52 protein-coding genes (1 of these 52 running past the window's edge) are annotated in these 55,712 nt (G+C 68.9%); 35 read left to right on the forward strand and 17 right to left on the reverse strand.

The features are described from left to right. From dcp to lepB, 4 genes are all read left to right on the forward strand, one after another. The coding region (gene dcp / locus CEK65_RS16135) for a peptidyl-dipeptidase Dcp (RefSeq protein WP_152182333.1) at nt 1-1,990 on the forward strand (1,990 nt) is incomplete at its 5' end. Between the two features lie 103 nt (nt 1,991-2,093). Further along, complete coding sequence (locus tag CEK65_RS16140; RefSeq protein WP_226980609.1) at nt 2,094-2,603, forward strand: hypothetical protein; 510 nt, start codon at nt 2,094-2,096, stop codon at nt 2,601-2,603. Between the two features lie 155 nt (nt 2,604-2,758). After that, nucleotides 2,759-3,151, forward strand: coding sequence for a hypothetical protein (locus CEK65_RS16145; RefSeq protein WP_152182335.1), 393 nt, complete (start codon nt 2,759-2,761; stop codon nt 3,149-3,151). A 134-nt stretch (nt 3,152-3,285) separates the two neighbouring features. After that, a complete protein-coding gene (lepB, locus tag CEK65_RS16150; protein ID WP_152182336.1) occupies nt 3,286-3,915 on the forward strand; it encodes a signal peptidase I in 630 nt (209 codons plus the stop codon). Between the two features lie 125 nt (nt 3,916-4,040). Here the strand turns inward: lepB and CEK65_RS16155 are convergent, their stop codons facing one another. From CEK65_RS16155 to CEK65_RS16165, 3 genes are all read right to left on the reverse strand, one after another. After that, nucleotides 4,041-4,394, reverse strand: coding sequence for a VOC family protein (locus CEK65_RS16155; RefSeq protein WP_152182337.1), 354 nt, complete (start codon nt 4,392-4,394; stop codon nt 4,041-4,043). A 70-nt stretch (nt 4,395-4,464) separates the two neighbouring features. Then, on the reverse strand, nt 4,465-5,187 hold the full coding sequence (locus tag CEK65_RS16160; RefSeq protein ID WP_152182338.1) for a helix-turn-helix domain-containing protein: 723 nt from the start codon (nt 5,185-5,187) through the stop codon (nt 4,465-4,467). Nucleotides 5,188-5,262: 75 nt separating this feature from the next. Continuing rightward, nucleotides 5,263-6,231 carry a LysR family transcriptional regulator gene (locus CEK65_RS16165; protein ID WP_152182339.1) on the reverse strand — a complete coding sequence of 323 codons (969 nt, stop codon included), beginning with the start codon at nt 6,229-6,231 and terminating at the stop codon, nt 5,263-5,265. Between the two features lie 108 nt (nt 6,232-6,339). Between CEK65_RS16165 and aceB the strand changes: the two genes are divergently transcribed. The 4 genes from aceB to CEK65_RS16185 all read left to right on the forward strand — a co-directional run bounded on the left by aceB (nt 6,340) and on the right by CEK65_RS16185 (nt 13,379). Beyond that, nucleotides 6,340-7,983, forward strand: a complete 1,644-nt coding sequence (gene aceB, locus CEK65_RS16170) for a malate synthase A (RefSeq protein ID WP_152182340.1) — start codon at nt 6,340-6,342, stop codon at nt 7,981-7,983. Between the two features lie 143 nt (nt 7,984-8,126). Continuing rightward, the gene (gene aceA / locus CEK65_RS16175) at nt 8,127-9,422 is read left to right on the forward strand and encodes an isocitrate lyase (RefSeq protein WP_017908067.1); all 1,296 of its coding nucleotides are present in this window, start codon (nt 8,127-8,129) and stop codon (nt 9,420-9,422) included. A gap of 248 nt (nt 9,423-9,670) precedes the next feature. Further along, the gene (locus CEK65_RS16180; protein ID WP_152182341.1) at nt 9,671-10,714 is read left to right on the forward strand and encodes a GGDEF domain-containing protein; all 1,044 of its coding nucleotides are present in this window, start codon (nt 9,671-9,673) and stop codon (nt 10,712-10,714) included. Between the two features lie 28 nt (nt 10,715-10,742). Continuing rightward, entirely contained in the window at nt 10,743-13,379 is a 2,637-nt protein-coding gene (locus CEK65_RS16185; RefSeq protein ID WP_152182342.1) for a putative peptide modification system cyclase, read from the forward strand. Here CEK65_RS16185 and CEK65_RS16190 read toward each other — a convergent pair. Beyond that, the gene (locus tag CEK65_RS16190; RefSeq protein WP_081613457.1) at nt 13,331-13,651 is read right to left on the reverse strand and encodes an NHLP-related RiPP peptide; all 321 of its coding nucleotides are present in this window, start codon (nt 13,649-13,651) and stop codon (nt 13,331-13,333) included. The two genes, CEK65_RS16185 and CEK65_RS16190, sit on opposite strands and share 49 nt — an antisense overlap. A 107-nt stretch (nt 13,652-13,758) precedes the next feature. Between CEK65_RS16190 and CEK65_RS16195 the strand changes: the two genes are divergently transcribed. Continuing rightward, the gene (locus tag CEK65_RS16195) at nt 13,759-14,928 is read left to right on the forward strand and encodes a putative peptide maturation dehydrogenase (RefSeq protein ID WP_152182343.1); all 1,170 of its coding nucleotides are present in this window, start codon (nt 13,759-13,761) and stop codon (nt 14,926-14,928) included. 959 nt (nt 14,929-15,887) lie between these two features. On the opposite strand, the gene CEK65_RS16200 is transcribed toward CEK65_RS16195, so the two are convergent. Next, entirely contained in the window at nt 15,888-17,510 is a 1,623-nt protein-coding gene (locus tag CEK65_RS16200) for a SulP family inorganic anion transporter (RefSeq protein ID WP_152182344.1), read from the reverse strand. A 305-nt stretch (nt 17,511-17,815) separates the two neighbouring features. Here CEK65_RS16200 and CEK65_RS16205 point away from each other — a divergent pair, with 305 nt between their 5' ends. From CEK65_RS16205 to CEK65_RS16220, 4 genes are all read left to right on the forward strand, one after another. Further along, nucleotides 17,816-18,247 (forward strand): hypothetical protein, encoded by a 432-nt coding sequence (locus CEK65_RS16205; RefSeq protein ID WP_152182345.1) that lies wholly within the window; start codon nt 17,816-17,818, stop codon nt 18,245-18,247. 234 nt (nt 18,248-18,481) lie between these two features. Further along, nucleotides 18,482-18,685: a hypothetical protein gene (locus CEK65_RS16210; protein WP_152182346.1), complete on the forward strand. Its 204-nt coding sequence runs from the start codon at nt 18,482-18,484 to the stop codon at nt 18,683-18,685. A gap of 37 nt (nt 18,686-18,722) precedes the next feature. Next, nucleotides 18,723-19,823, forward strand: coding sequence for a DUF3182 family protein (locus tag CEK65_RS16215; RefSeq protein ID WP_152182347.1), 1,101 nt, complete (start codon nt 18,723-18,725; stop codon nt 19,821-19,823). Nucleotides 19,824-19,825: 2 nt separating this feature from the next. Further along, nucleotides 19,826-20,716: an alpha/beta fold hydrolase gene (locus CEK65_RS16220; RefSeq protein WP_152182348.1), complete on the forward strand. Its 891-nt coding sequence runs from the start codon at nt 19,826-19,828 to the stop codon at nt 20,714-20,716. Between the two features lie 252 nt (nt 20,717-20,968). Here CEK65_RS16220 and CEK65_RS16225 read toward each other — a convergent pair whose 3' ends face one another. Beyond that, complete coding sequence (locus tag CEK65_RS16225) at nt 20,969-21,286, reverse strand: hypothetical protein (protein ID WP_152182349.1); 318 nt, start codon at nt 21,284-21,286, stop codon at nt 20,969-20,971. 326 nt (nt 21,287-21,612) lie between these two features. Between CEK65_RS16225 and CEK65_RS16230 the strand changes: the two genes are divergently transcribed. The 8 genes from CEK65_RS16230 to CEK65_RS16265 all read left to right on the forward strand — a co-directional run bounded on the left by CEK65_RS16230 (nt 21,613) and on the right by CEK65_RS16265 (nt 31,326). After that, nucleotides 21,613-22,443: a p-hydroxycinnamoyl CoA hydratase/lyase gene (locus tag CEK65_RS16230; protein ID WP_017908079.1), complete on the forward strand. Its 831-nt coding sequence runs from the start codon at nt 21,613-21,615 to the stop codon at nt 22,441-22,443. A gap of 82 nt (nt 22,444-22,525) precedes the next feature. Further along, on the forward strand, nt 22,526-24,391 hold the full coding sequence (locus CEK65_RS16235) for a feruloyl-CoA synthase (RefSeq protein WP_152182350.1): 1,866 nt from the start codon (nt 22,526-22,528) through the stop codon (nt 24,389-24,391). Between the two features lie 79 nt (nt 24,392-24,470). Further along, entirely contained in the window at nt 24,471-25,877 is a 1,407-nt protein-coding gene (locus CEK65_RS16240; RefSeq protein WP_226980610.1) for an alginate export family protein, read from the forward strand. Between the two features lie 14 nt (nt 25,878-25,891). Further along, nucleotides 25,892-27,214: an MFS transporter gene (locus CEK65_RS16245; protein WP_152182351.1), complete on the forward strand. Its 1,323-nt coding sequence runs from the start codon at nt 25,892-25,894 to the stop codon at nt 27,212-27,214. 138 nt (nt 27,215-27,352) lie between these two features. Beyond that, on the forward strand, nt 27,353-27,829 hold the full coding sequence (locus CEK65_RS16250; protein WP_148828161.1) for a MarR family transcriptional regulator: 477 nt from the start codon (nt 27,353-27,355) through the stop codon (nt 27,827-27,829). A gap of 232 nt (nt 27,830-28,061) precedes the next feature. Continuing rightward, the gene (locus CEK65_RS16255; RefSeq protein WP_152182384.1) at nt 28,062-29,024 is read left to right on the forward strand and encodes a transporter; all 963 of its coding nucleotides are present in this window, start codon (nt 28,062-28,064) and stop codon (nt 29,022-29,024) included. Nucleotides 29,025-29,051: 27 nt separating this feature from the next. Beyond that, nucleotides 29,052-29,819, forward strand: coding sequence for a coniferyl-alcohol dehydrogenase (locus CEK65_RS16260; protein WP_152182352.1), 768 nt, complete (start codon nt 29,052-29,054; stop codon nt 29,817-29,819). 37 nt (nt 29,820-29,856) lie between these two features. Next, the gene (locus CEK65_RS16265) at nt 29,857-31,326 is read left to right on the forward strand and encodes a benzaldehyde dehydrogenase (RefSeq protein WP_152182353.1); all 1,470 of its coding nucleotides are present in this window, start codon (nt 29,857-29,859) and stop codon (nt 31,324-31,326) included. 303 nt (nt 31,327-31,629) lie between these two features. Here the strand turns inward: CEK65_RS16265 and CEK65_RS16270 are convergent, their stop codons facing one another. Next, entirely contained in the window at nt 31,630-32,529 is a 900-nt protein-coding gene (locus CEK65_RS16270) for a helix-turn-helix domain-containing protein (RefSeq protein WP_152182354.1), read from the reverse strand. Nucleotides 32,530-32,621: 92 nt separating this feature from the next. Here CEK65_RS16270 and pobA point away from each other — a divergent pair, with 92 nt between their 5' ends. Then, nucleotides 32,622-33,800: a 4-hydroxybenzoate 3-monooxygenase gene (gene pobA / locus CEK65_RS16275; RefSeq protein ID WP_152182355.1), complete on the forward strand. Its 1,179-nt coding sequence runs from the start codon at nt 32,622-32,624 to the stop codon at nt 33,798-33,800. 448 nt (nt 33,801-34,248) lie between these two features. Further along, nucleotides 34,249-34,737, forward strand: a complete 489-nt coding sequence (locus CEK65_RS16280) for a nuclear transport factor 2 family protein (protein ID WP_017908140.1) — start codon at nt 34,249-34,251, stop codon at nt 34,735-34,737. Between the two features lie 87 nt (nt 34,738-34,824). Here CEK65_RS16280 and CEK65_RS16285 read toward each other — a convergent pair whose 3' ends face one another. The 3 genes from CEK65_RS16285 to CEK65_RS16295 are packed head-to-tail and all read right to left on the reverse strand — an operon-like array spanning nt 34,825 to nt 37,713. After that, nucleotides 34,825-35,808, reverse strand: a complete 984-nt coding sequence (locus tag CEK65_RS16285; protein WP_152182356.1) for a PDR/VanB family oxidoreductase — start codon at nt 35,806-35,808, stop codon at nt 34,825-34,827. A gap of 49 nt (nt 35,809-35,857) precedes the next feature. Continuing rightward, nucleotides 35,858-36,607, reverse strand: coding sequence for a GntR family transcriptional regulator (locus tag CEK65_RS16290; RefSeq protein WP_043090427.1), 750 nt, complete (start codon nt 36,605-36,607; stop codon nt 35,858-35,860). Nucleotides 36,608-36,636: 29 nt separating this feature from the next. Next, a complete protein-coding gene (locus CEK65_RS16295; RefSeq protein WP_152182357.1) occupies nt 36,637-37,713 on the reverse strand; it encodes an aromatic ring-hydroxylating dioxygenase subunit alpha in 1,077 nt (358 codons plus the stop codon). A gap of 327 nt (nt 37,714-38,040) precedes the next feature. On the opposite strand from CEK65_RS16295, the gene CEK65_RS16300 reads away from it, so the two are divergent. The 8 genes from CEK65_RS16300 to pcaC all read left to right on the forward strand — a co-directional run bounded on the left by CEK65_RS16300 (nt 38,041) and on the right by pcaC (nt 44,703). Then, nucleotides 38,041-38,730 carry a 3-oxoacid CoA-transferase subunit A gene (locus CEK65_RS16300; protein ID WP_017911717.1) on the forward strand — a complete coding sequence of 230 codons (690 nt, stop codon included), beginning with the start codon at nt 38,041-38,043 and terminating at the stop codon, nt 38,728-38,730. After that, on the forward strand, nt 38,718-39,389 hold the full coding sequence (locus CEK65_RS16305) for a 3-oxoacid CoA-transferase subunit B (protein WP_017908145.1): 672 nt from the start codon (nt 38,718-38,720) through the stop codon (nt 39,387-39,389). The genes CEK65_RS16300 and CEK65_RS16305 overlap by 13 nt, the downstream gene beginning before the upstream one ends. Next, a complete protein-coding gene (gene pcaF / locus CEK65_RS16310) occupies nt 39,386-40,594 on the forward strand; it encodes a 3-oxoadipyl-CoA thiolase (protein WP_152182358.1) in 1,209 nt (402 codons plus the stop codon). The genes CEK65_RS16305 and pcaF overlap by 4 nt, the downstream gene beginning before the upstream one ends. A gap of 86 nt (nt 40,595-40,680) precedes the next feature. Then, nucleotides 40,681-41,400, forward strand: a complete 720-nt coding sequence (pcaH, locus tag CEK65_RS16315; RefSeq protein WP_152182359.1) for a protocatechuate 3,4-dioxygenase subunit beta — start codon at nt 40,681-40,683, stop codon at nt 41,398-41,400. 4 nt (nt 41,401-41,404) lie between these two features. Beyond that, a complete protein-coding gene (pcaG, locus tag CEK65_RS16320) occupies nt 41,405-41,962 on the forward strand; it encodes a protocatechuate 3,4-dioxygenase subunit alpha (protein WP_152182360.1) in 558 nt (185 codons plus the stop codon). Nucleotides 41,963-42,028: 66 nt separating this feature from the next. After that, a complete protein-coding gene (locus CEK65_RS16325; RefSeq protein ID WP_152182361.1) occupies nt 42,029-43,381 on the forward strand; it encodes a 3-carboxy-cis,cis-muconate cycloisomerase in 1,353 nt (450 codons plus the stop codon). A gap of 111 nt (nt 43,382-43,492) precedes the next feature. After that, entirely contained in the window at nt 43,493-44,272 is a 780-nt protein-coding gene (pcaD, locus tag CEK65_RS16330; RefSeq protein WP_152182362.1) for a 3-oxoadipate enol-lactonase, read from the forward strand. Nucleotides 44,273-44,310: 38 nt separating this feature from the next. After that, nucleotides 44,311-44,703: a 4-carboxymuconolactone decarboxylase gene (gene pcaC / locus CEK65_RS16335; protein ID WP_152182363.1), complete on the forward strand. Its 393-nt coding sequence runs from the start codon at nt 44,311-44,313 to the stop codon at nt 44,701-44,703. A gap of 17 nt (nt 44,704-44,720) precedes the next feature. Here pcaC and CEK65_RS16340 read toward each other — a convergent pair whose 3' ends face one another. Beyond that, nucleotides 44,721-45,167: a helix-turn-helix domain-containing protein gene (locus tag CEK65_RS16340; RefSeq protein WP_152182364.1), complete on the reverse strand. Its 447-nt coding sequence runs from the start codon at nt 45,165-45,167 to the stop codon at nt 44,721-44,723. A gap of 105 nt (nt 45,168-45,272) precedes the next feature. Here CEK65_RS16340 and CEK65_RS16345 point away from each other — a divergent pair, with 105 nt between their 5' ends. Then, the gene (locus CEK65_RS16345; RefSeq protein WP_226980611.1) at nt 45,273-46,577 is read left to right on the forward strand and encodes an MFS transporter; all 1,305 of its coding nucleotides are present in this window, start codon (nt 45,273-45,275) and stop codon (nt 46,575-46,577) included. Here the strand turns inward: CEK65_RS16345 and CEK65_RS16350 are convergent. The 3 genes from CEK65_RS16350 to CEK65_RS16360 form a co-directional block, all read right to left on the reverse strand. Continuing rightward, entirely contained in the window at nt 46,471-47,340 is an 870-nt protein-coding gene (locus CEK65_RS16350; protein ID WP_152182365.1) for an IclR family transcriptional regulator C-terminal domain-containing protein, read from the reverse strand. The genes CEK65_RS16345 and CEK65_RS16350 overlap by 107 nt on opposite strands. A gap of 210 nt (nt 47,341-47,550) precedes the next feature. Then, nucleotides 47,551-48,588: an NADP-dependent oxidoreductase gene (locus CEK65_RS16355; RefSeq protein WP_152182366.1), complete on the reverse strand. Its 1,038-nt coding sequence runs from the start codon at nt 48,586-48,588 to the stop codon at nt 47,551-47,553. Continuing rightward, on the reverse strand, nt 48,585-49,544 hold the full coding sequence (locus CEK65_RS16360) for an aldo/keto reductase (protein WP_152182367.1): 960 nt from the start codon (nt 49,542-49,544) through the stop codon (nt 48,585-48,587). The genes CEK65_RS16355 and CEK65_RS16360 overlap by 4 nt, the downstream gene beginning before the upstream one ends. 175 nt (nt 49,545-49,719) lie before the next feature. On the opposite strand from CEK65_RS16360, the gene CEK65_RS16365 reads away from it, so the two are divergent. Then, nucleotides 49,720-50,577: a class I SAM-dependent methyltransferase gene (locus CEK65_RS16365; protein ID WP_152182368.1), complete on the forward strand. Its 858-nt coding sequence runs from the start codon at nt 49,720-49,722 to the stop codon at nt 50,575-50,577. Between the two features lie 85 nt (nt 50,578-50,662). After that, nucleotides 50,663-51,199 carry a pseudouridine synthase gene (locus tag CEK65_RS16370; RefSeq protein WP_043094173.1) on the forward strand — a complete coding sequence of 179 codons (537 nt, stop codon included), beginning with the start codon at nt 50,663-50,665 and terminating at the stop codon, nt 51,197-51,199. 129 nt (nt 51,200-51,328) lie between these two features. Here CEK65_RS16370 and CEK65_RS16375 read toward each other — a convergent pair whose 3' ends face one another. Together CEK65_RS16375 and hrpB are read right to left on the reverse strand one after the other, a co-directional pair. Further along, nucleotides 51,329-51,739, reverse strand: a complete 411-nt coding sequence (locus CEK65_RS16375) for a hypothetical protein (RefSeq protein WP_017908157.1) — start codon at nt 51,737-51,739, stop codon at nt 51,329-51,331. A 115-nt stretch (nt 51,740-51,854) separates the two neighbouring features. Next, the gene (hrpB, locus tag CEK65_RS16380) at nt 51,855-54,476 is read right to left on the reverse strand and encodes an ATP-dependent helicase HrpB (protein ID WP_226980612.1); all 2,622 of its coding nucleotides are present in this window, start codon (nt 54,474-54,476) and stop codon (nt 51,855-51,857) included. 97 nt (nt 54,477-54,573) lie between these two features. Here hrpB and CEK65_RS16390 point away from each other — a divergent pair, with 97 nt between their 5' ends. Next, nucleotides 54,574-55,371 carry a TatD family hydrolase gene (locus CEK65_RS16390; protein WP_152182369.1) on the forward strand — a complete coding sequence of 266 codons (798 nt, stop codon included), beginning with the start codon at nt 54,574-54,576 and terminating at the stop codon, nt 55,369-55,371. Between the two features lie 332 nt (nt 55,372-55,703). Here CEK65_RS16390 and CEK65_RS16395 read toward each other — a convergent pair whose 3' ends face one another. Beyond that, a protein-coding gene (locus CEK65_RS16395; protein ID WP_010340560.1) for a hypothetical protein crosses the window boundary here: on the reverse strand, nt 55,704-55,712 show its 3' portion. It continues 495 nt past the right edge of the window; the window shows 9 of its 504 coding nt (coding positions 496-504); its start codon lies beyond the right edge, outside the window; its stop codon occupies nt 55,704-55,706.

The raw sequence follows: 55,712 nt of genomic DNA on the forward strand, positions 1-55,712 counted from the left end.
GTTCGACAAGATCAAGGACAGCGACTACCTGCCGGCCTTCGAAGAGGGCATGAAGCAGCACCTGGCCGAGATCCGCAAGATCGCCGACAACCCGGAACCGGCCACCTTCGCCAACACCCTGGAAGCGATGGAGCGCAGCGGCGAGACCCTGACCCGCGTGTCGCGCATCTTCTTCGGCCTGGTCCAGGCCGACACCAACGATGCCCGCCAGAAGATCCAGGAAGAGATCGCGCCCAAGCTGGCCGCGCACCAGGACGAGATCAGCCTGGACCCGAAGCTGTTCGCGCGCATCAAGAGCCTGTACGACCAGCGCGACACGCTGACCCTGGACCCGGAGCAGAAGCGCCTGGTCGAGTACGAATACCAGGAGTTCGTGCGCGCCGGCGCGCAGCTGTCCGATGCCGACAAGGCCACCCTGCGCAAGCTCAACGTCGAAGAGACCACCCTGGCCACGCAGTTCCACACCAAGCTGGTCGCGGCCACCGCCGCCGGTGCGGTGGTGGTGGACGACAAGGCCAAGCTCGACGGCCTGTCCGACGGCGACATCGCCTCGGCCGCGCAGGACGCCACCGCGCGCAAGCTCGACGGCAAGTACCTGCTGGCCCTGCAGAACACCACCCAGCAGCCGGTGCTGGCCTCGCTGAAGGACCGCGACCTGCGCCAGCAGGTGATGGCCGCCTCGCAGTCGCGCGCCGAGAAGGGCGATGCCAACGACACCCGCCAGACCGTGCAGCGCCTGGCGCAGCTGCGCGCGCAGAAGGCCAAGCTGCTCGGCTTCGACAGCTACGCCGCCTACAGCCTCAGCGACCAGATGGCCAAGACGCCGGCCGCGGCGCTGAAGCTGCTCACCGACACCGTGCCCGCCGCCACCGCCAAGGCGCGCAGCGAAGCGGCCGAGATGCAGAAGGTGATCGACGCGCAGAAGGGCGGCTTCAAGCTCACCGCCGCCGATTGGGACTTCTACGCCGAGCAGGTGCGCAAGGCCAAGTACGACCTCGACGAAGCGCAGATCAAGCCGTACTTCGAACTGGACAACGTGCTGCAGAACGGCGTCTTCTACGCCGCCAACCAGCTGTACGGCCTCACCTTCAAGGAACGCACCGACATCCCCACCTACCACGACGGGATGAAGGTCTATGAAGTGTTCGACAAGGACGGCAAGTCGCTGGCGCTGTTCTACACCGACTACTTCAAGCGCGACAGCAAGTCCGGCGGCGCCTGGATGGACGAGTTCGTCGGCCAGAACGGTCTGACCGGCACCAAGCCGGTGGTCTACAACGTCTGCAACTTCACCAAGCCCGCCCCGGGCCAGCCGGCGCTGCTGAGCTTCGACGACGTCACCACCATGTTCCACGAGTTCGGCCATGCGTTGCACGGCATGTTCTCCAACGTGAAGTACCCGACCCTGGCCGGCACCGCCACCTCGCGCGACTTCGTCGAGTTCCCGTCGCAGTTCAACGAGCACTGGGCGTCGGATCCGAAGGTGTTCGCGCACTACGCCAAGCACTATCAGACCGGCGAAGCGATGCCGGCCGACCTGGTGGAGAAGATCAAGAAGTCGCGCACCTTCAACCAGGGCTACGCCACCACCGAGTACCTGTCGGCGGCGCTGCTCGACCTGTCCTGGCACACCCTGCCGGCCGACGCGCCGCTGCAGGACGTGGACAAGTACGAGGCCGACTCGCTGAAGAAGTACAAGGTGGACCTGCCGGAAGTGCCGCCGCGCTACCGCACCACCTATTTCGACCACATCTGGGGCGGCGGCTACTCGGCCGGCTACTACGCCTACTTCTGGTCGGAAGTGCTCGACGACGACGCGTTCCAGTGGTTCAAGGAGCACGGCGGCCTGACCCGCGCCAACGGCGACATCTTCCGCGCCAAGATCCTCTCGCGCGGCAACACCGTCGACCTGGCCACCCTGTACCGCGACTTCCGCGGCAAGGACCCCAGCGTCGAGCCGCTGCTGGAAAACCGCGGTCTGAAGAACTGATCGGCGCTGCGCCGACCGGGTGTGTCGAGAACGGGATGGCCTTGCGGCCATCCCGTTTTTCGTTGGAGTGTCCGGATACTCTATCCACCACAAGGAGATGCTCATGAAGGGACGCTGGAGTGTCGGTATGGCGCTGCTGGGCGCCTGTTTTGCGGCGTCTGCCGCAGGGCGATTGGACATCCGACTGGAACACGCGCAAGCAGCCAGTGAGAGCACGGGCACAGCGGTCATCACGATCACCCTGGCCAACGTGGGCGATCAGCCGATCGCGGTGCCGGATGCCGATATCCCCGAGGTGAACCGCGACGGGCGACTGCAAGCGAATGTGTTACGAGTGCTGCAGGAAGACGGAAGCCTGGTGGATTACCATGGCATTTACGTGAGTCGGTTGCCGGGTTCGACGCCCGACGTGATCCTGTTGCCGGGAGAGTCGAAATCCGCGACGGTTGATCTGTCCCGGAACTACGGGATTGTCCCTGGACGCCGCTACTTGGTGGCTGTGCAGCCTTTGTTGCGGTACCGCGAACTTCCGGCGAAAACTTCCGCGAATGTTTCCGGTCAGGTGGGTTCCCTCAAGGCCGCTACGTCCAACCGCATCGAGGTCATGCCGTAGGCATCGGCCGACGGCGTGACTGCCGTTCTTTTGCTCGCACGCTGACGCGCGCTGCGGCCGGGGAAGGGCGCGCCCGAATCGCCTGGTGGCGGTGTCTAAACAGTGCGGCATGATCGCTACTGATTTATCCATCCGATGCATGAGAGTATCGAAGCATGATGTTTGCCATGGCGCTCCTGGCGGGTGCGGCGCTGGGGTCGGCGCATTTCAGCGCATCGCGGCCGCAAAGCTTCTCCAACGTCTGTCGCATCGAGGAAGAGGGGGAGTTGCTGGGGATGACGCTATGGATCCTGCCTGCCGTCGATGGCACTCGGCTGTTGATCCAGCGCTACGAGGGCGGGCCTTTGACGCCGGCCTTGTTGTCGACGCGCGTCGAAGACGGAAAGCTCGTGGTGTACTCCGACCGGAACGAACCGCTTTACGCGGTGCGTCGCGACGGTAAAGGCGCGCGGATCACCTATCTCGATGGCGAGCAAGGGAGTGATGGCGGAAACGAGGAACGTCTGCCTCCGGTCGTCAAAGTGGGCGAGTTTCCGGACTGCAAGTAGTTGCCGTCTGCATGGTGTCGGCAGGCGTCTGTGCCGGGCGGCGCCATGCCTTTCGTCACTGGCCCCGCGAGCCGCAGAGCGCGCACTGTCGCGATGGCACGACCCGTGCCGCCCTCGCTCGCCACAGGTGCCCCATGACCCACGCCGATCCGCATGCCACCCGCCTGCAGCGCGCCGCGCGCTGGAGCCGCAAGGAACTGCTGCCGATGGTGGTGATGCTGTTGCTGCTCACCGCCGCGCGGTCGTCCTTCGCCAATCACTATGTGGTGCCCTCCGGCTCGATGCAGCCATCCCTGCAGCCCGGCGATCGCGTCGCCGTGGACATGAGCGCTTACGGGCTGCGCGTGCCGTTCACCGAGTACCGCGTGTTCGAACGCGGCCGGCCGCAGCGCGGCGATGTGGCGGTGTTCGATTCGCCGCACGACGGCACCCGCCTGATCAAGCGCGTGGTGGCGGTGGCGGGCGATCGTGTGGATGTGCGCGACGGCCATCTCGCCATCAACGGTCAGCCACTGCAGGTGGGCGCGGCCGGCGATGCCGAGCGCTTCGGCGCGCGCATCGCGCGGCTGGATCTGGACGCGGGCGGCGGCCCGGATCTGCACGACGTGCGGGTGCCGCCCGGCAAACTGCTGGTCATGGGCGATCATCGCGGCGACAGTTTCGATGGCCGCTATTTCGGCTTCGTCGATGCCGACAGCGTCTACGGCAAGGCGCTGGCGGTGTTCTACCGCCGCGGCGAGGGATTCGAGTGGGCGCGGCTGTAGGGCACCGCGCGCAATGACGCGATCTGATCCGTAGGAACGGCTTCAGCCGCGACAGGCGTTACCGGGAGTGCCTGTCACGACTGAAGCCGCTCCTGCGGAGGCAACCTGCTGGTGCCGCGGTGCCGTCAGAAGCCCTCGCACCACACCGCCAGCTCGTAGCCGTCGCGGTCGGCGAAGTGGAAGCGGCGCCCGCCTGGGAAGTCGAACAGCGGGCGCACGATGCGGCCGCCGGCGGCTTCGATGCGCGCCTGGGTGGCGGCGAGGTCGTTGGAGTACAGCACCACCAGGGCGCCGCCGGGTTGCGGCGTGCCGTGGAAGAAGCCGCCGCTCAGGCGGCCGTCGCGGAATTCGCAGTAGTCCGGGCCGTAGTCCTGGAAGGTCCAGTCGAAGGCCTGGCCGTAGAAGGCCTTGGCCGCGGCGATCGAGGCGACGGCGAATTCCAGATAGTCGATGCGGTGATGCTGTTCGGCGCGGGACATGGGCGGTTCCTTTGGACGGGGCGCCAGTATCGACCACGGTGCGGCTGCCGACTTGGCGAAAACGGCCAGCTCAGCGCGCGTGCCGCTGCACCAGGTCGCGCGGGCGCAGGCCGGTCAGTTGCCGGCTGTCGCGCACCAGGTGCGGTGCGTCGCCGTAGCCGGCCTCAAGGGCGGCCGCGGTCAGGCTGGGATGCTGGCGGACCAGGCCCAGGAAGCGTTGCAGGCGCAGGATGCGCTCCAGTGTCTTGGCGCCGTAGCCGAACGCGTCGTGGCTGCGTCGCCGCAAGGTGCGTTCGCTGACGCCCAGCGCATGGGTCAGCGAGTCCAGCCGCGGCGGTGCGTCGCCGGCGAGTTGTGCGAACAGCCAGGCCATCGCGGAGTCGCGGTGCAGCGGCCGGCTCGCGCACAGCGTGTGCAAAGCCGTCAGCGGATCGGCGGTGTCTTCCATCCGTGCCTGCCAGTCGCGGCCGCGGACGCCCCATAGCGCCTCTAGTGGCACACGCTGGTCAGCGATGGCGTGGAGCGGCACGCCGAGCAGGCTGGCGCCGGCACCGGCGGCCAGGCGCACGCCGGTGAGCACGCTGCCTGACGCCAATATGGCATCGGTGGCGCGGCGGTCCGGCCCGGCCACGAACAGGGCGCGGCCGTCCCAGATCAGGTCGACGCAGCCATCCGGCAGCACCTGCGTCGCGGCGGTCTCGGCTTCGCCCTGGCGGAACCGCCAACTGCAGCGCAGGCGGTCGCGCAGCGCCGGGGGTGCGTCGGCTTCGGCGTAGCGGGAGGGCAGGGACACGGGCGGTCGGTGTGCAGCGGGTGTGCCACCACGGTAGCAGAGCCCAAGGGCGGCGCTGACGCGCGGCGTGCGCGGCTACCGCTCCGAGGGCCCGCTCTCGTCGTAGCCGCGCGGGGTGAACAGGTCTGGCTGGATCAGCTCGATGAAGGCGCGTGCCTGCGGCGACAGGTACTTGCCCTTGCGCACCACCACGCCGTAACTGCGCGCCGGGAAGTAATCGCCCAGGGCGCGGGTGGCCAGGCGCGCGCGGTCGGCGTCGGTGAGGCAGATCGAACTGACGATGGACACGCCCATGCCCATCGCCACGTACTGCTTGATCACTTCCCAGCCGCCGACCTCCAGCGCCACGGTGTAGGGCACGCGCGCCTGCTGGAACACCAGGTCGACCAGGCGATAGGTGACCTGGCGCCGCGGCGGCAGGATCAGCGGGTACGGCGACAGGTCCTCCAGGGTCAGCCTCGGCTTGCGGGCCAGCGGGTGGTCGGGCGGGGCGATCAGCAACTGTTCGAAGCGGTACACCGGGGCGTAGCTGAGGTCGGCGGGGACGTCGAGCATGGAGCCGACCGCCAGGTCCACCGCGTCCTCGCGCAGCAGGTCGGTGCCGTCGGCGCTGATCGCGTTGTGCAGGGTCAGCCGCACCTGCGGGTGGCGGGCGCGGAAGGCCTCCACGATCTTCGGCAGCAGATAGAGGATGGTGGAACTGTTGGCGGCGACGTTGAGTTCGCCGGCGTCCAGCCCGCGCGCCTTCTCGCGGAAATCCGCCTCCAGCCGGTCCAGGCTCTCCACCAACGGCTGCGCCATCTCGTACAGCAACTGGCCCTCGCGGCTGGGCACCAGGCGCCGGCCGCTGCGCTCGAACAACACCACGCCCAGTTCGCGTTCCAGCGCCTGCAACTGCAGGGTCACCGCCGGCTGGCTGACGAACAAGGCCTCCGCGGCGCGCGACACCGCCCCCAGCCGCACCGTCTGGCAGAACGCGCGCAGCGGCTTGAGCCGGTCGGATTTGTAGGGAAATCGAGGGGTTGCAGCGCTTCCCGTGGCCATGAGGTGATGGATATAAGGTGTACTTATATAAATCATTGACAAAACTGCTTTGTCAAATACATGCGTCGGCAGCACGGTGGAGCCCCGGAAACATCGAGGAATCCCCACATGTCCGCCCCCGCTTTCGCTGCCGCTCCCGACCCGTCCACGCGCTCCACGCCGGGTATCGCCCTGACCGCCTCGCTGGCCGGCCAGGACGCCTTGCTGCCGCCGCCGCTGCTGGCCCTGCTGGTGTCGCTGCACCGGGCGATCGAGCCGGAGCGGCAGGCGCGGCTGGCCGCGCGGCGCGAGCGCCAGGCGATCTTCGACGCCGGCGGCCTGCCGGACTTCCGCGACGACACCCGCGCGATCCGCGACGGCGACTGGCAGGTGGCGCCGCTGCCCGAGGCGCTGCAGGACCGCCGGGTCGAGATCACCGGCCCGACCGATCCGAAGATGGTCATCAACGCGCTGAACTCCGGCGCCAAGGTGTACATGGCGGACTTCGAGGATTCGACCGCGCCGACCTGGCGCAACCTGGTCGCCGGCCAGCGTGCGCTGGCCGAGGCGGTGGCCGGGACGCTGACCTTCACCGCGCCGGCCGCGCGCGACGGCAGTCCGGGCAAGCGCTATACGTTGCGGCCCTACGAGGAGCAGGCGGTGCTGATCGTGCGCCCGCGCGGCTGGCACCTGGACGAGAAGCACGTGCTGGTCGACGGCCAACCGCTGGCCGGTGGCCTGTTCGATGCGGCGCTGTTCGCCTTCCACAACGGTCGCGCGCTGCAGGCCAAGGATCGCGGTCCGTATCTGTACCTGCCCAAGCTGCAGTCGATGGAGGAAGCGGCGCTGTGGGAGACCGCACTGGCCCACATCGAGGACATGCTCGGCCTGCCGCAGGGCCAGATCAAGGTCACCGTGCTGATCGAGACGCTGCCGGCGGTGTTCGAGATGGACGAGATCCTGCATGCGCTGCGCGGGCGCATCGTCGGCCTGAACTGCGGCCGCTGGGACTACATCTTTTCCTACCTGAAGACCTTCCGCCGGCATCCGGACCGGGTGCTGCCCGAACGCGGCCAGGTGACCATGACCCAGCCGTTCCTGAAGGCCTACTCGGAACTGCTGATCCGCACCTGCCACCGCCGCGGCGCGCATGCGATGGGCGGCATGGCCGCGCAGATCCCGATCGGCCACGACGAGGCGGCCAACGAGCAGGCGATGGCGCGAGTGCGCGCGGACAAGCTGCGCGAGGTCACCGCCGGCCACGACGGCACCTGGGTGGCGCACCCGGCGCTGATCCCGATCGCCCGCGCCGTGTTCGACGAGCACATGCGCACGCCGAACCAGCACGCGGTGCGCCGCGATGACGTGCAGGCCGACCGCGACACGCTGATCGCCCCGTCCACCGGCACCATCACCCGCGCCGGCTTCGAGGGCAACATCGAAGTGTGCGTGCGCTACCTGGCGGCGTGGCTGGACGGCAACGGCTGCGTGCCGATCCACCACCTGATGGAGGACGCCGCCACCGCCGAGATCAGCCGCAGCCAGCTGTGGCAGTGGCTGCACGTGGGCGGCCTGCACCTGGACGACGGCACCGCCATCGACTTCGCCCTGTTCGACGCCTGCCTGCGGCAGTTGCCGGCACGGCTGGGCGAGCGCGCGCTGCTGCCGGGCGGGGCGCGCGTGGACGCGGCCATCGCGCTGCTGGATCGGCTGACACGCGACGAAGAACTGGCCGATTTCCTGACCTTGCCGGCCTATCAGTTGATCGATTGATTGGAAGCCGGGAGTGGGGAGTCGGGAATGGGGAATCGTGAAAGCGATGTTCCCGCGTCGGACCCCTTCCATGCCGGCCACGCCTTCAATCCAGCCACACCCCCACCGTTTCATCGCTGCATCCATTTCGAGGAGAACGCCAGATGAGCACCACGCTGCAGACCGCCGAACAGATCCAGCGCGACTGGGACACCGATCCGCGCTGGGCCGGGATCACCCGCAACTACACCGCCGCCGACGTGGTGCGCCTGCGCGGCACGGTGCACGTGGAGCACTCGCTGGCCCGGCTCGGCGCCGAGAAGCTGTGGAAGTACCTGCACGAAAAGGACTTCGTCAACGCGCTGGGCGCGCTGACCGGCAACCAGGCGATGCAGCAGGTCAAGGCCGGGCTCAACGCCATCTACCTGTCCGGCTGGCAGGTCGCCGCCGACGCCAATCTGGCCGGGCAGATGTACCCGGACCAGTCGCTGTACCCGGCCGACTCGGTGCCGGCGGTGGTCAAGCGCATCAACAACACCCTGCTGCGCGCCGACCAGTTGCACCACGCCGAGGGCAAGGACGAGATCGACTTCCTGCAGCCGATCGTGGCCGATGCCGAGGCCGGCTTCGGCGGCGTGCTCAATGCCTTCGAGTTGATGAAGGCGATGATCGAGGCCGGCGCGGCCGGCGTGCACTTCGAGGACCAGCTGGCCTCGGTGAAGAAGTGCGGGCACATGGGCGGCAAGGTGCTGGTGCCGACCCGCGAGGCGATCGAGAAATTGAACGCCGCGCGCCTGGCCGCCGACGTGATGGGCGTGCCGACGCTGCTGGTGGCGCGCACCGATGCCGAGGCCGCCGACCTGGTGACCAGCGACATCGACCCCAACGATCGCCCGTTCACCACCGGCGAGCGCACGGTCGAGGGCTTCTTCCGCACCCACAAGGGCCTGGACCAGGCGATCAGCCGCGGCCTGGCGTACGCGCCCTACGCCGACCTGATCTGGTGCGAGACCGGCAAGCCGGATCTGGAGTTCGCGCGCAAGTTCGCCGAGGCCATCCACGCCAAGTTCCCCGGCAAGCTGCTGGCCTACAACTGTTCGCCCAGCTTCAACTGGAAGAAGAACCTGGACGACGCCACCATCGCCAAGTTCCAGCGCGAGATCGCCAGCTACGGCTACAAGTTCCAGTTCATCACCCTGGCCGGCTTCCATGCGCTGAACTACTCGATGTTCAACCTGGCGCATGGCTACGCGCGCCGGCAGATGAGCGCCTTCGTCGAACTGCAGGAGGCCGAGTTCGCCGCCGCCGACCGCGGCTTCACCGCGGTCAAGCACCAGCGCGAGGTCGGCACCGGCTACTTCGATGCGGTGACCCAGGCAATCCAGCAGGGTCAGTCCTCGACCACCGCGCTGAAGGGCTCGACCGAGGAAGAGCAGTTCCATGGCGAGAAAGCGGCCTGACCTGCAGCCAGGCGCGCCGATCGATCGCCCCTCCCTGGCAGGAGGTGGGAAGCCCGGGTTCGCCCGGGCTTTTTTTCATGCGCTGCCGTCGGCGGAACGGCGCTGTCTACCGCGTGCGACAGATCGCCGCAGCGGCGGCTTGCGATGTCTCTTGCAGGGGCGAGATTGCCTGTGAAACGTATCGTGAGCGCGGCGTGTAGGTGCTATGCTCCGCGGACAGGGCCAGCGACGTCACATTAGGGGGCCGGATGAGCTGCGACAGCGCCGCATCCACCGCACGCGGCACAATTTCCAACGCTGCGGTCGCTCCGAAGCCGAACGAGCTGGCGGTGCTGACCGCCGCAGAATTGCGTCTGTTTTCCGAGTTCGGTCGCGCCCGGACGGTGCGCGCCGGCGATGTGCTGTTCCGCCGTGGCGACGGCGGCAGCGCGATGTTCGTGATCACCAGCGGCGTGATCGATCTGGATTTCGGCGAGGACCTGGTGGTCAAGCACCTGGGCCATGGCGAGTTCTTCGGCGAGCTGGGCCTGCTGATCGGCAACCACATGCGCAGCGCCGACGCGCTCGCCGCCAGCGACGGCGCCCTGGTGGAACTGGACCACGACGACTTCCAGCGCCTGGTCGAGCGCGACCCGGGCGTGGTCGCCTACTTCCTGCGCCGCACGATCATGCGCGTGGTGATGAACGAGCAGACCCTGATCCGTCAGCTGCGTCGGCGCAACCGCGACCTGGAAGCGGCGCTGGACAACCTCTACGCCACCACCCACCAGCTCAGCCAGACCGAGGAACTGGTGCGGACCGACGAACTGACCGGCCTGCACAACCGCCGCGGACTGATCCTGCGCCTGCAGGAGTGTCGCCGCGATGGCCGCTCGCCCGGCCCGGGCCTGCTGCTGATCGACTGCGACCGCTTCAAGCACATCAACGATGCCCACGGCCACCTGGTTGGCGATCGCGTGCTGCAGAACGTCGCCAACATCCTGCGCTCGGTGGCCGGGCCGGACGACACGGCGTGCCGCCTGGGCGGCGACGAGTTCTGCCTGCTGGTGGCCGCCGGCACGGTCGAGGACCTGCGCCGCATCGGCGAGTTCGTGCTCGCCACCGTGCAGAACCTGCTGGGCGTGCCGCACCCGGCGCCGCACATCTGCCCGGTCAGCATCGGCATCAGCCGCGTCGATCCGCATTCGGACTGGAACGACTGGTACGCCAACGCCGACGCGGCGCTGTACGAAGCCAAGCGCCAGGGCGGCAACCGGCTGTACTGGCACGACCTCACCTCCGCCCCCTGCTGAGCTACCGCGTCCCCGCCGAGCCGCCGCCATGACCGATGCCACCGCACCACAGCCCGAGGTCCCGCAGCTGCGCACCCTGCTGCTGACCGACCTGTGCGACTCGGTGGCGCTGGTGGAAAAACTCGGCGACGCCAACGCCGCCGAGCTGTTCAAGCTGCACGACTCGCTGGTGCTGGAACTGCAGCAGCGCTGGCGCGGCCGCCTGATCGACCGTTCCGACGGGCTGCTGCTGTTGTTCGAACGGCCGATCGACGGTCTTGGTTTCGCCCTGGACTACAGCCGCGGCCTGCATGCGCTGGGCGCGTCGCGCGCGCTGGACCTGAAGGTGCGCGCCGGCCTGCATGTGGGCGAAGTGCTGACCTGGCGCAACAGCGACGCCGCCGTGCAGGTGGGCGCCAAGCCGCTGGAGGTGGAAGGCCTGGCCAAGCCGACCGCGGCGCGGCTGATGACCCTGGCCCGGCCCGGGCAGATCCTGCTGTCGGCGGTGGCCGAGTCGCTGACCCACCGCGCCGCGCGCGAGCTGGGCGAACGCGGCGAGCGCCTGCTGTGGAAATCCCACGGCCGCTGGCGCTTCAAGGGTGTGCCGACCCCGCTGGAGATCTACGAAGTCGGCGAGATCGGCCACACCCCGCTGCGCGCGCCCAAGCCCACGCCCAAGGCCTGGCGCGACATCCCGCTGTGGCGGCGGCCGGCGGCGCTGGCGGCGGAAGCGGCGCTGATCGCCGCGTTCGCCGTCGGCGCCTGGTTCGTCACCCGCCCGCAGCCGGCCATCGCCTTCGCCGAACGCGACTGGGTGGTGGTGGGGGATTTGCGGAATCTGACGGGCGATGCAGTGCTGGATGATTCCCTGGAGCAGGCGTTTCGCATCAGTTTGGAACAATCGCGCTATGTAAACGTCCTCAGCGATCTCAAGGTCCGCGATACATTGAGCAGGATGCGGCGCGACCCGGACAGCACCAAGGTTGATCGCGTCATCGCCTCCGAAGTCGCGATGCGCGATGATGCGCGTGCGGTCATTTTGCCTACGATTGCAGAGATAGGTGGGCGCATCCGCTTGAGTGCGGAGATAGTGGATCCGCGTACACAGACCACCGTTGCAGTAGAGTCCGCGGATGGGAAGGGACTTGGCTCCGTATTGGGTTCCGTCGACCAGGTGGCGACTTCGTTGCGCCAAGGTCTTGGCGAAGCCATGGATAGCATCAGCAGCAATTCTGCTCCCCTTCCAAAAGTTACGACCAGTAGTCTTGATGCTTTAAGAGCCTATGCAGTCGCCATAAACTTCTACACCCGTCGCGACTTCAAGAGCGCGCTGCAGTACTTTCAGAAAGCGATCGAGCTCGACAACGAGTTCGCGCTAGCCTATATGGGCATCATGCGGGTGTATGTATCCATCTCCGATAACGCCGCAGCGCAGCCCTATTTATTGAAGGCAGCTTCGCTTCGCAGCCATTTACCGCCCCGCGACGCGCTTTATCTGGATGCTTGGGAAGCGGAGTTTCAGGCGGACAACTGGCGTGTAGCGCCGGCCAAGTGGAAGATGCTGGCTGGCATGTATCCGGATTTTTATGCGGGAATTGCAGAAAGCGCCTGGTACCAGTTCAATTCTGGAAACTACGATGCCTCATTGAGTGAAGTCGATGGATTCGCGGTGCAGCAAAATCCTTTAAGGGATGTTGCCTTCGAGCTAAAGGGACGTTCGCTCTTGGCTAAAGAGGACTATGCGGATGCCGTTGCCGCATTTTCGACGGCCGAAGACATCGGTGGCTACAAAAAGACGAGATATCACGCGGCAGCGTTAGCCGCATCTGGAAATTTTTCTGACGCACGGAAAATACTCGACTCCCTTTCCATGAGCGGCATGGGCGGGGATGGCATGCTCAGCATCTTCGAGAAAGTAGCCGTTACAGTGGACCAAGGCAGTCTCGAAGATGCGCGGGTACTGGCAACACAAGCGGCAAGCGGATCCTCAGATGTTCCTCCCCTGCCCAAATATCCGCTGAGGGTTATGGCTAGTACGATCAAGTACCTGGTCGAGCCCGATGCCATGGACTTGGCCGGTCTGGATCGGCTGTTTGACGAAATAATGAGGGAGGTTGCCGAGGGCGATGTCCGCGACCGCGACGACCTGTTGGTGAATGCTCTTGCGGTCATCAGGTTGGCGCAAAGAGCGGGCCATGTCGCCGCGAGTGACAGGATGCTCGCATCCTTGCTGCCACTTGCTACAAAGACCAGCAACCCTGTTGTGCATCAGTTCGTCGCGATTGCAAAGGCGGAAAAGTTGCGGCTTATGAAGGCCCCCGATCAGGCGGTCAGCTATCTCTCTACCAAAATCGACGGTAACGAACCTTTCCAGATGCACGTTGCCTTGCGCGATGCGCTTTATGCGGCAGGACAGTACAAGCAGGCGCTGCAACAGGATGACTGGATAGCCCGCCACCGCGGATTGGCTTACGCGGAGCCGTTCGGAGGCCAGGCTTTCCAGAGTATGAACATCGCCGATTGTACTCTCGCCCACCTGAGCTCGGCGCGGACCTGGGGCGCCATGGGCGATGCGCAGCAGGCGCGGCAATCACTCTCGAGCTTTCGCCGCGACTGGCCTGTAGACAGGCTTCCCGATTACTTCCTGCGAAGGCTCGAATCCACTTCTCCGGCCTCGAAGCAGTGAACGACATGGTAGGCCGTTTTCGATGTCAGGGATTCAATCAGAAGATCTTTTGCAGCTGCCAGTTCTTCTTTGGGCGCAAGGTTCTTGACATCAAGACACTTGTCTTTACCCAGCGCCACTTGAATGATGTCCTCGGGAACCCCGACTTCTTCCATCGCCTTTGCGGGGTCGGTGACAAACAAGTTGCGGAACGCGTCGTCGCTGGATAGCTTGTCGATCAAGTTATAGGCGGCGTCGTGACTAAACGGAGTGTATTCGTCATTCTGGCTCATTGGGGTCCCCTGATTTTGTAGTCATGCGACGCAGGCATACGGTCGCGGTTGCTCGGTGGATCTTTTGAAGAATTTTTATTGTCGTGGAAGTCCTTTGTTGAGGGTTTATGCGGTTACGTCGGTGTGCAATCGTATTCTTTGAAAATCGCGAAAGTGTGTCCGTGGATGTCAGGTCGCTCCTGTCGGGGGGGAATGGACTGGCGCGCGAGCGACGTTGGCTGGCCCTGGCCGCGCATGTGGACGGCGAGATAGACGTGAGCGAAGTCGAACGCGAAATCCTGGGGGATGTGGGTCCTGGCGAATGGATCGACGATGCGCGATTAGAAGGCTATCCGAAAGAAGCCGTCAAGAGGCTCTTGTCCCATGGTCTGCTGATTAGCGACGACGAGGATTGCGAGCACCGGCGGCGCGACGACGCGCTCCGCTGCGGACACTGGTGGCCCATGGCCGCGTTGATGCACCGGCATAGCCGTTGGCAGTCGGTGGACAGCGTAACGGCAATGGCCGAGGGCGAGATGACGACCGCTGTGGAGTTGCGAACCAAGCTGGGTGCGCCGCCGCCTGCGGTAAGCGAACGTGGTGATGCACTGAATCGGATACGGATGCCGCGTTTGCCTGAGGACGAGTTTGATGGCCTGCTCGCAAGGCGAACGACATGCCGCAACTTCGACATCCAGCGCTCACTGTCGCAGGAGTTGCTTGCGAGAATGTTGCAGCGCGCTTTGATGGCGCACGCCCAGGTACGCGTACAGGAAGATACCGTCTTTCTTAAGAAGTACGTTCCCTCCGGGGGAGGGTTGCATCCGGTAGAAGCGTATTTGCTGGTGAATCGCGTCGAAGGCTTGGCCCCGGGGTTGTATCACTACCACCCGATCGAACACGCACTGCAGCCTCTGCCGCCGCCGGAAGCGCCGTTGGACGTATTTGCCAGATTGGCACTTGCAGGTCAGCACTGGTTCGCTGATGCGCCGGTCATGATCGTTCTGGTATTGCGGTTTTCACGCAGTTTCTGGAAGTACCGACTGCATGCCAAGGCATACCGAGCGGTGCTTTTGGACATAGGACATATCTCACAGATGCTGTACGTGAGTGCCACGCAGCTGGGCTTGGGAGCGTTCGTGACATCCGCCATCAACGAGGCCGACATCGAGAAAGCTCTGGCTTTGGACCCGATGCAACAAGGTGTGGTGGCGGTCTGCGGCTTTGGCTGGCGCGGCGAAAAAATGGAGACCAGTGAGTTCGACCCAAGAAACGAGGTGTGGTCTAAGGACGGTTGAATATCAAAGGTGATTTAAAAGCGTACCCTCGGGTGCCGGCTTGCATTCGAAGGAGACCTGTCTGATCGTGCAGCGCGTCGACAGTGTTGTGCTAGCAGTCTAATCCTATCATTTGGTCAGTCGTGCATTGGAGCCGATCGCGACCAGGCATGATGCGCTACCGGGCCTGATAGCAGAAGCATCGGCTGGCCAACATGGCACTCCAATGCTCATGTATTGCTGGTGCTCATTACACGCTTTGAGCGAAGCTTCTGGAGGTGCTGACGGCATGCAAAAGCATCGCTTGCCACTATTTTCGATGTCGGTGATATCGCCAAGAAACCGTATCCGAGCGCGACCGAGCTTGGTGTGGACGCATTCGTGAATTCAGCGATTAACGAAGTGAAAATCTAAGCGCATTTGGTGTTGGATCCGATGCAAGAAGGACCGATGGCTATTGGCGGATTCGATTGGCGAGCTGACGAGATTGGAAAAGTGAGTTGGATCCATTGCGCAAGGCGCGGCTCGAGAAATAAGAGTGAGCGGCGAAGCACATATCGGGTGCGCTAGACTCGGAAGAAGTGGCGCGCCGACGGTAAGTTCCTGGCGATCTGATACAAAAAAACACCCGGCGAGCCGCTGCTCGCCGGGCTTTTCCTCAGAGTAAGGTCTAATTGTTTTTGTTGACAAATTTCTTGGACAATTTTCCGGATTCAAAATAGTGTGGATTCTGGAATGCGGTCGGCGCTTGGACTAATTGCAGTTGCTGAGGTAGTCGGCCACCTTCAGGTGGCCCTAATAAGGGAGGCGCGTAGCGCCGCCGTAGCCGCTTTTAGCAGCTCACATCTCTAAAGCCCCCAGCTTTGCCGGGGGATATTTACTCGGCCGATGTCGTCGCCATGTCGGCACGCGGGACGGCGCGCGGCGTGACCGCGCGCTGCGCCGTGCCGCCGTGCCGACACGATCGTCCCGGCCGGGCCTCAATGCAGCGGAACGCTTTCCACATCGTCGCGCTGGTGCCTGCCCAGCCGCCCGACCATCGCCGCACTGTCCGGGTTCAGTCCCAGCACCTGGACCTGCGCGCCGTGGCGGCGGAATTTCATCACCACCTGGTCCAGCGCGCCGATGGCGCTGATGTCCCAGACGTGCGCGTCGCTCAGATCCAGGGTGACCCGTGCCGGCGCGTGGGCGAAGTCGAAGGCACCGGCGAAGCCGCCGGCCGAGGCGAAGAACAGTTGGCCGCGGATGCGGTAGGTGTGGCCGCCATCGGCGTCCTCGCTGCGCGCGATGTGCAGCATGCGCCCGACCTTGCGCGCGAAGAACAGCGCCGACAGCAGCACGCCGGTGAGCACGCCGCGCGCCAGGTCGTGGGTGGCCACGGTCACCGCGACGGTGCCGAGCATCACCACGCTGGAGCTGGTCGGATGGGTGCGCAATTGCGCCAGCGAGCGCCAGCTGAAGGTGCCCACCGAGACCATGATCATCACCGCCACCAGCGCGGCCATCGGGATCTGCCGCACCCAGGCGCCGGCGAACACCACCAGCAGCAACAGCACGCTGCCGGCGACCAGCGCGGACAGCCGGCCGCGCCCGCCGGACTTCACGTTGATCACCGATTGCCCGATCATCGCGCAGCCGGCCATGCCGCCGAACAGGCCGCTGACGATGTTGGCCACGCCCTGGCCCACGCATTCGCGGTTCTTGTCGCTGGGCGTGTCGGTCATGTCGTCGACGATCTGTGCGGTCATCATCGACTCGAGCAGGCCGACCACGGCCATCGTCGCCGCGACCGGGAACACGATCCGCAGCGTTTCCAGCGTCCACGGCACGGCCGGCAGCAGCAGGCTGGGGAGGCGATCGGGCAGTTGTCCCTTGTCGCCGACGGTGGGCACGTGGATGCCGAAGTACAGTGCCAGCCCGGTCAGCAGCACGATCGCCACCAACGGCGGCGGCACGGCCAGGCCGCGCGTCCAGCGGTGCCCCAACAGCAGCGCCGCGGCGCCACCCAAGGCGACCGGCAGCAGCGTCCACGGCGCCATGCTACCGGCGGTCAAGGCGGCGCCCAGCACCAGCAGCCACAGGCCGATACCCGGGAAACTGCGCTGCGACAGCCAGGGCAGGCCGTAGATCAGCAGCAGACCCAGCGCGACCAGCGGGTAGACCGGGACGGGCACGCCGATCAGTTCGGGCAGTTGTGCCATGAAGATCAGGATCGCCAGCGCATTGACGAAGCCGGTGATCACCGAGCGCGAGACGAAGCGCATCAGCGCGCCGAGCTTGAACAGCCCGGCCAGGATCTGCAGCACCCCGGTCAGCAGCGTGGCCGCGAGCAGATAGGGCACGCCGTGCTCTTTGACGAGGCCGATCATCAGCAGCGCCATCGCGCCGGTGGCGGCGGAAATCATGCCGGGGCGCCCGCCGGCGAAGGCGATGGTCACGCAGATGCAGAAGGCGGCATAGAGGCCGATTTCGGGATCGACGCCGGCGATGATCGAGAACGCGATCGCCTCGGGAATCAGCGCCAATGCCACGACCAGGCCGGCGAGCACGTCGCCACGGAGATTGCCGCACCAGGACTGGCGCAGGGAAGAGGAAAATTTCAAGGTATACGCTCCCGACACCGCCCTGTCGCAGGGCAGCGCTCGCTGTATGCAATGGAAAACCAACAACTTGCGGCCTGCCGTCGAGGCGGGCCGATGCAAGCTGCGGGTGTCAGGGTGGCGTCATGGGAAGCGCGTAGTGAGAGAGCGGCGCGAGCAGGCGCGCGGCCAGTATACGCGATGGCTGCCGCCGCGCCCGCTGTGACCGCCTGTACGCTGCCACCGCCACCGCCGCCGCACGACTCACGTTGCGCTCACTTTCGCCGCGCAGAATGTGCGGATCGCAACGCCGTATCGTGGAGTCGGCCATGCAGGATCTTCGCATCGATCATGTCGATGGCGCCTTGTCCGCCCTGGACCAGGCCGACCCGCAGTACAAGGCCGCGCTGTGGCAATGGGCGTGCCTGGAAATGCTGCATGAAACGCTCAGCGCCATGCACCAGCTCTCGCACCGCGCCGGCGTGGCCGAGCTGGTCGCCGACGCCTGGCTGGCCCCGGTCGACGTCATCGCCCCGGAGCAGCCCTTCCTGGAGCGCGCCGCGCTGGCCGATCCGCGCGTGCAGGCCTTCGCATTGGCGCTGAATGCGGCGGCATCGCGGCAGTCGCGCGCCGACTTATGGCGCAGCGGCTATGCCAGCGCGGTGCAGGCCACCTTGCAGGGCATGCAGGCGCTGGCCGGCAAGCACCGGATCGATGCCCGCTTGCCCGCTCACCATGCCACGGCGACGGCGGCGGCCTGACTACGGTGTCGACGACAGCGTTCGTGCGTTGCTGCGCTGACGATCGACCGTGATGACGCTATTGCTCGCACTGGCTGTGTGCTCGCACTGAGTCCTCTTTACCGCAAGCGCGACGCGCATCGCCTACGCGATGATGCGGTTGACCGGACGCGGCCGGCCCTTGTTTTCGCGCGATGACACGCACACCACATCGCGTTCACCACCATGCGACAGCGTGCGCGACAGCCTTGCGCCATGCGTCACGACGACCGCCAGTCTGCGGCCCCTCCTTCCGCGTCCGCGCCACAGCGTCGACGCGCGCGCGATGCCAGCGGCACGTCCGAAGCCGCTGCCTGGTGGCGGCAATTGCGCGCCAGCCGCTGGCTGCGCGTGGTTGCTGCGCTGCTGGCGCTGGCCGCGGCCGCCGTGTTGCTGCTGCAGTGGTACGACCATGGCTGAGGCAGCGCGTCTTTCCAATCCGCACGGAGCGTTCCGCATGGCCCGATCCACCGTGCATGCCAATGTCCGCGCCTGCCAGGTGCGGGAGACCGTGTCCGGGGGCCACGAGGCAGCCACGCATGCCTGGGTGGTCGCCGAAGTGGGGCGGCTGATGCACCTGCCCGTGCACGACGAGCGCTGTGCCGCCGGTGCGGGTGCGTTCTGCGTGCCCGACGACACCCTGACCACCGCGCAGGCCGAGCAGCTCGGCGTGCACGCGGCGGCCGATCTGCTGGGCGGTGTGGTGCCGTACGCCTTCGTCGCCACCAAGGCGATCAGCCATCCGCTGATCGAGAGCGATGCGCAGTCACCTGACGGGTGGCAGCCCGACCTGGGCGCGGCGCTGGCGTCCGCCACGCTGCCGGGCTACGCCGCCTTCAGCGCTGCCGATGCCCGACGCGCGTACGCGCGCTTGTGCGACGGCGGCCCGGTGCGGCTGAAGCTGCCGCATGGCGTCGGTGGGCTCGGGCAGGTGCTGCTCGGCGACGCGCAGGCGCTGGATGCGGCGCTGGCGACACTGCCCGCGCACGCGTTGCGCGAGCATGGGGTGGTGCTGGAACGGCATCTGCAGCAGCCGACCACCTTCAGCGTCGGCGAAACACATTGCGCCGGCGTGACCATCGCCTACTGCGGCACGCAGTCGGTCACCCGCGATGGCAGCGGCCGCGAGGCGTACGGCGGCTCGGAACTGCAGGTGATCCGCGGCACCCTCGACACACTGCTGGAACAGCCGTTGCCGCCGCGCCAGCGCACCGCGGTGCTGAAGGCACGCGACTACGACCGGCTGGTGGCTGCGGCCTATCCGGGCTTCTATGCGTCGCGCCGCAACTACGACGTAATCGAGGGGCTGCTTGCCGATGGCAGCTTCGCCTGCGGCGTCCTCGAGCAGTCCTGGCGCGTCGGCGGCGCCACGCCGGCGGAACTGGCCGCGGTCGCTGCGTTCCAGCAGTCGCCGACTCTGCAACGCGTGGTCGCCGCCGCCGTCGAGCGCTATGGCGCGCATCCTCCGCCGCCGGCCGGGGCGCAGGTGTACTACGTGGGCGAAGAGCCGCGCACCGGCCTGCTGACCAAGTACCGCTACATGCGCAGCGTGACCTGACCATGGAAGCCGAACTGTCCAGCATCGACATCCCGGTCGACGGCGCGGCGCTCAGCGGCACCTTGCTGACCCCGACCAGCCGCCTGCCCGGCGTGCTGTTCGTGCACGGCTGGGGTGGCAACCAGCATCACAACCTGGTGCGCGCGCGCGAAGCGGCCGGCCTGGGTTGCGTGTGCTTGACCTTCGACCTGCGCGGCCACGAAGGCCTGGCGGCGATGCGCGAGACGGTGACGCGCGCGCAGAACCTGAACGACATCAAGGCCGCCTACGATCGCCTGGCGGCGTCGCCGCACGTGGATCCGGACGCGATCGCGGTCGTTGGGCTGAGCTACGGCGGCTACCTGGCCGCGTTGCTCACGCTGGAGCGGCCGGTGGAGTGGCTGGCCCTGCGCTCGCCGGCGCTGTACAAGGACGCGCACTGGGACGGTCCGAAAGTCGCGCTGAACCGCGATCCCGATCTGATGCCCTACCGCAACCGCGTGGTGACGCCGGCGGACAACCGCGCCCTGGCGGCCTGCCAGCGCTATCGCGGCGATGTGCTGCTGGTGGAGGCCGAACGCGACACCATCGTGCCGAGCCAGGTACTGCACAACTACGCGGCAGCGTTCTCCAACGCACGCTCGCTGACCACGCGCATGATCGCCGGCGCCGATCACGCGCTGACCGAGAAGGCGCACCAGGCCGCCTATACGCGCCACCTGATCGACTGGCTGACCGACATGGTGATCGGGCGCCGCGTGGCACTGGCCAGCCGCGTGGTCGAACAGCGCAAGCAGCGCCTCAAGCGCAGCGAGGGCGAGGCGGCGACGGCGCCCGGCAAGGGATCGAACGCGTTCCATGGGCGCCTGGAAGCGAAGGAGCACAGCGCCTCGCCACCCGCTTCGTCGCGTTGAGCCGCATGCGGTGCCGGATGCGTGCAACAGCAACACGCGGCGCACGCCGCGGTGTGCCGTGCGCGCGATGGGCTGCTATCCGGTTGTCGCCGCTGCGCCAGGAGACGGCGCCTCGGGGGCGCCTTCCATCACGACCGAAGACGCAGCGTAGCAGCGGCGTCGGCCGCGACAAGCATTCTCGGTAACGCCCGTCGCGGCTGACGCCGCTCCTGCCCTGGCAACGACGATATGCCCGGCTGCGCTGGGCGCTGTTCAGTGCCGCCGCCCCGAATGCGCCAGGTGCTGCCAGGCATGCCGCACCAGCCAGCGCGCCTCGTCCCACGGCACCGACAGCATCGGCGCGCACTGGTGATAAGCGTCCTGCAGCACGCGGTACAGCTGCGCCTCGTTGGCGCGCGGGTAGGCCAGGTACACGTCATAACCGATCTTCAGCAGTTGCGCGTAGTCGGCGAAGCCCTGGCGGCCGAGACGGCCCTCGGCATGGGCCTGCTGCCAGTACGCCATCTCGGCGTCCAGATCGATGCTGACGCGAGCGTGGGTCGGTTGGTCAAGCGCGGAGACGGTGTGCATCACATCACCCCGGTGTCGACGGAACCCCTGTGGGCTGGATGCTAACCCGGGACTGAACGCCCCCTGTGAGCATTGCGTTCGCTGGGCGTGAAGGCTCGCGGTGATGCGGTGGCGGATCCAAGGTCCTGGGATGGCTTGCTCCCTTCGCGAGTCCAAAGAATTCGTATCGCGGTTGCTGTCACCCCGCCCATGGGCGGGCCGCCATGCTCCCGCCACAGCGCCGCCCGCCATGCTGCACTGCAGCTTGCGCCGAAATAATGATGATCTATAACTATTATCAGTCCTAAGTGATCCGCTCTCTCCCCCCTCCCCATGCAGGCCTATCCATGAGCAGCTACCAAGACCGCTGGCAGACCGTCCAGGTCGAGATCGACGCAGGCATCGCCTGGGTCACCCTGAACCGGCCGGACAAGCGCAACGCGATGAGTCCCACCCTCAATCGCGAAATGATCGACGTGCTGGAGACGCTGGAGCTGGACAGCAGCGCCGAGGTGCTGGTGCTGACCGGCGCCGGCGAATCCTGGTCGGCCGGCATGGATCTGAAGGAATACTTCCGCGAGACCGACGGCAAGGAAGAGATCGTGCAGGAGCGCATGCGCCGCGACTGCTCGCAGTGGCAGTGGCGCCTGCTGCGCTTCTACAGCAAGCCGACCATCGCCGCGGTCAACGGCTGGTGTTTCGGCGGCGCGTTCTCGCCGCTGGTCGCCTGCGACTTGGCCATCGCCGCGGACGAAGCGGTGTTCGGGTTGTCGGAGATCAACTGGGGCATCCCCCCGGGCAACCTGGTCAGCAAGGCCGTCGCCGACACCATGGGCCACCGCAACGCCATGCTCTACATCATGACCGGGCGCACCTTCACCGGCACCGAGGCGGCGCAGATGGGCCTGGTCAACGCCAGCGTGCCGCGCGCGCAGCTGCGTGAGGAAGTGACCAAGCTGGCGCAGGAACTGCAGCAGAAGAACCCGGTGGTGCTGCGCTTCGCCAAGCACGGCTTCAAGCGCTGCCGCGAGCTGACCTGGGAGCAGAACGAGGACTACCTGTACGCCAAGGTCGACCAGTCCAATCACCGCGATCCCGAGAAGGGCCGGCAACAGGGCCTGAAGCAATTCCTGGACGACAAAACCATCAAGCCCGGTCTGCAGACCTACAAGCGCTGACCCGTCGCGTCGCCTGCGGCCCCGCGGGGGCCGCGGCGGCGTTGCCGCACGCCGTGCCGTCTCTCTCCCCCGGATGGTTCCGATGAATGCCGCTGAGTCCGTTGCCACCGCCGCGCGCTACCGTCCTGTCGGACTGAGCCACGCGGATACCGAGGTCCACCGCGATGCCGACGGCGTGCTGCGCCTGCGCGCGCGCGAACCGCTGGCGCCGCTGCCCAGGCACCTGCTGCAGCGCCTGCAGCACTGGGCGCTGCACACCCCCGATGCCACCTTCGTGGCGCAGCGCGACGACGCCGGGCAGTGGCGGCGCCTGAGCTACGCGCAGATGCTCGAGCGCACCCGCCGCATCGCCGCGCATCTGCTGGACATGGGCCTGTCGGCGCAACGGCCGCTGGCGATCCTGTCCGGCAACGACCTGGAGCACCTGCAGCTCGCGTTCGCGGCGATGTACGCCGGCATCCCGTACTGCCCGGTGTCGCCGGGCTATGCGTTGCTGTCGCGCGACTTCGCCAAGCTGCGGCATGTGGCCGAGGTGCTGCGTCCGGGCCTGCTGTTCGCCAGCGACGGCGCCGCGTTCGCCCCGGCGATCGCTGCCGTGTTCCCCACCGATGTACCGGCGGTGTGCGTGCGCGGCACCCTGCGCGATCGCGCCTGCCTGCGCTTCGAGGAACTGCTGGCGCCGCGCGCGCTGGACGCGGCCGATGCCGCCTTCGCCGCCTGCGGCCCGGACAGCATCGCCAAGTTCCTGTTCACCTCCGGCTCCACCCTGCTGCCCAAGGCGGTGATCACCACCCAGCGCATGCTGTGCGCGAACCAGCAAATGCTGCTGCAGACCTTCCCGGTGCTCGGGCAGACGCCGGTGCTGGTCGACTGGCTGCCGTGGAACCACACCTTCGGCGGCAGCCACAACATCGGCATCGCCCTGTACAACGGCGGCAGCTTCTACCTCGACGACGGCAAGCCGACCCCGGCGCTGTTCGAGCAGACCTTGCGCAACCTGCGCGAGATCGCGCCCACCGTGTACCTGAGCGTGCCGCGCGGCTGGGAACAACTGGCGCAGGCGCTGGAACAGGATGCGGCGCTGCGCGAGACGTTCCTGTCGCGCATGCGCATGTTCTTCTTCGCCGCCGCGGCGCTGTCGCAGGAAGTGTGGGACCGCCTGGAACGCATCGCCGAGGCGCACTGCGGCGAGCGCATCCGCATGCTCGCCGGCCTGGGCATGACCGAGTGCGCGCCGTCGTGCACCTTCACCCACGGCACCAGCAACACGCCTGGCGACGTCGGCGTGCCGGCGCCGGGCTGCGAGGTCAAGCTGGTGCCGGTCGGCGACAAGCTGGAAGCGCGCTTCCGCGGGCCGCACGTGATGCCGGGCTATTGGAACGCGCCGCAGCAGACCGCCGAGGCCTTCGACGAGGAAGGCTTCTACCGCTCCGGCGACGCGCTCAAGCCGATCGATCCGCAGCATCCCGAGCGCGGCCTGTTGTTCGACGGCCGCCTGGCCGAGGACTTCAAGCTGTCTTCCGGCGTGTTCGTCAGCGTCGGCCCGTTGCGCACGCGGGTGCTGATGGAAGGTGCCGCGTACGTGCAGGACGTGGTGGTCACCGGTGCCGACCGCGACGCCATCGGCCTGCTGCTGTTCCCGCGGCTGGACGTGCTGCAGGCGCTGTCCGGGCTGCCGGCGCAGGCCGAGACGGCGCAGGTGCTGCAGGCGCCGCCGGTGCGCGCCTGGCTGCAGCGGCTGCTCGACACGCTCAACCGCAGCGCCACCGGCAGCGCCAGCCATGTCGCGCGCGCGGCGTGGCTGGAGCTGCCGCCGAACCTGGAGGCGGGCGAAATCACCGACAAGGGGTCGATCAACCAGCGCAACGTGCTGCGCGCGCGGGCGGCGCTGGTCGAACAGCTCTACGCCGGCACCGCACCGGGCGCGGTGGCGGCGCCGCCGTCATGACCGCACCACTCGGCCGCGCCACCGCATAGCCGGATCGCGCTTCTTCGCACCACTGGCTTCGAGACTTGGGAGGGAATCGATGACTGTGCCTCTTGCGCGCGCGCGGCGTGCGCACCGTACCGTGTGCCTGGCAATGCTGTGCAGCGTCGGCTGCGCCCAGGCCGATGCCGAACCCAACGGCCCGCAGGGCAAGCTGCTGGCCGATCAGGAAGACTATTCGGCGCTGGCCGAGCGCTCGCGCCAGGGCTGGGAGAAGTGGAAGTACCTCCCGCTCGGCGACGGTTGGCTCAGCCTCGGCGGCGAGAGCCGCACGCTGTACGACTACCGCGAGCACGCCGGCTTCGGCCGCTTCGCCACCGATCCGCATGGCTATGCGCAGCAGCGCCTGCGCTTGTGGGCCGACTACCGGCCGTCGGCGTATGTGCGTCTGTTCGGCGAACTCGCCGACAGCCGCGTGGCTGGCCTGCAGACACGGCCCGTGCAGGCCACCGACCGCAACCCGCTGGACCTGGCGCAGGGGTTCGTCGAACTGTCCGACGGGCAGAAGGCGCCGGCCTGGCGCCTGCGCGCCGGCCGCCAGCAGATCGCCTACGCTTGGCAGCGCCTGCTCGATCCGCGCGACCCGGCCAATTCGCGCATGCCGTTCGACGCGGTACGGCTGCTGACCCGGCAGCCGCGCTGGAGCGGCGGCCTGCTGTGGGGGCGCCCGGTGCTGACCCGTACCGGCAGCTTCGACGACCGCAGCAACCGCGACCAGCGTCTGTGGGGCGCGCACGCCGAAGTGCCGCTGTCGCCCAGCCAGCCGAAGGCGGCGCTGCTGGAGACGCTGTACCTGGACACCGTGCAGGACGGGCGTCGCTATGGCGGCGTGGTCGGCGAGGAGCATCGGCACACCTTGTCCACGCGCCTGAGCGGCGCCGTGCAGGGCTGGGACTACGACCTGGAACTGATCGGCCAGCGCGGCCGGTTCGCCGGCCAGCGCGTGCGCGCCTGGCAGGGCACGCTGTTCGGCGGCTACACCTTCGCCACGACGACGTGGACGCCACGCCTGGGCTGGCGCATGGAGGCATCCTCCGGTGACCGCGATCCGCGCGATGGCGAACTGAACACCTTCAATGGCCTGTACGCGCGCGCCTCGGTGTTCGACGGCAGCATGATCAGCAGCAACGTGCGCGCCATCGGCCCGGAACTGGTGCTGCGCCCCAGCGAGCGGCTGTGGATCGACATGTACGTGCTCAAGCTGCAGCGGCAGAGCCTGCACGACGGCGTGTACGCGGCCGGCTGGCGCGTGCTGCAGCCGGGCGACGCCAACGATGCGCGCGACATCGGCACGCGCTCGGTGGTGTGGGTGAAGTACCGCTTCAACGCCTTCGCCAGCCTGGACGTGTACGCCCACTACACCCAGGCCGGGCCGTTCCTGCGCGAGGGACCGGTGCGCGGCCGCGACTACTTCTACATCGCCCCCTTCCTGACCCTGCGCTTCTGAGCCGGAGCCTTTCCATGCGCGATCCGCTGCCATCGTCTGCGCCGTACCGCCCGCTGTATGCGTGGTACGTCACCATCGTGCTGTTGCTGGCCTACACGCTGTCCTTCGTCGACCGGCAGATCCTCGGATTGCTGGTGCAGCCGATCAAGCGCGACCTGCAGCTGTCCGACTCGGCCTTCAGCCTGGTCCACGGCTTCGCCTTCGCGGTGTTCTACACGCTGATCGGGGTGATGCTGGGCCGCGTCGCCGACCGCCGCAACCGCCGCAACCTGATCGTGCTCGGCGTGGTGGTATGGATCGCGGCGACCGCGGCCGGCGCCTACGTCACCAGCTTCTTCACCCTGTTCCTGGCGCGGGTGTTCGTCGGTGTCGGCGAGGCCTCGCTGTCGCCGGCGGCGTACTCGATGCTGGCCGACTACTTCCCGCCGGAAAAACGCGCGCGGGCGATGAGCGTGTACACCTCCGGCGTCTACATCGGCTCGGCGGCGGCGTTCATCGTCGGCGGCCTGGTGATCGCGGCCACCAGCAAGGAGAGCACGGTGCTGCTGCCGCTGCTGGGCAGCTTCCGGCCCTGGCAGGCGGCCTTCATCCTGGTTGCGCTGCCCGGGCTGGCGGTGATCGCGCTGATGGCCACGGTGCGCGAGCCGGCGCGGCGCGAGCAGGCCGCCGCGGTGCCGAGCGTGCGCCCGGACCTGAGCCACCTGCGCGACAACGCGCGGGTGTACGTGGCGCTGTTCCTGGCCAACGGCGTGATCGCGATGATCACCTTCGGCATCACCGCCTGGTTGCCAGCCACCTTCATCCGCCGCTGGCAGTGGACCCCGGGCGAGATCGGCCCGGCCTACGGCATCATCATCCTCACCTTCGGCATCGCCGGCATGCTGTTCAGCGGCTTCCTCGCCGACCGCATGGCGGCGCGCGGCAGCCGCGACGCGGCACTGAAGATCTCGCTGGTCGGCGCCGTGCTGCTGGTGATCAGCAGTGCGCTGTTCGCGGTGGCACCAGGGCCGTGGCCGGCGCTGGCGGCGATCGCGCTGACCACGTTCGTGCTGGGCATGCCGGTGGCGCTGGCACCGGCGATCCTGCAGGCGGTCACCCCCAATCGCCTGCGCGGCCAGGTCACCTCGATCTACCTGCTGTTGGTCAACCTGATCGGGCTGGGCCTGGGGCCGTACCTGGTGGCGCTGGGCACCGACCACGTACTCGCCGACGAGCGCCAGGTCGGGCTGTCGCTGGGCGTGGTGTGCATGGGGGCGGCGCTGCTCGGCGCGCTGTGCCTGTGGACCGCCGCCGCGCCGTACCGGGCGCTGCTGCGGCGCGTGGACGCGGCGTTGTGACCATGCGCGGCCATGCCCCTACAATGCAATGGCGACGGCACCGCCGGCCGGCGCCGACGGATGCGTGCGCAGCCGCCGTGACCTGGCCGCAGGACGCCCCATGCAGGAAGCGCAGTGAGTTCGAAACCGAGTCCCGAGATGTCCAACAGCGCGTTGCCCGCCGATCCGCACACGGCGGACAGCGTGGACCAGCGACGCCTGACCAGCCTGATCGGCTACCGCATCACCCGCACCGAACTGCAGGTGCGGCGGCTGTTCCAGGACTGCGTGCGCGCCTTCGAACTGAAGCCGGTGGAGTATTCGCTGCTGGTGCTGGTGGACGCCAATCCCGGCATCAACCAACGGCAACTGGGCGAAGTGCTGAGCGTGTCGCCGCCGAACCTGGCGATCGTGGTCGCGCGCCTGGTCAAGCGCAAGCTGCTGCGGCAGGTCCGCGGGCGCCAGGATCGGCGCATGCAGCACCTGCATCTGACCACCGCCGGCACGGCGCTGCTGGCGCAGGCCGAAGCCGAAGTGGTGCGCATGGAGCAGCAACTCGGCACCGCGCTCGGCGCGACCTCGGCACGCGCGCTGCTGCAGGCGCTGGACCGGCTGGACGCGCTCGACCGCCTGTAGCGGCCCCCTGCGTCGCGGCTGGTTCTTGCCGCCCGCCCTTCTTTCTCGCTGATTCCCGACCCGCCGCCAGCGTCCCGCTGACGGCGTGCGTCGCCGCGTGGTCGCGCCCTGCGCGCGATGCGTGTTCGCGTTCCTGTCCCCCCGCACCCCGCCGTTCCCCTTTCGCTTGGAGTGCCTGCCCGTGAAGCGTGTCCGCTACCGTGTCTCCTCGTCGCCGCGTGCCCGTGCGCGCCTGTCTCTGCTCGCCGTGCTGGCCATCGCCTGGGTCGCCCCGGCGGCCGCGCAATCGGTGCCGCAGAGCGCCACCTTGCCGACCGGCATCAATACCGGCGGCACCAGCTTCTTCGACGGTTTCAGCAAGCCCAACCCGGGCTGGACCGCGATCCAGTACCTGCGCCGCTACGACTTCGACGCGATCAAGGACGCGCACGGCGACGACGTGCCGGTGTTCCGCGATCCGCACATCGGCTCCTCGGTGTGGGTGACCCAGGTGGCCTACCTCAGCGACTACAAGCTGTTCGGCGGCTCCCTCGGCATCACCGCACTGGCGGCGCTGGTCGATCTGGATACGTCGTTCGCGTACGACAGCCCGGTGGCGCTGCGCGACAACGGCGCCGGCCTGGGCGACCTGACCATCGGCCCCTACCTGCAGATGGCACCGGTGATCCGCAATGGCCGCCCGGTGTTCTCGCAACGCTTCGAACTGGATGTGCTGGCGCCGATCGGCAAGTTCGACCGCAACCGCGACGTCAACCAGGGCGCGGGTTACTGGTCGGTGCTGCCGAGCTGGGCCTTCAGCATCCTGCCGACGCCGCGCTGGGAAATCAGCGGACGGCTTAACTACATTTACAACTTCCGCGCCGACAAGGCCTCCAACGTGCCGCAGGGCGACGGTTTCGTGTTCCGCAACGGCCAGGCCGGCGACGCCGCCTGGCTCAACTTCGCCAGCTCGCTGGAAGTGGTCAAGGACCTGCACCTGGGCATCAACGGCTACTACCTCAAGCAGTTGCGCGACAACCGCACCAATGGCGAACGCGTCGCCGACAGCAAGCAGACCCAGTTCTACCTGGGCCCCGGCCTGTCGTGGCGGATCGACCAGAAGAACATCTTCAACGCCAATTTCTACATGCCGGTGGAGGTCAAGAACGCGCCCTCCGGCCACAACGTCAACCTGCAATACATCCACGTCTTCTGACCAACTCCGCAACGGACACGCGCTGCCATGAACCTGCTCAACAAGACAATCCTCGTTACCGGCGTAGCCTCCGGCATCGGCGCCGAGGTCGCGCGCCTGGCGCGCTTCCACGGCGCCACCGTGATCGGCATCGACCGCCAGCCGGTCAACATGACCCTGCACGGCTTCCACCAGGCCGATCTGGGCGACCCGGCCTCGATCGACGCGCTGGTGGCGCAGCTGCCCGAGCGCATCGATGCGCTGGCCAACATCGCCGGCGTGCCCGGCACCGCGCCGGTGGACGTGGTGGCGAAGGTCAACTACCTGGGCCTGCGCCACCTCAGCCAGGCGTTGCTGCCGCGCATCGTGCCCGGCGGCAGCATCATCAACATCGCCTCCATCCTCGGCGCCGAGTGGCCGCAGCGGCTGGACCTGCACAAGCAGCTGGCCGCCGCCGACAGCTACGCCGCCGGCAGCGACTGGCTGGCGGCGCATCCGGTGCCGCAGGCGACCTGCTACCAGTACTTCAAGGAAGCGCTGATCGTGTGGACGCTGCTGCGCTCGCGCGACTGGTTCGCAGCGCATTCGGTGCGGGTCAACAGCGTCGCGCCCGGTCCGGTGTTCACGCCGATCCTGGGCGATTTCGTCACCATGCTCGGGCCCGAGCGGGTCCAGGCCGATGCCGGCAAGATGAAGCGCCCGGCCTATGCCGACGAGGTCGCCGAAGCGGTGGTGTTCCTCGCCTCCGATGCGGCGCGCTGGATCAACGGCGTCAACCTGCCGGTGGATGGCGGCCTGGCCGCCACCGCCCTCTGAACCACTCTTTCTTCCTCTTTCCACGAGAGCACACAGCATGCACAGCACCGAACCCCTGGCCGCCGCATCCACCTGGAGCGAGCGCATCTTCAACGGCGAGTGGGTCGCTGCCCAGGGCGGCGTCCTCGAGGTGATCGAACCGGGCAGCGGCACGCCGCTGCACCGCGTCGGCCAGGCCAATGCCGCCGACGTGGCCGCGGCGGTGGCGCAGGCGCGCGAGGCGCAACGCGCCTGGGCGGCCACGCCGCCGCGCGAGCGCGCGGCCGTGTTCCATCGCGCCGCGCAGGTACTGCAGCAGCATGCGGCGGCGGCCGCGGCGCTGATCGCCCGCGAGACCGGCGGCATCCTGCCCAAGGGCGAGCACGAGGTGCGCGAGGCGATCGTGCTGCTGCAGCAGGCCGCGGCGATGCCGCTGCAGGCGCAGGGCCAGGTGCTGCCGACCGCGCCGGGCCGGCTGAGCCTGGCGCGACGCCTGCCGCTGGGCGTGGTCGGGGTGATCTCGCCGTTCAACTTCCCGCTGGTGCTGTCGTTGCGTTCGGTGGCGCCGGCGCTGGCGGTGGGCAACGCGGTGGTGCTCAAGCCGGATCCGCGTACGCCGTACGCCGGCGGCTTCGTCATCGCCGAGGTGCTGCAGCAGGCGGGCCTGCCGAAGGGCCTGCTGCACGTGCTGCCAGGCGGCGCGGATGCCGGCCAGGCGCTGGTCGAAGCGCCGGGCGTGCCGATGATCGCGTTCACCGGGTCCACCGCCGCCGGCCGCCGCATCGGCGAACTGGCCGGCAAGCACCTGAAGAAGACCGCGCTGGAACTGGGCGGCAAGAACTCGTTGATCGTGCTCGAGGATGCCGACCTGGACAAGGCGGTGTCGGCGATCGCCTTCGGCGCGTACTTCCACCAGGGCCAGATCTGCATGGCCACCGGCCGCGTGCTGGTCCAGCGCAGCATCGCGACGGAGCTGACCCGGCGCCTGGCCGAAAAGGCACGGCACCTGCCGGTCGGCGACCCGGCCACCGCACACGTGGCGCTCGGCCCGATCATCGACCAGCGCCAGCTGCAGCACGTCAAGGACGTGGTCGATGCCTCGGTGGCGGCGGGCGCCGTGATCGAGGCCGGCGGCACCCACGACGGCCTGTTCTATGCGGCCACGGTGCTGTCGAACGTGCAGCCGGGCATGCCGGCGTTCGAGGAGGAAGTGTTCGGCCCGGTCGCCAACGTGATCGCGTTCGACAGCGACGACGAGGCGGTGGCGCTGGCCAACCAGACCGAGTACGGCCTGTCCGCCGGCATCCTGTCGGCGTCGGTCGGCCGCGCGATGGCGCTGGGCGAACGCCTGCACACCGGCCTGCTGCACATCAACGACCAGACCGTGGCCGACGAAGTCACCAACCCGTTCGGCGGCACCGGCGCCTCGGGCAACGGCACCAGCATGGGCGGCCCGGCCGACTGGGGCCAGTACACGCACTGGCAGTGGGTGACGATCCAGGACAGCGCGCCGCAGTATCCGTTCTGAGGACAAGTCGCCGGGCGTCGATGTGGCGCCCGGTTGTGCTCGTGGATGCATTGATTGCGGGAGAGATGATTGTTCCGTTGCGTGCGTGTTGAGCTACGCGCGGCCAATAGGGCCCTGGCACCGGCACCGGCGCCGACACTGCATTGTGGGAGGGACTTCAGTCCCGACGCTTCTGCGGTGACTCGCCATTTCAGCCGCGACGAACGAAGCGGGACTGGTCGATCATCGATCACGCGTCGGGACTGAAGTCCCTCCCACAGTAAAGCGACCGCACCGCGATCTCCGTACTGGCTGCGGGTCGTGTCACCCCTGCGCGCGCTGCCGGAACTGGATCGGCGAACACCCCGCATGCCGGCGGAAGCAGCGGCTGAAATACGCCGCATCGGCATAGCCCAGGACTTCCGCGAGCTGCTGCACGGTCAAGGTGGTGTAGACCAGGCTGCGCCGCGCCTCGAGCATGATCCGGCGTTGCAACAGTTCCAGCGCCGAGGCACCGGCCAGGCGCCGGCACAGCGCGTTGAGATGGCTGCGGCTCAGCCCGAGCCGGTCGGCATAGCGGGCCAGCGGCCAATGTTCCCGGTAATGCGCGTCGATCAGCGCGCTATAGGCGCGCACGTGGCGCGCGCCGCGGTCGGCATCGTGCGGATCGCGATGGGCATTCGCCAGCGCGCCGCGCGCCGCCCACAGCAAGGCCTGCGTGACCAGCGCCTGCAGCATCGGCTCGCGGCCGGGGCGGTGCTGCGTGTGTTCGGCGGCGATGGCGGCGAAGCAGGCGTCCAGCATCGCTTGCTGATCGCCAGCGGGCAGGCACAGCGGCCGCGCCAGCGCTTCGTCCAGATTCGGCCATTGCGCCGCCAGGCGCTGCCGCAGCGGCGCCGACACGGTCACGACATGCCCGCGCACGTTGCGCTGGAAACGGAAGCCGTGCACGCACAGCGGCGGCAACAGCAGCAGGCATGGCCCGCGCAGGCGCTGCTGCGTTCCGTCCAAGTGCAGGCCGGCGCTGCCGCGTTGCAGATACAGCAGTTGCAGCAGATCGCCGTGGCGGTGCGGGCGGATATGCCAGTCGTGCAGGCGGCTGCGCGCGGCGATGGATTCCCAGTGCAACAGGTCCGATGTCCCTCTGTCGCCGGTCTCGCCGTACAGGCGAAAGGCCGGGACCGTGGCGGGCGACGCGACAGCGGCGGAGGCATTGCGGGGCATCGGCGAAAAGTACCGGAATCGGTCGCGATGATCCATGTCCTCGGCACGCCGCAACCGGAACACTGTGGGTCTTCCCATCCTGCGGAGGACGTATGCGTACCCAGGTCGCCATCGTCGGCGCCGGCCCGGCCGGGCTGCTGCTCGGGCAGTTGCTGCACGGCCACGGCATCGACACCGTCATCGTCGAGCGGCAGACGCCCGAGCATGTGTTGTCGCGAATCCGTGCCGGCGTGCTGGAGCAGGGCACCGCCGACCTGCTGTGCGCCGCCGGTGCGGGCGCGCGCATGCAGCGCGAAGGCATCGTCCACCACGGCTTCGAACTGGCGCTGGAGCAGCGCCGCGAACGCATCGAACTGAGTGCGGCGACCGGTGGCCGTGCGGTCACCGTCTACGGCCAGACCGAAGTGACCCGCGACCTGATGGACGCACGCTGCGCTGCCGGCGCCGCCACCCTCTATTCCGTCGAGGATGTGCAGTTGCACGACATCGCCGGGCTGCAGCCGTGGCTGAGCTTCGTGCAGGATGGCGTCACGCAGCGCCTGGATTGCGACTACGTGGTCGGCTGCGACGGCTTCCACGGGGTCAGCCGCCGCGCGATTCCGGCCGAGGTGCTGCGTGTGTACGAGCGGATCTATCCGTTCGGCTGGCTGGGCGTGCTGGCCGACACCCCGCCGGTGGCCGACGAACTGATCTATGCGCGCAATGCGCGTGGTTTCGCGCTGTGCAGCATGCGTTCTCCCACCCGCACCCGCTACTACGTGCAGGTGCCGGCGGACGAGCGGGTGGAGGACTGGTCGGACGATCGCTTCTGGGACGAACTGCGTCGGCGCCTGCCCGACGACGTGGCGCAGGCGCTGGTCACCGGTCCGTCGCTGGAGAAAAGCATCGCGCCGCTGCGCAGCTATGTCGCCGAGCCGATGCAGTACGGCAGCCTGTTCCTGGCCGGCGATGCCGCGCACATCGTGCCGCCGACCGGCGCCAAGGGGCTGAACCTGGCGGCCGGCGATGTCGGCCTGCTCGCGCACCTGTTCGCGCAGGCGCAGCAGGAGCGCAGCGACGCGCCGCTGCAGCGCTACTCGGAACTGGCCTTGCAGCGCGTGTGGAAGGCCGAGCGCTTTTCCTGGTGGATGACCACGATGCTGCATCGCTTCCCGGACGAGGACGCGTTCAGCCGGCGCCTGCACGATGCGGAACTGGACTACCTGCTCGGCAGTGCCGCAGGACGCGCGACCGTTGCCGAGAACTACGCGGGATTGCCGTTGGCGGTTTAGGGCTGGGATTGGTGAGTCGGGATTGGGGATTCGCAAATCCGCGTCCTAGGTCTCCTGCGCACGTCGATCGTGTCCTTCTCCGCGTTCTTCCAATCCCGAATTCCGAATCCCCACCCTCGACATGAGAGTCGTCGATCATTGTGATCGATGACGGGGATCAAGCGCGCCGATGGATGACGGTGCAGAGCGCCAACACATCGCGGCGCCATGCACTGCACGCGAACCTTTAGGTGCGTGTTACTGCGCCATTTCTGAGGTCGAGGTAACTGTGGCGATTCTCCCAGACCAGGAAAAAAGCCAGTAAATCCGCGTGCTTTTCGCGATTTCCTGCCTCGCGCAGGCACGTCGCGTTGCTACGCTGCAGCCGCGTCGGTGCCGACGTTGCCGCGCATCGCGGTAGCGCAGCGGCACTGCGCATTCCCCCTGTTCCCCCATCGGAGAGTCTTCCATGAAGATCCGTTTTCAGGCCTGTCTGCTGGCGCTGCTGCTTGCGCTCCCGGTCGCGTCCGCGTTCGCGCAGACCGCGGTCACCGCCAATCCCAACCACGCGCAGTTGCTGCACGGCGAGGACTGGCGTACCAGCGCCAACAAGCGCCTGGTCTACGACTTCTGGCGCATCGTGTTCGAAGCCGGGCACACCGAATATGCGCCGATGTACATGGCCAAGGACTACATTCAGCACAACCCGAACGTGGCCAATGGCCGCGATGCGTTCCTGGCGTTCCTGACCTCCTTCGTCAAGCCGACGCCGATCCAGCCGCGGGTGCAGTTGCCGCTGGTGGCGATCCTGGCCGAGGGCGACTACGTGACCCTGGTGTCGGTGCGCACGCTGCCCGATCCCAAGGACGCCAGCAAGACCTACACCACCACCTGGTTCGACATGTTCCGTATCCAGAACGGCAAGATCCAGGAGCACTGGGACGCGGCGACCAAGTGAGGTCGCGTCGCGTTCGTTGATCGCTGGCAGGCGCCGTCCACCCGCGTGGACGGCGCCTGCGTGCTGCGAGGGGAATGCGCGCAGGCGTCAGAACGCGTCGGCGCGGTAGCCGGTGTCGATGCTGACGCTGCCGCCGAGCGCGCGCGAGACGCAGGCGCACAGCTTGCGGTTGCTGTGGCGCTGCTCGTCGCTGAGGAACACGTCGCGGTGGTCCAGCGGCGCGGCGGCCTCCAGCACCTCGACCACGCACAGGCCGCATTCGCCGCGGCGGCAGTCGGCCATGACTTCCACACCGGCCGCGCTCAGCGCATCCAGCAACGACTCGTTCTCGGCGACCTGCACGGTCTTGCCCAGCGCCGGCACCTGCACCACGAACGGCTGCGCCGGTGCGTTGCCGCTGTTGCCGAAGGTCTCGAAATGCAGGCGCGCACGCGCGCGGCCGTCGTCGCGCCAGCGCTGCCGCAGTTCGTCCAGCAGCGGCAGCGGGCCGCAGGCGTAGACGTCGGCATTGCGCGGCCATTGCGCGAGGTGCGCCGCCAGCTCGAGCTGACCCAGATGCTCCGGGCAGAACAGCTGCAGGCGCTCGCCCAGCAGCTCCTGCAAATGCTCCAGGTAGGCCATGCTGGCACGGCTGCGGCCGGCGTAGAGCACCTGGAACGGGATGCGCCCGCGCGCCAGCCGTTGCGCCATACCCAGGATCGGGGTGATGCCGATGCCGCCGGCGACCAGCACGATGTGCTCGGCGGTCTCGTCCAGCGCGAAGTGGTTGTTGGGAGAGGAAATCTCCAGTTGGTCGCCTGGCGCCAACGTCCACATCGCCCGCGACCCGCCGCGGCTGCCCGGCACCGCGCGCACCGCGATGCGGTAGTGGCCGTCTGCGGCGGGCTCGCCGACCAGCGAGTAGGAGCGCTCGTGCCAGGCCTCGCCGATGCGCACGCGCACGTCGAGGTGGCTGCCCACGGTGAACGGGCGGCTGGCGCGGCCGGGATCGAGCACGATCTCGCGCACGTCCTGGCACGGCGTGGCGACGGCGACGACGCGGGCGGTGGTCCACTGGGTGTCTTTGCGCATGGCGGGGTCCGGCAGGCGGGAAGGGGAGACGGGCGTCTGTGCGCCGCGATCAGGCGGGTGGGCGGCGCCGCAGCAGACGGCTGCCGGGGATCTGGCCCAGCGCGTTCTGGTCGTGCAGGGCGTGGTGAGCGTTGCGCTGCGCAAGCCGCGCGTGTTCGCGCATCAGCGCTTCGGCGCGCGCGCCCTCGCGGCGCACGATCGCGTCCAGCACCTGACGGTGCTGGTCCTGCGCGATCGACAGCACGGTGGCGGCCTGGCCGCGTTCGAGCACGAAGCTGCTCGGCGAGGCGAACGGCAACTGCGCGACGCGCGCGAACTCGCGTGAGAGCAGCGCACTGCCGGCCATCTCGAACAACAGGGCATGCCATTGCGCGTTGCAATCGACATAGCGGGCGAAGGCCTCCTCGCTCAGCGGTCGCGCCGCCAGGACGGCGTCGATCTGCGCCAGCAATGCCTGCGCCCGCGCCAGCAAGGCCGGCTCGGCACCGCGCTCGGCCGCGCGGCGCGCGGCCAGCCCTTCCAGGGTGCCGCGCAGTTCGATGGCGTCGTCCACATCGGCCTCGTCGAACGCCTGCACCGCGTAGCCGCCGCCACGCAGCGGCTGCACCAGGCCTTCCTCGGCCAGTCGCTGCAGGGCGGCGCGCACCGGCGTGCGCGAGACGCCCAGGCGCTCCACCAGAGCGACCTCGGACAGGCGTTCGCCGGCGGGCAGGGCGCCGGCCAGGATCAGCTCGCGCACTTCCAGCAGGGCGCGGGTGGTCTGCGCGGCACTGGAGCGGAACGGATGCGCGGCGGACATGGCGGTGGCTCCGGGATCCTGGCGGCGGTTCATCCGACCATGCGCAGCTGCAGGTCCTGGTTGCGCTGCTCGGCGGCGACCATGCGCTCGATCAACCGCCGCGCCCACATGCCGCCGGCATCGACGTTGAGGTTGTAGAACACGTGGTCCGGATGCGCGTCGATGGCGCGCTGCTGCGCTTCCAGGATCAGCTCGTCCTCGCCGAACACACCGCTGACGCCGTCGCGCAGGCGCGTGGTGATCGACTGCTCGTGCAACGAATGGTTGCGCGCGAATGCCCAGAAGTAATGGCAGGTGCGATAGGTTTCCGGGGTGATGGTGTTGAGCACGTAGCCGTTGACCCCGCGCGAGCGGTCGCCCTGCGGCGCGCCGCTGCCGGCCACCGCCACGCCCACATCGATGGCGATGGTGCAGGGCGCCTCGAAGCGGATGATCTGCCAGCGGTCGACCTTGCCGCGGTAGCCGTGCGCATGTTCGATCTGCCAGGCCCAGAACGGCGGCGGGTCGATGTCCAGCATCCAGCGCGAGACCACCGTGCTACGTTCGCCGTGGACCACATCGAACGGCGCCTCGGCGACCTCGTCCTGGCCGATGCTGGAGCCGTGCACGAAGGTCTCGTGGGTCAGGTCCATCAGGTTGTCCAGCACCAACCGGTAGTCGCACTTGACGTGGATGGTGCGGCCGTCGCCGGCCCAGGCCGGGTCGTCGTTCCAGTGCAGGTCCGGCACCAGCGCGGGGTCGGCCAGCGCCGCGTCGCCCGGCCACACCCAGACGTAGCGGTGCCGCTCCACGGTGGGGAAGCGGCGCACGCAGGCGGAAGGGTTGATCGTGTCCTGCGAGGGCATGTGCACGCAGCGCCCGTTCGCGTCGTAGACCAGGCCGTGGTAGCCGCAGACCACGTCGTCGCCGCGCAGCCGGCCCATCGACAGCGGCACCAGCCGATGCCAGCAGGCGTCCTCGAGCGCGGCGACGCGGCCGCTGCTGGTGCGGTACAGCACGATGTCCAAGTTGCACACCTTGCGCGGCAGCAGCGCGTGCTTGACCTCGTGATCCCAGGCGATGGCGTACCAGGCATTGAGCGGAAATGCCGGAGTGGACGACTGCATGGCGGCGACCTCGATTGTGTATACAACAGGCTGGGGAAGATCCTTGCGTGTTGCGGGCGGAGGGCGAGCTAGCGCTGCCTTCACGCCATCGCCCGAGATGCGGCGATGGCCGAATGTATACAACAGGGATGGGTCGGCGTGCCGTTGCCGCATCGTTAAATTGTTCGTTTATCGAACTACTCATCCGATAATCGGATTGACCGCCCGCCGGAGCGGGCCTAACGTGGCCTCCCGAAGCGACCTGGAGGAGGATGTCGTGGTAGACCTTGTAATGCGCTTGCGCCGACGCGCGCTGCGCCCGCGGCCGGCGACGGTGGAGCGGCGCCGATGATCGACAAGACCCTGGCTTCGTGCGCCGACGCAGTGGCCGACATCCACGATGGCGCCACGGTGATGATCGGCGGCTTCGGTACTGCGGGCATGCCCGATGCGCTGATCGATGCGTTGATCGCGCAGGGCGCGCGCGAGCTGACCATCGTCAACAACAACGCCGGCAACGGCGAGACCGGGCTGGCCGCGCTGATCAAGCACAAGCGCGTGCGCAAGATCGTGTGCTCGTTCCCGCGGCAGAGCGACTCGCAGCACTTCGACGCGGCCTACCGCGCCGGCGAGCTGGAACTGGAGCTGGTGCCGCAGGGCAACCTGGCCGCGCGCATCCATGCCGCCGGCAACGGCCTGGGCGCGATCTTCACCCCGACCGGCTACGGCACCGAGCTGGCCGCCGGCAAGGAGACCCGCGAGATCGACGGCCGCCACTACGTGCTGGAGTATCCGATCCGCGCCGATTTCGCGCTGATCAAGGCGCACCACGGCGACCGCTGGGGCAACCTGGTGTACCGCAAGACCGCACGCAACTTCGGCCCGCTGATGGCGATGGCCGCGACCTGCGCGATCGTGCAGGTGGAGAAAGTGGTGGAACTCGGTGCGCTGGATCCGGAAGCGGTGGTGACGCCGGGCATCTTCGTGCAACGGGTGGTGGCGGTGGCCACCGCACAGGAGGGCGCATGCACGCATTGAACGGGCGCGGCATCGACCGCAACGCGCTGGCCGCACGGGTGGCGCGCGACATCCCCGAGGGCGCCTACGTCAACCTGGGCATCGGCCTGCCGACCGCGGTGGCCAACTTCCTGCCGGCGGACAAGGAGATCTTCCTGCACAGCGAGAACGGCCTGCTCGGCATGGGGCCGGCGCCGCCGCCGGGGCAGGAGGACCTGGACCTGATCAACGCCGGCAAGCAGCCGGTGACGCTGCTGACCGGCGGCTGCTATTTCCACCACGCCGACTCGTTCGCGATGATGCGCAGCGGGCGCCTGGACGTGTGCGTGCTCGGCGCGTTCCAGGTGTCGGTGCACGGCGACCTGGCCAACTGGAGCACCGGCGCGGCCGATGCGATCCCGGCGGTCGGCGGCGCCATGGATCTGGCGATCGGCGCCAAGCAGGTCTACGTGATGATGGAACTGCTGACCAAGCGCGGCGAACCCAAGCTGGTCAACGCGTGCAGCTATCCGTTGACCGGGCTGCGCTGCGTGTCGCGGGTGTACACCGACCTGGGCGTATTCGCGCTCGGGCCGGACGGCGCGCGCGTGCTCGAACTGGTCGAGGGCGTGAGCCTGGACGACCTGCGCCAGGCCACCGGGCTGGCGCTGACCCTGGCCGATTCCACGGAGGCGGCATGAACGAAGCCTACATCATCGACGGCATTCGCACGCCGATCGGCCGCTACGGCGGCGCCCTGGCCGGGGTGCGTGCGGACGACCTCGGTGCGGTGCCGCTGCAGGCGCTGCTGGCGCGGCAGCCGCAGCTGGATCCGGCGCAACTCGACGACGTCTACCTGGGCTGCGCCAACCAGGCCGGCGAGGACAACCGCAACGTCGCGCGCATGAGCCTGCTGCTGGCGGGCCTGCCGTTCGGCGTGCCGGGCAGCACGGTCAACCGCCTGTGCGGTTCCGGCCTGGATGCCATCGGCACCGTCGCGCGCGGCATCCGCGCCGGCGAGCTGGGCCTGGCCATCGCCGGCGGCGTCGAGTCGATGTCGCGCGCGCCGTGGGTGATGGGTAAGGCCGACAGCGCCTTCGCCCGCAACCAGCAGCTCGAAGACACCACCATGGGTTGGCGCTTCGTCAATCCGAAGCTGCAGCAACTGTATGGCGTGGAGCTGATGGGCGAGACCGCGGAGAACGTAGCCGCACGCTACGGCATCTCGCGCGAGGACCAGGACGCCTTCGCCCTGCGCAGCCAGCAGCGCACCGCCGCCGCGCAGGCCGCCGGTTTCTTCGACGGCGAGATCGTGCCGGTGACCGCGCCGGGCAGGAAGCGTGGCGAGACCGTCGAGGTCAGAGTCGACGAGCATCCGCGCGCCGATACCACGCCCGAGGCGCTGGCCAGGCTCAAGCCGATCTTCCGCCAGCCGGGTACCGTCACCGCCGGCAACGCCTCGGGCATCAACGACGGCGCCGCCGCGCTGCTGCTGGCCAGCGCCGCGCAGGTGCAGGCGCTGGGCCTGACCCCGCGCGCGCGCGTGCTGGGCTTCGCCAGCGCCGGCGTGGAGCCGGCCTACATGGGCATCGGCCCGGTGCCGGCCACGCGCAAGCTGCTGGCGCGGCTGGGGCTGTCCATCGGCGACTTCGATGCGATCGAACTCAACGAGGCGTTTGCCGCGCAGGGCCTGGCCTGCCTGCGCGAACTCGGCGTCGCCGACGATGCCGCGCACGTCAACTCCAACGGCGGCGCGATCGCACTCGGTCATCCGCTGGGCATGAGCGGTGCGCGCCTCGCCCTGACCCTGCTGCGCCAGCTCGAGGCCAGCGGTGGCCGCCGCGGTCTGGCGACCATGTGCATCGGCGTCGGCCAGGGCGTGGCGCTGGCGATCGAGCGGCTGTAGCCGCTCGCTCCATCGACGCTGCGCCGCATACGCCTGCATCATTCTTCCAGCCAACCGGCTCCACGCGGAGCCAGCGAGACCGCACGATGCGCGACGACACCCCCATCGATCCCCTGCTCGGCTATCGCCGCCCGTACCCCGGGACGCAGCCGGCCTACCTGCACCCGCCCTACGCCTCCACCGGCGCACGCGGACCGACCCGCGATCCGATCGCGATCCCGCTGACCCTGTCCGAAGCGACCGGCCCGACCCTGGACCGCACCACCCTGGGCGAACACGCCGCCGATCTCACCGCCGGCTTTCCCGGCGCGCCGCTGGGCGAGCGCATCATCGTCAGCGGGCGCCTGCTCGACGAGAACGGCAAGCCGGTGCGCAACAGCGTGGTCGAGGTGTGGCAGTGCAACGCCGCCGGCCGCTACCTGCACGCCGGCGACCAGCACGACGCGCCGCTGGATCCCAACTTCACCGGCACCGGCCAAGTGCTGACCGACGACCACGGCCGCTACCGCTTCACCACCATCAAGCCCGGCGCCTATCCGTGGCGCAACCACTACAACGCCTGGCGCCCGGCGCACATCCACTTCTCGCTGCACGGCGACGGCATCGGCCAGCGCCTGGTCACGCAGATGTATTTCCCCGGCGATCCGCTGCTGGCGTTCGACCCGATCTTCAACTGCGTGGAGCACCCGAAGGCGCGCGAGCGCATGGTCTCCGCGTTCGACTGGGAGACCACCGCCAACGAGTTCGCGCTGGGCTACCGTTTCGACATCGTCCTGCGCGGACGCAAGCAGACCCCTTGGGAGTGAGGCGATGAGTTTCCAGGCAACCCCTTCGCAGACGGTCGGCCCCTACTACCGGATCGGGCTGGAACCGCTTTACCGCACCGAGATCGCGCCGGCGCAGGCGCAGGGTACACACGTGGAGATCGTGGGCAGCGTGTTCGATGGCCACGGCGTGCCGGTCGGCGATGCGTTGCTGGAGATCTGGCAGGCCGATGCCGCCGGCATCTACGACCATGCCGCCGATCCGCGCCGCGGCGACCACGATCCGGCCTTCCACGGCTGGGGCCGGGTGCCGACCGACGCGCAGGGCCGCTTCGCCTTCCGTACGGTCAAGCCCGGGCGCGTCGCCGGGCCCAAGGGCCTGCAGGCGCCGCACCTGGTGGTGCTGGTGTTCATGCGTGGCCTTCTGCGCGCCGCACCGACCCGGCTGTACTTCGGCGACGACGATCTGGACGGCGACGCGATCCTGGCGCAGGTGCCGGCCGAGCGCCGCGCCACCTTGGTCGCGCAACCGCAGGCGCCCAACCGCTACCAGTGGGACGTGCGCATGCAGGGCGAGCACGAGACCGTGTTCTTCCGCTACTGAGCGCAGCGACATCCCGCACAGGCCGCAGCGGTTACGCTGCATGATCTTTCCACCGCCTACGAACCGATGAGCGTCTCCGAGTCCCTGTTGCGTCCGCTGTTCGGCGATCCGGCCGTCGATGCGTTGTTCGACGACCGCGCGCGCCTGCAGGCCATGCTCGACGTGGAAGCGGCGCTGGCGCGCGCGCAGGCACGCTGCGGCGTGATCCCGGCCGACGCGGTGGCGCCGATCGCCGCCGCCTGCGATGCTGCGCGCTACGACCTGCCGGCGCTGGCCGCCGCCACCGCGTTGGCCGGCAATCCGGCCATTCCCTTGGTCAAGGCGCTCACCGCGCAGGTTGCCGCCGCCAATGAAGACGCCGCGCGCTGGGTGCACTGGGGCGCGACCAGCCAGGACATCATCGACAGCGGCGCGGTGCTGCAACTGCGCGCCGCGCTCGACCACGTGGAAGCGCAACTGGACGCGCTGTGCACGGCGCTGGCGGCGTTGGCGCAGCGCGAGCGCGACACCGGGCTGCCCGGGCGCACCCTGTTGCAGCAGGCGGTGCCGGTGACCTTCGGGCTGAAGGCCGCGGGTTGGCTGGACGCGCTGCAGCGCAGCCGCCGACGCCTGCAGGCGCTGCGCGAGGATGCCCTGGTGCTGCAGTTCGGCGGTGCCGCCGGCACCCTGGCTGCGCTGCAGTCGCAGGGCCTGGCCGTGGCCGAGGCGTTGGCCGAGGAATTGCGGCTGCCGTTGCCGGCGCTGCCCTGGCACGCGGCGCGCGATCGTATCGGCGAGATCGGCGCGGCGTTCGCGCTGCTGGCCGGCAGCCTCGGCAAGATCGGCCGCGACGTGGCGCTGCTGATGCAGTCGGAGGTGGCCGAGGCGTTCGAACCGGCGGCGGCGGGCAAGGGCGGCTCCTCGGCGATGCCGCACAAGCGCAATCCGGTCGGCTGCGTGGTCGCGATCGCCGCGGCCACGCGCGCGCCGGGCCTGCTGGCGACCTTGTTCGCGGCGCTGCCGCAGGAACACGAGCGCGCGGTCGGCGGCTGGCATGCCGAATGGGAAACCCTGCCGGAACTGGTGCGCCTGAGCGCCGGCAGCCTGGCCCAGGTGCGCGTGCTGATCGAGGGCCTGGAACTGGACCGCGCGCGCATGGCCGCGCATCTGGACAGCCACGGCGGCCTGCTCTACGCCGAGGCGGTGGCGGTGACACTGGCCTCGCACCTGGGCAAGGCCGCCGCGCACGCGCTGGTGGAAACCGCGGTGCGCCGCGCGCTGGCCACGCAGCAGCACCTGCGCGCGGTGCTGGCCGAGGAGCCGCAGGTGACCGCGGTGCTGGCGCCGGCGGATCTGGATGCGCTGTTCGCCAGCGACAGCTGGCGCGGCATGGCCACAGTGTGGATCGAGCGCGTGCTCGCCGCGCAGGCGCGCGCGTGAGCCGTCGCGCCGTGCCTGTCTGCCGCAGCCTCGGCGCCACGTTCTAGACTTGCGGTGCCGCGCGGTTCCGAGTTGCGACGGCCCCTTCCCTCTTCCCAGCGAGCGCCGCCCATGCCGATCCTCGACCTGCCCACGCATCGTCTGCATTACCGCATCGACGGCAGTGAAGGCCGTCCGTGGCTGACCCTGTGCAATTCGCTCGGCACCGACCTGCACATGTGGGACGCGCAGATCGCCGCGCTGGCGCCGCATTTTCGCGTGTTGCGCTACGACCGCCGCGGCCATGGCGCCTCCACCGCCGCGCCCACACCGTACGCCATGGCCGATCTCGGCGGCGACGTGCTGGCGCTCTGGGATGCATTGTCGATCGAGCGCAGCCATTTCTGCGGCCTGTCGATCGGCGGGCTGACCGGGCAGTGGCTGGGCCTGCACGCGGGCGAGCGCCTGCTCAGCCTCACCCTGTGCGCCACCGCGGCCAAAATCGGCAGCGCCGAGAGCTGGCAGACGCGCATCGAGCAAGTGCGCGCCGAGGGCCTGGCGCCGCTGTGCGAGGGCACCCGCACCCGCTGGTTCACCCCGGCCTTCGCCGAGGCGCAGCCGGCCACGGTCGAGGCGATCCTGGACAGCTTCCGCGCCACCGATGCGCAGGCCTACATCGGCTGCTGCCAGGCGCTGGCCGAGGCCGACTTCCGTGAGCGCCTGGGCGAGATCCGCGTGCCGGTGCTGGCCGTGGCCGGACACGACGATCCGGTGTGTCCGCCGGCCGATCTGCAGGTCATCGCCGCGCAGGTGGCGAAGCGTGGCTATGCCGAGGTGCACGGCCGCCACCTGTGCAACGTCGAGTCGCCGCACGCCTTCAACGACGCGCTGCTGCGCTTCCTGCTGCAGTAACGCGCCCGCCTTTTCCCCACGTTTCAGGAGTCGACCCGATGGACGAGAACGAACGCTACGCCGCCGGCCTGCAGGTACGCCGCGCGGTGCTCGGCGATGCCCACGTCGACCGCTCGCTGGCCGCGCGCACGCCGTTCACCGAGGAATTCCAGGAGTTCATCACCCGCACCGCCTGGGGCACGGTGTGGACCCGCGAGGGCTTGCCGCGGCACACGCGCTCGCTGCTGACCCTGGCGATGATGGTGGCGCGCGGCCACGACGAGGAGTTCAAGCTGCACGTGCGCGCCGCGCGCAACAACGGCGTCAGCGCCGACGAGATCAAGGAAGTGCTGCTGCAGGCGGCGATCTATTGCGGCGTGCCGGCGGCCAACCACGCCTTCGCCCTGGCCGCGCCGATCCTGGCCGAGCAGGCCGCCGAGGGCGCCGCCTAGCGCGCTTGGCGCTCCGCTCAGCGCACCTTGCGCACTTCGGTGACCGCCGGACTCAGCCGCGTGCCATCGGCGGCGCGCGGCAGCATGCGTGCGACCGGCTTACCGTTGCGCGTGTCGATCAGTACCGAATGGCGCTCGCCGTGGTCGAACAGATGCCGTTCGCCCCATTGCCGCAGCGCCAGTACCACCGCGAACAGGTCCTCGCCCTTGGCGCTCAGCGCGTACTCGCGGTAGGCGCTGCCGTCGGACGCTTCGCGCGTCTCCAGGATGCCGGCCTCGACCAGCTTGCGCAGCCGGTCGGCCAGGATGTTGCGGGCCATGCCCAGGCTGCGCTGGAAGTCGCCGAAGCGGCGCACGCCATCGAACGCGTCACGCACGATCAGCAGCGACCAGCGGTCGCCGATCAGGTCGGCGCTGCGCGCCACCGGGCAGGGCGACGCGGGCAGGGCGGGGCGGGGCGGCATCGGCGTTCCTGGAAGGTGCACGGCGGCAGTGGTTGCATTTTAAAACTTATCGACCTAGCCTGGAACAAGTTTCTTTTTGAAACCAGATAAGGCGAGCCGTCGATCATGCACTCCGTCAGCGCTGCGCCCGCCATGCCGCGTCGCCTGGTCTGGCTGTTCGCCATCGCCAGCGGCCTGAGCGTGGCCAACGTCTATTACGCGCAGCCGCTGCTGGATGCGCTGGCAGCGGATTTCGGCATTCGCCCGGCGGCGGTGGGCGGCGTGGTCAGCGCCGCCCAGGTCGGTTGCGCGCTGGCCTTGCTGTTGCTGGTGCCGCTGGGTGACCTGGTGGAGCGTCGTCGCCTGATGGCGGTGCAGGCGCTGGGGCTGGTCGCGGCGCTGCTCGTGGTGAGCGTGGCGCGGTCGGCGCCGGTGTTGCTGGCCGGCATGCTCGCTGTCGGCATGCTGGGCACGGCGATGACCCAGGGCCTGATCGCCTACGCCGCCAGCGCCGCGGCGCCGCAGGAGCAGGGGCGGGTGGTCGGTGCGGCGCAGGGCGGGGTGTTCATCGGCCTGTTGCTGGCGCGGGTGTTTGCCGGCGGGGTCAGCGAGCTGGCCGGCTGGCGCGGGGTCTATGCGGGCGCCGCGGTGCTGATGCTGGCGCTCGCGTTGCCGCTGTGGCGCTGGTTGCCGGCACTGCCGGTGCCGCCTCAGCCGTTGCCCTATCCGCGTCTGATCATGTCCATGCTGACGCTGTTGCGGCAGGAGCGGGTGCTGCAGGTCCGCGGCGTACTCGCGCTGCTGATGTTCGCGGCGTTCAACATCTTCTGGAGCGCGCTGGTGCTGCCGCTGCGCGCGCCGCCCCATGCGTTCTCGCACCTTGCCATCGGCGCCTTTGGCCTGGTCGGCGCGGTCGGTGCGCTGGCGGCCGCACGCGCCGGGCACTGGGCCGACCGCGGCCATGCCCAGCGCACCAGCGCCGCGGCGCTGGTGATGTTGGTACTGGCGTGGTGGCCGTTGTCGTGGCTGCCGCAGTCGCTCGCCGCACTGGTGCTGGGAATCGTCCTGCTCGACCTGGCCGGGCAGGCGCTGCACGTCACCAGCCAGAGCATGATCCTGCGCAGCCGGCCGCAGGCGCACGGCAGGCTGATCGGCCTGTACATGCTGTTCTATGCGGCGGGCAGCGGACTGGGCGCGATCGCGACGACCGCGACCTACGCGCAGGCCGGGTGGGCCGGCGTGTGTCGCTTGGGGGCGGCGGTCAGTCTGCTGGCGTTGCTGTTCTGGTGGGCGACGCGGCGGGTCGGCGCGGCGTCGGCGGTGCTCAGTCCAGCACCCGACTCAACTGCTGCGCCGCATGCCGCAGCGCCGGCAGCACCGTGCTCTGCAGGCTGCCCAGGGTCATCCGCGCCACCGAGCTGCCGACGTTGAGCGCGGCGACCACGCGCTCCTGGCGGTTGCGCACCGGCACCGCCACCGAACGCAGGCCGATCTCCAGTTCCTGGTCCACCACCGCGTAGCCGTCGCGCTGCACGCGCTCGAGCAGTGCCTGGAACTGCGCGCGATCGGTGACGGTGCGCTCGGTGCGTGGACGCAGCGGATTGCGCTCCAGATAACTGTTCAAGGTGTCGCCCGGCTGCGCCGCCAGCAACACCCGGCCCATCGAGGTGCAGTACGCCGGCAGGCGGCTGCCGGCGCGCAGGCCGATCGACATGATCCGCACGGTTTCCGCACGCGCCACGTACAGCAGGTCGTCGCCGTCGAGCACGCCCAGCGAGCAGGACTCGTGCAGGGTGTCGCGCAGCGCGTCCAGCACCGGTTGCGCCGCCACCGACAGCGCGGCGGTGGACAGGTAGCCGCTGCCGATGCCCAGCGCGCGCGGCAGCAGCACGTAGCCGCGGCCGTGGGTGCCGGCGTAGCCGAGCTTCTCCAGCGTGTACAGCACGCGCCGCACCGCCGCGCGCGGGATGCCGGTATCGGCGCTGAGCTGGGCCATGCTGACGTCGCGGCTGTGCTGGCCGAAGGCGCTGAGCACGGCCAGGCCACGCGCCAGCGAGGTCATGAAGTTCGGGTCGCCTTCGCATTCGCCGATGCGCCGCATCAGTTCCGCGGCCAGGCCGCGCTCGGGCGGGGTAGGGGCGGTGGCGGCACGCGCGGTGCGGCGTGCGCGAGGGGGACGCGGGGACTCGGACATGGAAGCGGCGGCGGCGGCGATGCGTCCGATGGTAGTGGCTGCATCCGCGGGCGTCGATGCCGTGGCGTGCATGCGCACCACAACCTAGCGTGCCTCGCCATCTGTCAGGCTGTCTGTAGGAGCGGCTTCAGCCGCGACCGGGCGTTCCCGGGAACGCCCGATCGCGGCTGAAGCCGCTCCTACGAGGGGTTCGGGTTTCGGCCCCTGGCCTCAGTCGCCCAGCCGCACCACCAGCTTGCCGAAGTTGCCGCCGCTCAGCATGTCGATGAAGGCCTGCGGCGCGTTTTCCAGACCGTCCACCACGTGCTCGCGATAGCGTACGCGGCCGTCGGCCAGCCAGGCGCCCATCTCGCGCAGGAACTCCGGGTACAGCTTGACGAAGTCGCCGACGATGAAGCCGCGCAGGGTCAGGCGCTGGCGCAGCACCTGGCCCATCAGTGCCGGCATCCGATCCGGCCCCGGTGGCAAGGCGCCGTTGGCGTTGTAGGTGGCGATGGTGCCGCACACCGGCACCCGCGCGAAATCGTTGAGCAGCGGCAGCACCGCATCGAACACGTGGCCGCCGACGTTTTCGAAGTACACGTCGATGCCGTCGGTCGCGGCGGCGCGCAACTGCTCGGCAAAGTCCTTGGCGCGGTGGTCCAGTGCCACGTCCACGCCCAGTTCCTCGTGCAGGTAGCGGCATTTTTCCGCGCCGCCGGCGATGGCGATGACCTTGGCCCCGCGCAGTTTGGCGATCTGCGCCACGGTGGCGCCGACCGGACCGGTGGCCGCGGCGACCGCCACGGTCTCGCCCGGCTGCGGCTTGCCGATCTCGTGCAGGCCGGCGTAGGCGGTGAAGCCGGGCATGCCGTACACGCCCAGCGCGGTGCTCGGCGGCAGCGGCGAGTTGGGGTCGAGCTTGCGCCGCAGGCTGGCGCCGTCGACGACCAGATGGGTCTGCCAGCCGCCGTTCTGCACCAGCACCAGATCGCCTGGTGCGTGGTCGGGGGAATTGGATTGCAGCACCTCGGCCACGGTGCTGCCGACCATGGTCTCGCCCAGTTGCACCGGCGGCGCGTAGGACGGCGCATCGCTCATGCGCCCGCGCATGTACGGGTCCAGCGACAGCCAGCGGTTGCGCAGCAGCACCTGGCCGGTGCCCGGCGCTTCGAGCGGCGCCTGTTCGGTGCGGAAGTTGTCGGTGTCCGGCGCGCCCTGCGGACGCGAGGCCAGGACGATGCGGGTGGTGTGGGTGGGGACGGTCATGCGGTTTCCTCGCTTGCGGTATTCAGTTGCGCGATGTCCTCGGCCGACAGCTGCAGGCGCGCGGCGGCGAGCAAGTCCTGCAGTTGCTCCAGGCTGGTCGCGCTGGCGATCGGCGCGACGATGCCGGGCCGCGCCATCAACCAGGCCAGCGCCACCTGCGTGGGCGTGGCGGCATGCTTGCCGGCGATGTCGTCGAGCGCGGCGAGGATGCGCAGGCCGCGCGCGTTGAGATAGCGCGCGACCACGCTGGCGCCGCGTGCCTGGCTCTTGCCCGCGTCTTCGGCGCGACGGTACTTGCCGCTGAGGAAGCCGCTGGCCAGCGCGTAGTAGCACAGCACGCCCAGGCCCTGTTCGTGCACCAGCGGCTCCAGCTCGGCCTCGTAGCCGGCGCGGTCGTACAGGTTGTACTCCGGCTGCAGCGTTTCGTAGCGGGGCAGGCCGTACTGCGCGGAGACGTTCAGCGCCTCGCGCAGGCGCGCGGCACTGTAGTTGGAAGCACCGATGGCGCGCACCTTGCCCTGTTCGATCAGCCGCCCGAACGCGGCCAGCGTGGCTTCCAGCGGCACCGAATCGTCGTCTGCGTGCGCCTGGTACAGATCGATGACGTCGGTCTGCAGGCGCTGCAGCGAGTCCTCCGCGGCGGCGGCGATGGTGTCGGCCGACAGGCCCGGGCGTTCGGCCCACTTGCCGACCTTGGTCGCGATCAGCACCTTGTCGCGCTTGCCGCTGCGCTTGAGCCATTGTCCGATCAGCGTTTCCGATTCGCCGCCGCGATTGCCGGGGACCCAGGCCGAGTAGATGTCGGCGGTGTCGACGAGATTGCAGCCGGCCTCGACGAAGGCATCGAGCAAGGCGAAGGAGGTCTTGGCGTCGGCGCTCCAGCCGAACACGTTGCCGCCGAACGCCAGCGGTGCCGCATGCAGGCCGGAGCGGCCGAGTTCGCGCGTGTGCAGCATGGAAAACGCTCCACTGTGGGGAAAGGCGACAGGATAGTCGCCGGGTGTCGAAGGATCGGCCAATGCTCGCGAAAACAGCGTTCCGCCGGCGTGATTCGCGCTAACGGGAGCGCAACATTCGGGCTTGTCGGGCCGCATGCTAGGCTCGCCCCACCTCCTCTTGCGGATGCCTGCCATGACGCTTCGAACCTCGCTCGCCTGCGCCTGTACTCTGGCCGTCGCCACCGCCTTGCTCGCCCCTGCCGCGCAGGCGATCAAGCCTGCCGACACCGCGACCCTGCCGGCGCCGGACGCGTCCCTGCAGGCGGCGATCAACGGCAGCTGGCGCGACCGCGCCAACGTCGCCCGCGACGCTTATCGCCATCCCGGCCAGACCCTGGCGTTCTTTGGCATCAAGCCGACCCAGACGGTGATCGAGGTCACCCCGGGCGGCGGCTGGTACGCGGAGATCCTGGCGCCGTACCTGCGCGAGCACGGCCAGTACATCGCTGCGGTGGTGGATCCGGCCGCCGTGCCGGAAGGGCGCGGCCGCGACTACCAGCAGAAGGCGCGCGCCGGCCTGGAGCAGAAGTTCGCCGCGGCGCCGGCGCAGTACGACCACGCGCGCATCGTCGCGTATGCGCCGAACGCACCGGTGTTCGGCCCGCCCGGCTCGGCCGATCTGGTGCTGACCTTCCGCAACGTGCACAACTGGCGCATGGCCGGCCAGGCCGAGGGCATGTTCAAGGGCTTCTACAACGTGCTCAAGCCCGGCGGCGTGCTCGGCGTGGTCGAGCACCGCGCCAAGGCCGACGTGCCGGCCGACGACAAGAGCGGCTATGTCGGTCAGGCGCAGGTGATCGCCATGGCCGAGGCGGCCGGTTTCAAGCTGGCCGGCAAGAGCGAGCTCAACGCCAATCCGCGCGACACCAAGGATTATCCGGGCGGCGTATGGACACTGCCGCCGAGCAACCAGCACGAGGCCGCCGACGACGCCAAGTACCAGGCGATCGGCGAGAGCGACCGGATGACCTTAAAGTTCGTCAAGCGCTGAGCCGGCGCACGAGCGGCGCGGCGCGGACGCATGGGACAATGCCTGCGCCGCGCCGTGCGGCGCAGGCCCGCCGCCGTTCCCGTCGATGCTGATCGCCTTCAACAAGCCCTTCAACGTGCTGTGCCAGTTCACCGACCGCAGCACGCCACCGCGGCGCACCCTGGCCGAGTTCGGCCTGCCCGCCGACGTGTACGCGGCCGGGCGCCTGGACTATGACAGCGAGGGCCTGCTGCTGCTGACCGACGATGGCGCATTGGCGCACCGTCTGACCGATCCGCGGCACAAGCAGCCCAAGACCTACTGGGTGCAGGTGGAAGGCGCGCCGCAACCGGAGCAGGTGCAGCGCCTGCGCGACGGCGTGCTGTTGAACGATGGCCCGACCGCGCGGGCCGAGGTGACGTTGCTGGACGCGCCGCCATCGCTGTGGCCGCGCGATCCCCCGGTGCGCTTCCGCAAGAGCGTGCCCGATGCCTGGTTGCAGATCGTGCTGCGCGAAGGCCGCAATCGCCAGGTGCGGCGGATGACTGCCGCGGTCGGCCTGCCGACCCTGCGCCTGGTGCGTGCGGCGATGGGCGCGCACCGCCTGGACGGGTTGGCGCCGGGGGCCTGGCGCGCGCTGTAGTGCGTGTTGTGCCGAATGACGCGTACGTTGGAAAAGCAGAGGCGCGGCGAACCATAAAAAAAGCGACCGGGATGTCTCCCGGTCGCTGCGTTTCATGCGGCAGCTGCCGTCAGCGGCAGTGCGCGGATCTCACTCTTCGGTGGCGTCCTGCGCTGCGGCATTGCGGCGCGTGCCGCGGGTGCTGGCGGCGCTGCGGCGCGCACCCACGTTGCCGCGCTTGTTGGCCGCTTCGATGCGCTGCGCATTGCCTTCGATCGGCGCGCCCTTGTCGCGCTGGCGCTTGCGGTAGATGGCGTAGCCGAGCAGACCCACACCCACGGCGGCAGCGGCGATCGCGATGGCCGGGTTGCGGCGCACGGCGGTGCGCGCGACCTTGGAGCCGGTCTTCACTGCACCCATCGCTGCGCCCGCCTTGAGCGCGCCCATCGCCTTGCCCGACTGCAGCCACTTGTTCGCCTGCGGGCCGAAGTGCTTGAGGCTGTCGCCGGCGTGGCTGGCGAGATCCAGGGCGCGATCGGTGATGATGGTCAGCTTGCTCATGGGCGTCCCCTACTGGCAGGAATGAAGGGCTGCAGTGTCGCCCTCGTACCGTATACGGGGCGTTAGCGCAGCGCCGCGGATTCGTCTGCCCGCTGAATGCGGTGCGCCAGACCCGCTAGGTGCCACGCGGCTTGGCGCGATGGCTGGCGGTGGCGGTCCAGGGGTCGTCCGGCCACGGGTGGCGCGGGTAGCGACCCTTCATTTCCTTCTTCACTTCCGGATAGGTGCTGGACCAGAAGTTGCGCAGGTCCTGGGTGACCTGCAGCGGCCGCCCGCCGGGGGAGAGCAGGTGCAGCAGCAGCGGCACGCGGCCGTCGGCGATGCGCGGGGTGTCGGCCAGGCCGAACAGTTCCTGCAGCTTGACCGCCAGCACCGGCGGCTGCGGCTGCCCGGCATGGTCCAGGCTGTAGTCGATGCGCCGTTCCATGCCTGAGGGCACCGCGATGCGCACCGGGGCATGGCGGTCGATGGCCTGGCGGCGGTCCCACGGCAGCCGCGCCTTCAGCGCCTCGCCCAGCTCGTCCTCGCTCAGCGCATCGAGCCGGGTCTTGCCGGCGAAGGCCGGGCGCAGCCAGTCGTCGAGGCTGGCCAGCAGCGCGGCATCGCCCAGGTCCGGCAGCTCCAGTTCCGGCATCCACTGGCGCAGTCCCGCCACCCGTGCGCGCCATTGCGACAGGTTCTCGCTCCAGGGCAGCGTCTGCAGCCCCAATTCGCGCACCGCGTCGGTCAGCGCCGCGGCTGCCTGCGCCGGCTCGACCCGGCCGGCGGGGCGGCTGTCGAGCACGATGCGATCGAAACGAGTTTCGCGCAGCGCCGTGAGCGCGCGCCGTTCCGGGTCCCAACGCACCACGTCTTCCTGTGCGAAGCGCTGCGGAAACTGCGCGCGCAGGTAGCGCTCGTCCACCGGTGCGGCGCGCAGCAGCAACGCGTCCTTGGCCTCGTGGCGCAGCTCGGTGGCGACCAGCCAGGGCTCGCCGCGCAGGTCGCTGTTGTCGAACAAGCGCACGCTGCGGCCATTGGCCAGCTGGTAGCGCAGCGGATCGCTGGGGTGACGCGTGCCGACGCGGTCGGGAAAGGCGTGCGCCAGCAGATCGCCGAGTTCGTGCGCCTCCACGCTGTCCGGCGCGGCGGCGTCGCTGCGCAGGCGCCGTCGCCACTGCTTGGCGGCGGCATCGATCGCCGCCAGCGCGCCGCGGTTGGCGTCGTGCGGCACGCGGCCGCGGCGAAATGCGGCCAGGGCGCGCCAGCGCGCGGCCAGCGCATCGCCGCCCTGGCGTAGCGGATCGCGCGCTTCGATCAGCGCGGCGAGGTCGCAGGCCAGTGCATGTGCGCGCGCATCGCCAGCGGCTAGGAGCATCGCCGCCAGTCGCGGATGCGTGCCCAGCGCGAGCATGCGCCGGCCGCTGGCGGTGATGGTCCCGTTCGGACCGAGCGCGCCCAGCCGCTGCAGCAGCTCGCGGGCGGCGGCCAGCGCGCCGGGCGGTGGCGGATCGACGAAGCGCAGCCCATCGCTGCCCCAAGCGGCCAGTTCCAGCGCCAGCCCGGCCAGTTCCACCTGCAGGATCTCGGCGCGGCGTTGCGCCTCCAGGCGTTGCGATTGCGGCCACAGCCGGTAGGCCCAGCCGCTGGCGACACGGCCAGCGCGGCCGGCGCGCTGATCGGCCGAGGCCTGGGCGATGGCGGTCACGTCCAGCCGCGAGAAGCCGCTGTTGGGATCGTAGTGCGGCTCCCGCGCCAGCCCGGCGTCGATCACCACGCGCACCCCGGGCAGCGTCACCGAGGACTCGGCGACGTTGGTCGCCAGCACCACGCGCCGCCGCCCCTGCGGATCCGGCTGCAACACCTTGGTCTGCTGCTCCACCGGCAACTCGCCATGCAGCGGCAGGACCTCCACTCCGCCACCTTCTCCCCCCGGGAGAAGGTGGCGCGCAGCGCCGGATGAGGGTACGCCGGAGGCGGTGCCGGCTGGGGTAGAGCCGGACGCGGCACCTGCTGGAGCAACACCCGCCGCACCACCGCCAACCCCCGCCGCTTCCAGCGCCGCCTGTACCCGCCCGATCTCGCGCTGCCCGGGCAGGAACACCAGCACGTCGCCCGGGTGCTGCTGCAGCGCGTGCTCGACCGCGCGCCGGGTCTGCGCCTCCAGCGATTCCTCGCGCCGCGCGGGAAAGTGCGCGATCTCCACCGGGAAGCTGCGCCCGGCGCTGGACAGTCGCGGCGCGTCGAGGAACTGCGCCAGCCGCTCGCCGTCCAGCGTGGCCGACATCACCACGATGCGCAGGTCTTCGCGCACCTGCGCCTGCACGTCCAGGGCCAGCGCCAGGCCCAGGTCTGCGGCCAGGTGGCGCTCGTGGAACTCGTCGAACAGCAGCGCGCCGACGCCCTCAAGCATCGGGTCGTCCTGCAGCATGCGGGTCAGGATGCCCTCGGTGACCACCTCGATGCGGGTACGCGCGGACACCTTGTTCTCGAAGCGGATGCGGTAGCCCACGGTTTCGCCCGGCGTCTCGCCGCGCTGCCGGGCCATGAAGGCGGCGGCGCTGCGCGCGGCGACCCGGCGCGGCTCCAGCATCACGATGCGCCGGCCCTGCAGCCAGGGCGCGTCGAGCAGCGCCGGCGGCACCTGGGTGGTCTTGCCGGCGCCGGGCGGGGCTTCCAGCACCAGGCGCGGATGGGCGGCGAGGCTGTCGCGCAGTTGCGGCAGCAGCGGATCGATCGGAAACACGGCGGACGTCATCGGCAAAGGATACGGTGCCGCCGCGCCGCCGGGGAGCGGCGGTGGGCGCATGGCCCGTACAATTGGCCGCTGTCCCAGCTGATTCCCGCGCAACCGCATGACCCTGATCGACATCGGCGCCAACCTCACCCACGAGTCCTTCGACCGCGACCGCGACGCCGTGCTGCAGCGCGCCCGCGCCGCCGGCGTCGCGCAACTGGTGGTCACCGGCGCCAGCCGCGAGCACTCGCCGCTGGCGCTGCAACTGGCGCAGCAGCATCCGGGCGTGTTGTACGCCACCGCCGGCGTGCATCCCCACCACGCAGTGGAGTACACCGCCGAGTGCGACGCCGAACTGCGCGCGCTGCATGCGCATGCCGAAGTGGTGGCGGTGGGCGAGTGCGGCCTGGACTACTTCCGCGGTTTCTCCCCGCGGCCGGCGCAGCACCGCGCGTTCGAGCGGCAACTGCAACTGGCGGTGGACACCGGCAAGCCGCTGTTCCTGCACCAGCGCGACGCCCATGCCGACTTCATGGCGCTGATGCGCCAGTTCGACGGCACGCTCGGCCCGGCGGTGGTGCATTGCTTCACCGGCAGCCGCGAGGAACTGTTCGACTACCTGGATCGCGACTGGTACATCGGCATCACCGGCTGGCTGTGCGACGAGCGCCGCGGCGCGCATCTGCGCGAGCTGGTGAAGTACGTTCCCGCCGAGCGGCTGATGATCGAGACCGATGCACCGTACCTGCTGCCGCGCACGCTCAAGCCGACGCCGAAGGACCGCCGCAACGAACCGGCGTTCCTGGCGCACATCGTCGAGGAGCTGGCACGCGACCGCGGCGAAGATGTGGCGACGGTCGCCGCCGCCAGCACCGCGGCCGCGCGGACGTTTTTCCGCTTGCCGATGCCGGGCTGAGTACGTTGGCGCGGCGGGTTTCGTGTTTGGGGATTCGTGATTGGGGATTGGGGATCCGTAAAAGCGCGCTTGGCTGTACGCGTCTTTTGTGGGAGCGGCTTCAGCCGCGACCGGTCAACCCGTCGTTGCCGATGGTCCGGTGGCCATGCCGATCCTCTGCGCGACCGTGCCGGCCGATGCGCCGGTGGAGATCCTGGACGGAGTGGGATGGCATTTTCTTGTGGGAGGGACTTCAGTCCCGACGCGTGACGGTGTCAGTCGGCTTTAGTCTGCATTCGTCGCGGGTGAAGCCGCTGCTGCGCAGGTAACGCCATTGGCGGCACTACCGCCTCTCAATCGAC

The sequence above is a fragment of the Xanthomonas sp. LMG 12459 genome, from assembly GCF_009192905.1.
GTDB classification, from domain to species: Bacteria; Pseudomonadota; Gammaproteobacteria; order Xanthomonadales; family Xanthomonadaceae; genus Xanthomonas_A; species Xanthomonas_A sontii.

Excerpts from the sequence above, each read along its gene's own strand:
- CEK65_RS16140 (WP_226980609.1), top strand. The coding sequence starts at position 2,094 with ATGAAGGGACGCTGGAGTGTCGGTATGGCGCTGCTGGGCGCCTGTTTT.
- CEK65_RS16145 (WP_152182335.1), top strand. The coding sequence starts at position 2,759 with ATGATGTTTGCCATGGCGCTCCTGGCGGGTGCGGCGCTGGGGTCGGCG.
- lepB (WP_152182336.1), top strand. The coding sequence starts at position 3,286 with ATGACCCACGCCGATCCGCATGCCACCCGCCTGCAGCGCGCCGCGCGC.
- CEK65_RS16155 (WP_152182337.1), bottom strand. The coding sequence starts at position 4,394 with ATGTCCCGCGCCGAACAGCATCACCGCATCGACTATCTGGAATTCGCC.
- CEK65_RS16165 (WP_152182339.1), bottom strand. The coding sequence starts at position 6,231 with ATGGCCACGGGAAGCGCTGCAACCCCTCGATTTCCCTACAAATCCGAC.
- aceB (WP_152182340.1), top strand. The coding sequence starts at position 6,340 with ATGTCCGCCCCCGCTTTCGCTGCCGCTCCCGACCCGTCCACGCGCTCC.
- aceA (WP_017908067.1), top strand. The coding sequence starts at position 8,127 with ATGAGCACCACGCTGCAGACCGCCGAACAGATCCAGCGCGACTGGGAC.
- CEK65_RS16180 (WP_152182341.1), top strand. The coding sequence starts at position 9,671 with ATGAGCTGCGACAGCGCCGCATCCACCGCACGCGGCACAATTTCCAAC.
- CEK65_RS16185 (WP_152182342.1), top strand. The coding sequence starts at position 10,743 with ATGACCGATGCCACCGCACCACAGCCCGAGGTCCCGCAGCTGCGCACC.
- CEK65_RS16190 (WP_081613457.1), bottom strand. The coding sequence starts at position 13,651 with ATGAGCCAGAATGACGAATACACTCCGTTTAGTCACGACGCCGCCTAT.
- CEK65_RS16195 (WP_152182343.1), top strand. The coding sequence starts at position 13,759 with ATGCGGTTACGTCGGTGTGCAATCGTATTCTTTGAAAATCGCGAAAGT.
- CEK65_RS16205 (WP_152182345.1), top strand. The coding sequence starts at position 17,816 with ATGCAGGATCTTCGCATCGATCATGTCGATGGCGCCTTGTCCGCCCTG.
- CEK65_RS16210 (WP_152182346.1), top strand. The coding sequence starts at position 18,482 with ATGCGTCACGACGACCGCCAGTCTGCGGCCCCTCCTTCCGCGTCCGCG.
- CEK65_RS16215 (WP_152182347.1), top strand. The coding sequence starts at position 18,723 with ATGGCCCGATCCACCGTGCATGCCAATGTCCGCGCCTGCCAGGTGCGG.
- CEK65_RS16220 (WP_152182348.1), top strand. The coding sequence starts at position 19,826 with ATGGAAGCCGAACTGTCCAGCATCGACATCCCGGTCGACGGCGCGGCG.
- CEK65_RS16225 (WP_152182349.1), bottom strand. The coding sequence starts at position 21,286 with ATGCACACCGTCTCCGCGCTTGACCAACCGACCCACGCTCGCGTCAGC.
- CEK65_RS16230 (WP_017908079.1), top strand. The coding sequence starts at position 21,613 with ATGAGCAGCTACCAAGACCGCTGGCAGACCGTCCAGGTCGAGATCGAC.
- CEK65_RS16235 (WP_152182350.1), top strand. The coding sequence starts at position 22,526 with ATGAATGCCGCTGAGTCCGTTGCCACCGCCGCGCGCTACCGTCCTGTC.
- CEK65_RS16240 (WP_226980610.1), top strand. The coding sequence starts at position 24,471 with ATGACTGTGCCTCTTGCGCGCGCGCGGCGTGCGCACCGTACCGTGTGC.
- CEK65_RS16245 (WP_152182351.1), top strand. The coding sequence starts at position 25,892 with ATGCGCGATCCGCTGCCATCGTCTGCGCCGTACCGCCCGCTGTATGCG.
- CEK65_RS16250 (WP_148828161.1), top strand. The coding sequence starts at position 27,353 with ATGTCCAACAGCGCGTTGCCCGCCGATCCGCACACGGCGGACAGCGTG.
- CEK65_RS16260 (WP_152182352.1), top strand. The coding sequence starts at position 29,052 with ATGAACCTGCTCAACAAGACAATCCTCGTTACCGGCGTAGCCTCCGGC.
- CEK65_RS16265 (WP_152182353.1), top strand. The coding sequence starts at position 29,857 with ATGCACAGCACCGAACCCCTGGCCGCCGCATCCACCTGGAGCGAGCGC.
- CEK65_RS16270 (WP_152182354.1), bottom strand. The coding sequence starts at position 32,529 with ATGCCCCGCAATGCCTCCGCCGCTGTCGCGTCGCCCGCCACGGTCCCG.
- pobA (WP_152182355.1), top strand. The coding sequence starts at position 32,622 with ATGCGTACCCAGGTCGCCATCGTCGGCGCCGGCCCGGCCGGGCTGCTG.
- CEK65_RS16280 (WP_017908140.1), top strand. The coding sequence starts at position 34,249 with ATGAAGATCCGTTTTCAGGCCTGTCTGCTGGCGCTGCTGCTTGCGCTC.
- CEK65_RS16285 (WP_152182356.1), bottom strand. The coding sequence starts at position 35,808 with ATGCGCAAAGACACCCAGTGGACCACCGCCCGCGTCGTCGCCGTCGCC.
- CEK65_RS16290 (WP_043090427.1), bottom strand. The coding sequence starts at position 36,607 with ATGTCCGCCGCGCATCCGTTCCGCTCCAGTGCCGCGCAGACCACCCGC.
- CEK65_RS16295 (WP_152182357.1), bottom strand. The coding sequence starts at position 37,713 with ATGCAGTCGTCCACTCCGGCATTTCCGCTCAATGCCTGGTACGCCATC.
- CEK65_RS16300 (WP_017911717.1), top strand. The coding sequence starts at position 38,041 with ATGATCGACAAGACCCTGGCTTCGTGCGCCGACGCAGTGGCCGACATC.
- CEK65_RS16305 (WP_017908145.1), top strand. The coding sequence starts at position 38,718 with ATGCACGCATTGAACGGGCGCGGCATCGACCGCAACGCGCTGGCCGCA.
- pcaF (WP_152182358.1), top strand. The coding sequence starts at position 39,386 with ATGAACGAAGCCTACATCATCGACGGCATTCGCACGCCGATCGGCCGC.
- pcaH (WP_152182359.1), top strand. The coding sequence starts at position 40,681 with ATGCGCGACGACACCCCCATCGATCCCCTGCTCGGCTATCGCCGCCCG.
- pcaG (WP_152182360.1), top strand. The coding sequence starts at position 41,405 with ATGAGTTTCCAGGCAACCCCTTCGCAGACGGTCGGCCCCTACTACCGG.
- CEK65_RS16325 (WP_152182361.1), top strand. The coding sequence starts at position 42,029 with ATGAGCGTCTCCGAGTCCCTGTTGCGTCCGCTGTTCGGCGATCCGGCC.
- pcaD (WP_152182362.1), top strand. The coding sequence starts at position 43,493 with ATGCCGATCCTCGACCTGCCCACGCATCGTCTGCATTACCGCATCGAC.
- pcaC (WP_152182363.1), top strand. The coding sequence starts at position 44,311 with ATGGACGAGAACGAACGCTACGCCGCCGGCCTGCAGGTACGCCGCGCG.
- CEK65_RS16340 (WP_152182364.1), bottom strand. The coding sequence starts at position 45,167 with ATGCCGCCCCGCCCCGCCCTGCCCGCGTCGCCCTGCCCGGTGGCGCGC.
- CEK65_RS16345 (WP_226980611.1), top strand. The coding sequence starts at position 45,273 with ATGCACTCCGTCAGCGCTGCGCCCGCCATGCCGCGTCGCCTGGTCTGG.
- CEK65_RS16350 (WP_152182365.1), bottom strand. The coding sequence starts at position 47,340 with ATGTCCGAGTCCCCGCGTCCCCCTCGCGCACGCCGCACCGCGCGTGCC.
- CEK65_RS16355 (WP_152182366.1), bottom strand. The coding sequence starts at position 48,588 with ATGACCGTCCCCACCCACACCACCCGCATCGTCCTGGCCTCGCGTCCG.
- CEK65_RS16360 (WP_152182367.1), bottom strand. The coding sequence starts at position 49,544 with ATGCTGCACACGCGCGAACTCGGCCGCTCCGGCCTGCATGCGGCACCG.
- CEK65_RS16365 (WP_152182368.1), top strand. The coding sequence starts at position 49,720 with ATGACGCTTCGAACCTCGCTCGCCTGCGCCTGTACTCTGGCCGTCGCC.
- CEK65_RS16370 (WP_043094173.1), top strand. The coding sequence starts at position 50,663 with ATGCTGATCGCCTTCAACAAGCCCTTCAACGTGCTGTGCCAGTTCACC.
- CEK65_RS16375 (WP_017908157.1), bottom strand. The coding sequence starts at position 51,739 with ATGAGCAAGCTGACCATCATCACCGATCGCGCCCTGGATCTCGCCAGC.
- hrpB (WP_226980612.1), bottom strand. The coding sequence starts at position 54,476 with ATGACGTCCGCCGTGTTTCCGATCGATCCGCTGCTGCCGCAACTGCGC.
- CEK65_RS16390 (WP_152182369.1), top strand. The coding sequence starts at position 54,574 with ATGACCCTGATCGACATCGGCGCCAACCTCACCCACGAGTCCTTCGAC.